Genomic DNA, 42,668 nt, shown 5'->3' with positions numbered 1-42,668 from the left:
CTCGGCGCTGCGCGCCGAGACGGAGCGGGGGAGCAGCATCGGCGATTGCCTTCCACTTCTGGCGAGGGAACGCGCCCGCCGCCTATGGTGCCTGCCCTCCTCTCGCACCACTGCTTGATCAAGCTCCGCTTCAGCCTTGGCGCCACATCGCCTCGCTTGCCGCAGTGCCGTTACTGGCCGCAATGGCGGCCGTTCACCGTCGTCGGCGCCTTCGGCGGCCTGCCGCTGGCGTTGGGTATGTCCGCGCTTGCGCCCTGTGGGCCTGCCGGGCAATTTTGATCGGCATTCGAATTCATATAATCCGAGCTCATGCCGCCACCGCCGATACTGGAGGTGGTGCCTGGATCAACGACTACCTTTCCCGCATTGTGCACCGTCTTTCTTGCATGGTGCCTTGGGTGGTGGATCACGGAAGTTGCCCCGGCGTCCGCGTTGGCGGCGCTCGCATTCTGGGCCAGCGCCGGCGTCGCAAGGCCGATGGCGAGAACCGAGGCTGCGAGGATCTTCGTAAGCATGGCAGATACTCCATTCCGTTTTTTGTTTCGGCTTTGTCGGACTGTGTTCGACGTTTTGGCTCTGTCGAACTGTGTTCGACGGGGGCAGAACCCATCGACCACGCCGACGTTCCGACACCTTTTTTTGAGCGATAAAGTGAGGTCATTGTCATAAAACTGTTGTCATCGAACGCAGGGGGCTTCATCCCGCTCGATGACATCGGCAGCATTCCGACGCGCCAAAACCGCTAGCCGTGCGGAGATGGCATCACGAGCGGAGACGTGACGCCGGCTAAAGCGCGTCGCGATCTTTCAGATTCGCTCCGTGCGCTTTAAGTTTTGATTTTACGCATGTCTTTATCCCGAAACCGGTTCCCACTTTCGGGAGACATGCTTTAGTGGAGACATCGTCGAGCTGATGGAATGGCGGCGCGAGCCGGCGGCCCGCCTGGCGCTATCTCACCGCGGTGACCTTACCCGCCGCATCGAGGCGACAGCCGACTTTCGCCTGGCGGACTTCGATGCCGCCTTGTCTGTCGTAGTCTATGCGCACCTCGATCGGCGCCGTCAGTCCGCCCCGACGCTGGCGCACGAGGCCGGCGCTGGCCACGTCGACACGCACGGCGCCAAGGGGCTTGGCGGAAGCCGTGATCGCCGCGCGGCAGGCGCGCACCACGGCGGCCGGGGTGCCGGGTATCGCTTGCAGCGGCGACAGGAACGCAAAGGGATAGCCCCGGGCGATCCGCCGCAGGTCGCCGCTGGCGATTTTCGAGGGCCTCAGCACGGGCGGCAGAGCGACGGGTTGCTGCGTGGTCTTGGCCAAGGCGGTGGCCGGCGTGACCGCGGCGGTGCTCCGGGGAGAGGTCGCGGCCGATCCGGCGGAAGGATCGTCGCCGGCAGCGACGCCCGTCGAGACGCCTCCGCCTGTGTCGACCCCGACGCCGGCCGACACGCCTCCGCCCGTGTCGACACCGACGCCGGCCGACACGCCACTCAAATTGCCGCTGGTGCTGACGCCGGCGCCGAGCGATCCGTCGGTGCCGACCGATGTCCCGACATTGGCCCCGCCGACGCCATCGACGCTCGCGCCCACGCCCACCGAGACGCCGCCGGAACCGGCGCTCACTCCAGCGCTCACTCCGAGACCGCCGACCTTGCCGCCGACATCAAGAGCCGCGGCAGGCCCGGTCGCGATGCCGATCGCCAGCGCGGCTGCGAGGTAGTTTTTCATGGTCTATTTCTCCTGCGGCACAGGTTTCGGCTCCCCTCTTCACCAGCGAGGATCGAGCTTCGGTGGCCGCGTCGGAAGCAATGCGGCGGGAAGAGCTATGGTCGCCACCACATCAGAGGCCGCCTGATCGAGCTGGGCCGACTTCTGAAGCTGCTTGCGCACGGAGCGCCCCGACGCAGTTGCAAGCGGGCTCGGCGAGATCAGGGCTTTCGGCGCGCGCTTCACGCTCACCGTGCGGGCACGCGCCTTGAAGATGTCGAGCGCCCCTCGCGCCGCGCTCAGGCCGCGGGCCAGGCCGATCGACCTTTCACGCTCTTGCTCCAGCGCTGCGCTCAACGCCGCCGCGGCCTGCTGCGAAGCGTCGCGTTCCTTGCGCATGGCGTCGAGATCACGCGCGGCGGCGTCCGCCCGCTGGCGTTCCAGCGCCAGCGCGGCGCCGGCCTGCTTCGCTGCCGCCTCGGCCATCTGCCGGTCCTTCATGGCGCCGGCCTGCCCGGCCGCAGCCTCATCCGCGCGCATCTCGAGAGCGCCGATGGTTTGGCGGGACGCGGCGAGTTCCTGTTCCAGGAGCTCGACCTTTTGCCGCTCCTCGGCGAGCGCCTGGTCGGCCGCGGCCTGGGAGGCGTCCGCCGCATGCCGCGCCTTAAGCATCGTGGCCTTCTGGTTGTTCCAGATGATGGCCTTGGTCTTGAAGCCTTCGATGACGTGCCGCGCCGCCTCCAGGTCGCGCGCCTGCGCTTCGGCCGTTTGCCGTTGCTCTTCAAGGGCCTGTCCCTGCCTGGCCGCCGTGTCAGCCACCGCGCGTGCCTGCGCGCTTGCGTCGCGCGCGCCGCGCTGCATGACGTCCAGCGCCGCTCGTGCCGCCGCCAATTCGCGGCGCAAAGTCTCCTCCTCATGCCCGCCGGGCAAGGTCTGAGCGGTTTGCCTCGGTTCCTGCGCGGCCTTGGGGGCCAGTTCCCCGGATATCGGGGGCTCGCTCACCGTTGCCGCGCCCGGCCCGTTCTCGATCTCGGCGCGCTCCGGGGCCGACGCACTGCCGTTGACTTCGGCCACCGCCGACGGCTCGGGCGCCGCCTTGTCGCCGGTGGGCTCGACGGAAGCTGTCGTTTCCGCGGCTGGCTGAACCATGCGCTGGACGGTCGTATCCGGCCGCTCGGGTCCGCCGCTCCTGGCTTGCAGGCGGTCGGCAATCAGCCTTGCCAGCTCGTCGGCGCGCAGGCCCGCGGCTGCGATGCTGCCGATGTTTGGAAGATCGAGCGTGCCGGTCGCGTCGATGCTGAAACTCCGGTTGAGCTGCAACCCTTCCACGGCGCCGTCGCGCAGAGCAGTCCAACGCCAGACGCGCAGCTCGATCCTGTCTCCCGGGCTCAGTCTGTCGTCCGACTGCGCCTTTGCCGGAAATCCCGGCAGCAGAACGAGGCATACGAGGCATAGCATGGCGCCCCGGCCGCACATTCCAGGAAGCAGATTCAAAAACCGTCGTCTGAGGGAGGTGAAGTCACGATGGAGGCAAGTTGACTGGGTACTTTGCACCTGATTCATCACTGAACCTCGCCGGCTGCGCGACCCTAAAACGCGTCGCGATCTTTCAGATTCGTTCCATGCGCTTCAGGTTTCTGATTCACGCATGTCTTTGTCCCCGAAACCGGTCCCCACTTTCGGGGGACATGCTTTAGCCGCTATTCATTCTCCGTGAACTGCGCGGGCTGGATGCCCACCAAAGGGCCAATGATAGAAAAGCGCTCTCGGCCACGCCAAGCACTGAAAAAGGCTTAGGGGCTGTCTCCTTTCAACGTAGCTGTCATCGATCCGTCGCCGGTGGCTGCGGCGGGCGCTAAAGGCGCCCGTCACCCGCTCAGCGGCTAGCTTCGGAGTTCCTTTGGCCGGGTCCAGGATCCGGATGAAGGCCGTCAAAACCGCCTTCTTGTGAGCGGCCGCTTGGTTGCAAAACGGGCCAGATTGTCGAGCGTGCGCGGTACCGGCGCATCCTCGATCGCTTCGATGGCGCCTTTCTCCGCGGCTTCCCGCCGAAAGCGCTCTACCCAATCCTCGGTGAGGTCGTCCCGCTGAACCGTGTATTGGGAGACCGCCACCGTTGCCGGAACCGGAACATCCAGCAACTCGGCGACAGCTTCGACGTAAGGCCGCGGGTCCGGCTGGAGATCCTCGTAGACGAACCTCCGGCAGGGCAATTGCGAAAGGCTCAGGTAGGCCCGCCAGAATGCGTAGCTCTGCTCGATCTGGAAGAAGGCCCGGCTGATACCGGCAAAGCTGTAGGGCACAGGAGTCCCGGCCCCCTCGTGCCGGCTCGTCCACAAGAGCGAAGCGCTGGCGCGGTAGAAGGAAATGGCCTGGCGAAGACGATCACGGCGTTCGAGCAGGATGAAGCCGAGATCGTTATTCCTTCTGACCTCGAACAGGAAATCCTTGCCGCATTTGCCCTTCGACCAGATCAGATGGCGCGGAAACACTTTTATGGCGAAGCGGCCGTTCTCGGTCGAGGATTCCTTGATGACCACGTCTTCAAGGACATCGTAGCTGCGAGGCTCCAGGCCCAAATAGGCCGACTTGAGCCATTCGCCCGAACAGCCCATGGTGCCCGTCGCATTCGTGAGGCTTCCCAGCCAGCTCGAACCGCTTCTTCCCTCGGTCAGGACCGCGACGCCCTTCAACATGACCCCCTTTCGAGGGCTTCCAGTAAAGCGGCAAAAACGCGCCGGCTCAACGGGCAACAGGCGTCGGCCACTGCCTTGATGTCCGTGGGGTCGGACAGCTAAAGCGCGTCGCGATCTTTCAGATTCGCTCCCTGCGCTTTAGGTTTCTTGATTTTACGCATGTCTTTGTCCCGAAACCGGTTCCCACTTTCGGGAGACATGCTTTAGCCCGTGCCGCCACGCCGCTCTCCGTTCCGCCTCTCGCTTCCCCACAGGGCGCGCTCGAACACATTGCGCCTCCGCTTCTTCGGCATGAGCTCCACATCGCTGACCAGCTTCGCCCCGCCCTCGCGCCGCTCCAGCGTGATCTTGCGGCTGTGAAAGGCTTCCAGCTCGGCACGGTGCGCCACGCTGATGATGGTGACCTTCGGCAATGCGTGGATCACCGTCTCCATCATCCTGTCCTGGCTCTTCTCGTCGAGGGCCGAGGTCGCTTCGTCCAGCACGACGATGTCGGGGCAGTGCAGAAGCAGGCGCGCGAAGGCGAGGCGCTGCTTTTCGCCGCCGGAAAGCGTCTGGTCCCAGGGCGCCTCTTCCTTCAGCCGGTCCTTCAGGTAGTCGAGGCCCACCTTGTCGAGGGCGGCGTTGATCTTCTTGATCGTCCAGTTGTCGGCGGCGGCGGGATAGGCGACCGCGCGGCGCAGCGAGCCGGTGGGGATGTAGGGGCGCTGCGGCAGCATGAACAGCCGCCGGCCGGCGTGGAAATTGACGCTGCCGCCGCCCCATGGCCATAGCCCCGCGATCGCCCGCACCAGCGTCGACTTGCCGGTGCCGGATTCGCCGGCCACCAGCACCCGCTCGCCCGGCTCGATCTCGACCTCCGTTTCCTTGACCACGCCGGTGCCGTCGTTGAGCGTCACGGAGAGATCGTCGAGAGAGAGCATGGCGCCGTTCTCCGTCTTGCCGTGCCTGATGCGCCCGAAGGCCTCGCTCTCTTCGGCGCGCTCCAGCCCGTCGAGCGACATCATCAGCGAGGCGATCCGGCGGGCCGATGCGTTCCAGTCGGCGAGACGCGGATAATTGTCGACCAGCCAGCCGAAGGCGGCCTGCACGATGGCGAAGGCGGAGGCCGCCTGCATCACCTCGCCGAGCGACATCGAGCCTTCGAGGAATTTCGGCGCGCAGAGCAGCACCGGCACCACCGGCGCGAACAGGCTCGACCCCTGCGAGACCAGCGCCGTGCGCATGTGCTGTCCGGTCAGCAGCGCCCATCGCCTCAGCACCTGGCCGAAAGTATTGTCGATGCCGCTGCGTTCCTCCTCCTCGCCGCCGAGCAGGGCGATGCTCTCGCCGTTTTCGCGCACGCGCGTCAGCACGTAGCGGAATTCGGCTTCCGTCTGGTTCTTCTCTTCGGAAAGCTGCACGAAATGGCGGCCGATCACCACCATCGAGGTCGAAGTGATGGCGGCATAGATCACGGCCGTGATGACGAGGAAGCCGGGAATGGTGAGATTCGAGCCGTCGAGCGGCAGGGTAAGCGCACCGCCGATCGTCCACAGCACGACGATGAAAGTCGAGGCCGCCAGGAAGGCGGAAAGGACGCCGGCGATGAAATCGACGGGCGACTCGGTGGCAATGCGCAGATCCTCCGAGATGCGCGCCTCGGGGTTCGTGTGGTCGCCGGCCACAAGGTTGAGCTGATAGTAGCGGCCGTTGGCGAGCCAGCGGGCGATGACCGCCGTGGTCAGCCAGGAGCGCCAGCGGCGCTGGATCGTCATGCGCAGATAGACCTGCGCGACGACTAGGCTGATGCTGCCGGCGACCAGCGGCAGGAAGACGGCGCTGAGCGTATAGACGGTGTGGACATCGCGCTGCTCGATGGCGTCGAAAAACGCGCGGTTCCAGACATTGATGCCGTACTGGAAGCCGACATTGGCACAGATCAGCACCAGCAGCCCGAATGTGAACGGCAAGGCGAGCTTGTCGCCACGCCGGCCCCAGTAGCCGCGCCCGCTGATCCAGAAACGCTTCAGCAGGTATCTCTTGCGCGCCTGCTCGGCCTGTTGCGGGGTGAGCTGCGGGTCCGGTTCGACCGCATCCGGTGGCGGCGCGGGTTCACCGACGGCCTCCGGCGCGGCTTCGGCGGCGGATTCCTTCTCTTCCTCTTCGCGCTGCTTTTCTGAGCGCAGCTTTTTTTCGTGCCCGTCAGGGCGCAGCATTTTTGGGCGCGGCTTTCGCCGGCGCGACCGCTGCGCATCGTCTGTTTTGGCCCCGTCGGCCGGCTTCAGTTTGGATTTACCCTCTGCCATCAGGCCGACAACGGCTCAATGTTCAGAAGGTTTCCTGTGTCGATGCGGAACCCAATGGGCGGCGTGCCAGGCCACCTGCCGCTATTGGGTCGCGGGCGGCGCGTCGACGGCCCACTCGGGATCGGCGCCGAACGGGTGGTCGATAAAGAAGGCCCATGTGCCGTCGGGCAGCCTGCGGTGCACCTCCATGTCGTAATGGTGCACTTCGATCGGCTTGCCGCCGCCATCGGTGCCGCGGATCAGCCATTGCGAGCGGGTCATGGCGAAGTCGCCCGACACCGTCGTGTGATGGGTGACGACGTCCATATGCGGCTTCATACCGATATAGGCCGACATCGTCTTGCGGATGCCGGCGGCGCCGCGTGCGGTCGTCGTGCCGCCATGGACTTGGTCCACCTGCACGATCGAGGCGTCAGGATGGTACATCGCCGCCGCCGCTTCCACGTCCTGTGCATTGAAGGCTCGCGCAAGCCAGAGGTTGCAGAGTTCCGGTGAGGGTGCGCCCATTCTCAGTGTCTCCTTCCTGCTGCGGTGGATGGGCCTGCCTATGGTGATGGGTTGACGCGCCGGCAGCGCGGGCGCGCCGTCCCCTCACCGAGGTCATCGATCCTGCCCGGCAACCTTCCGGTTCGCCCCATCGCTCCGCCCGGCGTCACCTCATCCGCTGATGCCGCGGCGCGCGGCGGCCATGCCCTCCCACATCAGCTTCAGGCCGAGCGCGCCGACAACGGCGCCGGCGGCGCGGTCGATCCAGTGCTTGGTGCCGAGATAGGCCGAGCGCGGCTTACTGGAGGAAAAGGCGAAGGCGACGACCGCGTACCAGACGAATTCGTTGCAAAAGAGCAGTGGCGGCAGGACGAAGAGCATCCAGAGCGGCGGCGAGGCCGGCAGCATGGCCGCGAACATCGAGGCGTAGAAGATCGCGGTTTTCGGGTTGGCGAGCTGCACCAGAAGCGCGCGGCGCAGCGCCCGCCAGAACGAGCCGGCGCGCGCCGACGCATCGTTGGCGATCTCGATCGGCTCGTTGGCGCCGCGCCAGATCTTGATGCCGATCCACAACAGATAGGCGCCGCCGGCGATGCGCAGGAAAATGTCCAGCCAGGCGACCTGGACGAGCAGCGCGGTCAGGCCCGCGACCGCGATGGTGGCGAAGATGAAGCCGCCAATGCCCATGCCGATCGCCGCCGCCAGGCCGTCGGTGCGCTCGCCGGCCACCGCGATGCGCGAGACGACGACGAAGCTCGGCCCGGGGCTCATCGCGCCCAGCAGGAAAACGCCAAGGATGGACAGGATGGTTGCGAGCTCGGACAATGTTTCCTCCCCGGTCGGTGCAGGTTCCAAGTAACACAATGCACGCGCCGCGCGCCTTGTCACTACCCCGGCGGCGGAACCGATCGGCCAGAGGAGCACCGTTCCTTCCAATTCCTGCCAAATGCGGAGCGGCGTCCAACGGCGCTGACGGCCGAAGCGGTCGCGACATCGGCCGGCGCGTCTGGCGGACACGGCGTCTGGTCGGGCCGGAGGCGCGCCCTATCTTTTCCCCAGCCGGTCCAGCCATCGGGCAAAAGCCACCTCTGCGGAACAAGCGGCAACTGCCAAAGTCAGGTGCGCCGTCCAGCAGTTGAGTGGTGTCTGGCGGAAGTGTCTCAAAGTCTGCATCCGGGGAGACTTCAGATGAAAGATGCCGCAGAGCGCGCCCCTGACCGAGGCGAGTTTCTCAAACACCGACGCCGTGCCGCCGGCCATCACGTCCTACCGACACTTTCCCGCCGCATGATCCGTTCCAGTGTTTTCGCTCGGTAGATCCAGGCAAGGCCGCCCGCTCTTCTGGATAGCCGCGATGGCAACGCTCTCCGGCTGCGTGGGCGGCGTGCTCGACCCGCAAGGCCCGATCGGCGCGGGCAACCGCACGATCCTGCTCAACTCGCTGGCGGTCATGCTGGTCATCGTCATCCCGACCCTGGTGGCGCTGCTTTTGTTTGCCTGGATGTTCCGCGCCTCCAACCGCAACGCCCGCTACGATCCAGGCTTCACCTATTCGGGCCGCATCGAGCTGATCGTCTGGTCGATCCCGACGCTCACCATCCTCTTCCTTGGCGGGTTGATCTACTACGGCTCCTACCATCTCGATCCGCGCAAGCCGATCGCCTCCAGCCAACCGCCGCTCGACATCCAGGTGGTGGCGCTCGACTGGAAATGGCTGTTCCTCTACCCCGACCAGGGCGTCGGGACGGTCAACCAGCTGGTCATCCCGGCCGGCGTTCCGGTGCGCTTCAAGCTGACCTCGGCCAGCGTGATGAACACCTTCTTCGTGCCGCAGCTCGGCAGCATGGTCTATGTCATGAACGGCATGCAGACCGAGGTCAATCTGCAGGCCGACCGCGAGGGCGACTATTTCGGCCTGTCGGCGCATTTCAGCGGCGACGGCTTCTCGGATATGAATTTCCGCGTGCGGGCGATCCCGGCCGACGCCTTCGCCAGCTGGGCCTCGTCGCTGCACGGCGGCGGCGGCGTGCTCAACGCCAGCGCCTATCGCGAGCTTGCCCGGCAAAGCATCAACGTGCCGCTATCCTCTTTCGGCCATGTCCAGCCAGGCCTGTTCGACGCGATCGTGCGCCAGACGCTGCCGCCAGGTCCGGGACCGGCCGAGACCGCTGCCGGCGAGGCGCAGGTGAGCCCGAAGGCCGAGCCGAAGGCGGGAACGCCGCCCGCGGCCCAACAGCCCAAAGTGGGAGGATGACGATGCTCGGCAAGCTCGACTGGTCGGCCATTCCCTTCGATCAGCCCATTCCCCTGGGCGCCGCTCTCATCGTCTTCCTCGCGGCGGCGGCGGTACTGATCTGGATTACGGTCAAAGGCTACTGGCCCTATCTCTGGCACGAGTGGATAACCTCGGTCGACCATAAGCGCATCGGCGTCATGTATATCGTGCTGGCGGCGCTGATGCTTTTTCGCGGCTTCGTCGACGCCGTCATGATGCGCACCCAGCAGGTGATGGCCATCCACGGGCCGGGCTACCTGCCGCCGGAGCACTACGACCAGGTCTTTTCGGCCCACGGCACGATTATGATCTTCTTCGCCGCAATGCCCTTCGTCATCGGGCTGATGAATTTCGTCGTGCCGCTGCAGCTCGGCATCCGCGACGTCGCCTTCCCGACGCTGAATTCGGTCAGCTTCTGGCTGACGGCGACGGGCGCGCTGCTGGTCAACATCTCGCTCGTCGTCGGCGAGTTCGCGCGCACCGGCTGGCTGCCCTATGCGCCGCTGTCGGAGACCACCTATTCGCCCGGCGTCGGCGTCGACTACTATCTCTGGTCGATCCAGATCTCCGGCGTCGGCACACTGCTCACCGGCGTCAACCTGGCGACGACTATCCTCAAGATGCGTGCGCCCGGCATGGGCTATCTGCACATGCCGATGTTCTGCTGGACCTCGCTCGCCTCCAACATGCTGATCGTCGCGGCCTTCCCGATCCTCACAGCCACGCTCGCCATGCTCACGCTCGACCGCTATCTCGGCTTCCATTTCTTCACCAACGAAGCCGGCGGCAACCAGATGATGTTCGTCAACCTCATTTGGGCCTGGGGGCATCCAGAGGTCTACATCCTGGTGCTGCCCGCCTTCGGCATCTATTCCGAGATCTTCTCGACCTTCTCGTCGAAGCCGCTGTTCGGCTACCGCTCGATGGTGGCGGCGACGATGTTCATCTGCGTCGTCTCCTTCATGGTCTGGCTGCACCACTTCTTCACCATGGGCGCCGGTGCCGACGTCAACGCGGCCTTCGGCATCGCCACCTCCGTCATCGCCGTCGGCACCGGGGTCAAGATCTACAACTGGCTCTTCACCATGTATGGCGGGCGCGTGCGCTTCGACACGCCGATGCTGTGGGCGCTGGCCTTCGTCACCACCTTCGTCATCGGCGGCATGACCGGTGTGCTGCTTGCCGTTCCGCCGGCCGACTTCATGCTGCACAATTCGCTTTTCCTCGTGGCGCACTTCCACAACGTCATCATTTCGGGCGTGCTGTTCGCAGCCTTTGCCGGCTTGACCTACTGGTTCCCGAAAGCCTTCGGCTTCCGCCTGCATGAGGGCTGGGGCAAAGCGGCGTTCTGGTTCACGCTTGCCGGCTACATGCTGGTCTTCGTGCCGCTCTATATCGTCGGCCTGCTCGGCATGACGCGCCGCCTCCAGCATATCGACATGGACCTGTGGACGCCGTGGCTGGTGGTGGCGGCTTTCGGCATCGCGGTGATGATCGTCGGCGCGGCATGCCAGGTCGCGCAGCTCGTCGTCTCGATCAGGCATCGCGACGAGCTGCGCGACGAGACCGGCGACCCTTGGGACGGCCGCACGCTGGAATGGTCGACGTCCTCCCCGCCGCCATTCTTCAACTATGCGCGCCTGCCTTATGTCGAGAACGAGGAGCCCTACTGGACCCTCAAGCAGCGGGCCATCGAGGGGCAAGGCCCGGCCGAAGACGAAAGCTATGAGCCGGTCGAGATGCCGCGCAACAGCCCGACGGGCTTCGTCGCCGCCTTCTTCAGCACGCTGATCGGCTTCGCGCTGATCTGGCACATCTGGTGGCTGGCGATCGTCGGCTTCATCGGCGCCTACATCACCTTCGTCGTCTTCGCCTGGCGCGAGCATGGCGACTACGAGATCCCCGCCGACCAGGTCGAGCGCCTCGACCGCGACGGCAAGGCGGCGCAGCTTGCCTGGATGCGCAGACGGGAGCGCGTGGCATGAGCGACATCACGGCCGGCAGCGCAATCCGCGAACCCTACCGACCCGGACAGTCCGGCGGACATGATCACGGCGGACACGGGCATGGCCTGTTTCCGGCGACAGGCCATGGCCAGGGCGGCCCGGCCTCGAAATTCGTCACGGTCGCCTACGGCTTCTGGATCTTCCTGTTGTCCGACATCATCATGTTCTCGGCCTTCTTCGCCGCCTTCGCGGTGCTGTCCAAGGCAACCGCCGGCGGGCCGACCGGCAAGGAGCTGTTCGAGCTCACCCGCGTCGCGGCGCAGACGGGGCTTCTGCTCACATCGAGTTTCACCGGCGGTCTTGCGACGCTCGCGACCCACCGCCGCTCGATGGCCGCAACCCAGTTCTGGCTGCTCGTCACCGGCCTGCTCGGCGCTGCCTTCCTGTTCCTCGAGGTGCAGGAATTCGCGGCGATGGCGAACGAGCAGGCAGGCCCTTCGCGCAGCGCCTTCCTCTCCGCCTTCTTTGCCCTCGTCGGCTGCCACGGCACCCATGTCGGGCTCGGCCTGCTCTGGCTCGGCACCATGATGGCGCAGCTTTGGGTGAAGGGCTTCCGTCCGGAGCTGTTGCGGCGGCTCCACTGCTTTGGCCTGTTCTGGCACGCGCTCGACATCATCTGGATCGCCATCTTCACGCTGGTTTATCTCCTGGGAGCATCGCCATGAGTGAAATCGACAGCCGGACCGACGAATTGCTCGACCGCCGCGATTCGGCACCGGGCGAAGAGAGCATCACCGAGCACGAGCTGGCGGGAGGGCTGTCCGGCTATCTGCTCGGCTTCGGCCTGGCGATCCTGTTGACCATCGCCTCATTCCTTGCCGCGCAAACCGGCCTGATCTACCAGCCGGCGGTGATCTCGGCGCTGGTGGTGCTGGCCATTGCGCAGATGGGCGTGCACCTCGTCTTCTTCCTGCACATAACCACCGGGCCCGACAACACCAACAACGTGCTCGCGCTCGCCTTCGGCGTGCTGATCGTCGCGCTCGTCGTGATCGGCTCGGTCTGGATCATGGCCCATCTCAGCGTGAACATGGCGCCGATGAGCGCCCACCAGGCCGAGATGATGCCTTAGAGCAGTGCCGGGAAAACCATGTCCACGGTTTTCCGTCCGGCGTTGCGTAAAAACAAACAGTTCGAGCAGTTCGGCATTTCCGCGAAACACAAACAACGCCCGTGAGGGCAGGCGAATGGCCGCATCGCCAACCCCGCCAAAGTCGGCCCCTGCCCCTCCGGCCCTTGACGAAAATTGGCGCGCCTGCTTGAGACTCCGGCGCAAACGGGGCATCTGCTCCATGGGGAGATGAGCAGGCGGTGGGCAAGCTGTGAGGCGCGTTTTTCGATTGCTCGCTGCTGTGATCATGGCGTCCGGCCTCACCGGGTGCACCAGTGTTTCCTATTACGCGCAATCGATTGAGGGCCATGTCGAGATCATGGCCGCGCGAAAAAATGTGGGGAAGCTGATCCGCGATCCTTCAACGCCGGAGGCATTGCGCGCGAAGTTGACGTCGGCGAGCGCCATACGCCGCTTTGCCACGGACGAGTTGGCGCTGCCCGATAACAGCAGCTACCGCAGCTATGTCGACGTCGGCCGGGACAATGTGACCTTTGCCGTTTTTGCCGCGCCGCAATTTTCGCTCACGCCGATAACATGGTGCTTTCCGGTCTTCGGCTGCGTTCCATATCGGGGCTACTTTTCGCAAAAATCCGCGGCTGAAAGCGCTGCCGAGCTGCAGCGACAGGGGCTGGACGTCTATGTGTCAGGCGTCACCGCCTATTCCACGCTGGGCTGGTTCAGCGACCCGCTGCTCAACACCATGCTTCGCCAGGACGACACCTATATCGCCAGCCTTGTCTTTCATGAACTGGCGCATCAGAAAATCTATGTGAACAACGATTCTGCCTTCAACGAGGCTTTCGCGGTTTCGGTCGAAACCAGCGGCGTCAGGAAATGGCTCCGCGCCACCGGCAATCGCGCCGGATTGCGCCGCTACGAAGCCAATCGCAAGCGCAGCGCCGATTTTCTCGGACTGATTTCGAAAACCCGGGACGAGTTGCGGCAGGTCTATGGCAGCCCCCGTAGCCTGCGGCAGATGGCAGCCGCCAAGGCAGCCACGATCGACAGGCTACGGATGCGCTACCGCCACATGCGCGACACGCGATGGGCCGGATACCGGGGCTACGATGCCTGGTTCAATAGCCCGATCAACAACGCAAAGCTCGCCGCGACCGCCGTCTACGGCGAACAGGTTCCGGCGTTTCTTCACCTGTTCGACTTGTGCGGTGGCGATTATCCGAAGTTTTATGCTGCTGTTCGGCGGATCGGCGTCTTGCCCGCCTCTTCGCGTGCGGACGCGCTGAAGACCGCGGCGACGTGCAACTGACATGACGAGAAGGCAGCGATCATCGCAAGCATCGGCCGATGCCGGCTTGGGCAGCCACGCGAGCGCAATCGCATAAGGCGCTCCCCCTCTCCGTCTCGGCGCTGCCATATGCGATTGCCCCTGGGCCGCCACGCGAGGTCGTTCCGGGCCTGAAAAACCAAAAAGGCCCCTTGCAGGGCCTTTGCAACACCGTCCGGGCTTTGCCCTACTGGCTCGAAAACGTAACGGTAACGCCGCGCTGCCGGAAATAAGCCTGCATCAGCTTGCGGCCCGCACGGTTGTTCTGCACCAGCCTGGCCGGATCGAACACCGCCTCTTTTATCCCCTCCCGCGCCAGCGCCGCCTTCAGCGCCGCGATATGCGCGTCGATGTCGGCATTGTCCGCTTTGAGCGAGGCGTAGATGCTTTCGGTCGCTTGGGCCACGGTGGGTTCGCTCACAGATGTCGTCCTTCGGTTGATTGAGCGGCGGCTTAGCCGGGCCTAAAAACAAAAACAAGGCCCCGCACGGGGGCCTTGTCACTACGGCTTCGATTTGCAGGGCGGCGCCTATTTCCCCGCCATCGCCTTGGCGTTCTCCGGCGTGATCGCGGTGGTGTCCACCGTCACGGTCGGCTCAACGGAGGTCGCGCAGTCGAGCAGGATCTTCTTTGCCATGTCGATCGCTTCCTTGGCGCCCGTCGGATAGGTGAATGTAGCCGCCCAATCACCCTTTGCGACGGCCTCGATGCCGCCGGCGGGACCTGGCAGGCCGTCGGTGCCGATGATCTTGACGTCCTTGCCGGCGCCCTTGGCGGCGAGCAACGCGCCCGCGGCCATCATGTCGTTCGAGGCATAGAGCACCTTGATGTCGGGATGCGCCTGGAGCATGGCGGAAAAGGCGGTCTGGGCTTTATCCGGAACCCAGTCGGCGGCCTGCTCGGCGACGATCTGGATCTTGGCATTGGCCTTCACGCCTTCCTTGAAGCCGTTCAAGCGCTCCACCGCCGGGGTCGAGCTCGGCAGGCCTTCCAGCACCGCCGCCTCGCCGCCATCGGGCAAAAGCTTCGATGCCGTGTACTTGCCGGCTTCCTCGGCGATCTTGAAATTGTCGCCGCCGATGAAGGCCGTGTAGTCCTTGCCGGGGTCACCCACCGTCTTGCGGTCGAGCTCGATGACCGGGATGCCGGCATCCATGGCGCGCTTCACGGCAGGCGTCAGCGGGGCGGCCTCGAATGGCGAGATCAAGAGAAGGTCGACCTTCTGGGTGATGAAGTTGTCGACCTGCGAGGTCTGTGTGTTGACGTTTCCGGCGCCGTCGGCGATCTGCAGCGTGAAGCCGGGCACTTCCTTGGCCGCCGCCGTCAGCTCGTCATTGACGTGCTGGCGATAGGGCTCGGCATTGTTGGCCTGCGAAAAGCCGATGACGAACTGGCCGTCCTTGGCGCAGGCCTTCACCATCGGGTCCGCCGCCTGCGCGGCGCCTGCAATGCACAGGCCGGCGCTCGCAAGAAGCGCGACCCGAAGGACGCGCGATCCTCTCAGTGTGGTTCTCATACTCAGTCTCCTCCTCGTCCGGCTCGGGGTGCCAGACCTTTGGTTGCTCTTTCGGGATGCTGCCGCCGACCTCCTATCGTCCCAAACCCTCGCGGCGGCGAACGAGGGATTGAAGCACTGCCGCGAGCACGATGATCGCGGCGGTCGCGAGCAGCTGCATGGCGGGGGTGATGTTGTTGAGCTGAAGGATGTTGGCGAGAGCGCCCAGCATGATGGTGCCGGCCACGGTGCCGACCATCGAGCCGGCGCCGCCGAACAAGCTGGTGCCGCCGATGACCACGGCCGCGATCGCGGTGAGCTCGTAGCCCATGCCGTCATTGGCGCTGCCGAAGTTGAACTGGCCGGCATGGACGATGCCGGCAAGGGCTGAGGCAAAGCCGGTGATGGCGTAGACCGAGACCTTCACCATCGACACCGGCACGCCGGAAATGCGCGCGGCGCGCTCGTTGCCGCCGACGGCATAGACATAGCGGCCGAAGCGCGTGGTGTTGAGCACCAGCGTGGCGATGGCCGCGAAAATGATGAAGACGATGGTCGCCACCGGCACGGTGTTGTCGAACAGGCGCTCGCCCAGCACCGCGAACACCGGCGGCGCGAGACCCGGTCCGTCGCCATAGGAAATATTGATGTACTGGTTGCCGGAAACGACCAGCGCGAGGCCTCGCGCCGCCTGCAGACCGGCGAGCGTGACGATGAAGGGCTCCAGCCGAAAGCGTGTGGAAATCGTGCCCTGGACAATGCCAAAGACGGTGCCCATGACGAGCACGGCCAAGATGGTAGCGATGAGGCCGAAGCCGCCGGAGATCATCATGGTGGCGGTGACGACGGCGGAGAGGCCAAGCACCGCGCCCACCGACAGATCGATGCCGGCGGTGATGATGACGAAGGTCATGCCGATGGCGATGATGCCGGTCTCCGACACGGCGCGCACGATGTTGGCGATGTTGTCGGGATTGAGGAACAGGATCTCGCCATGGCGCCTCGGCGAGAAGATGACGCCGCCGATCGCCACCAGCACCAGGCCGATCAGGCTCTGGAAGCGCACGATGATCGCCAGCGGATCGACGCGGTGCTTTTGCGCGGCGGGCGCCGCCGGGCTTGAACCCGCCGGGCTGGCCGCCACCGAAATCTTCTGGTCCGACATCAGGCCTCCCTGCCGTTTGCCGCGGCAAGCACGGTGTGCTCGTCGATGCCGCCGTTGAATTCCGCCACATTGCGCCCCTGGCGCAGCACCACGATCCGGTCGCAAAGCCCGATCAGCTCCGGCATCTCGCTCGACGCGACCAGTATGCCCAGCCCCTGCGCCGCAAGGGCTCTCAGCCGCGCGTAAATCTCGCCCTTGGCACCGACATCGACGCCGCGCGTCGGCTCGTCGAGTAGCAGGAGGCGCGGATTACCGAGGATTTCCTTGGCCAGCACCACCTTCTGCTGGTTGCCGCCGGACAGCGCGCCGACGGCGATGTCCGGGTTCTTCGGGCGGATGTCGAACTGACCGAAGGACTGCCGCACGGCCTCGGCCTGGCGGCGCGACGACATCAGGCCGGCCGGCGAGATGCGGCGGATCACCGACATCACCAGGTTGAGGCCGACCGCCATCCTCAGCATCAGGCCGCTGCCGCGCCGGTCGTCGGTGACGAAAGCGATGCCGGCCTTGCGCGCGGCGCGGATGGATTCGAGCTTCACAGGTCGGCCGTCGACCGCCACCTCGCCCTGCCAGCGGCCGGCAAGGCCGGTGCCGTAGAGCGCGGAAAGCAGCTCGGTGCGCCCAGCCCCCATGATGCCGGCCAGGCCGACGATCTCGCCTTCCCTGACCTCGAGCGAGATGCCGCTCGGCGGCTGCCAGCCGGCGCTTTCGCGGGTGAGCCTGAAGCTTGCGTCCTTAAGGCTGAGCAGCGTCTTGCCGGCGCTCTTCGCGCGCTCGGGATAGAGCTCGTCCAGCGGCCGCCCGACCAGGAGGCGCACCAGCTCGGCCTGCGGCGCATGCGGCTCGGTGATGCCTGCGACGCGGCCGTCGCGCATCACCGTGACGCGGTCGGCGATGCCGGGCACTTCCTCCAGCCGGTGCGAGATGTAGACGATGCCGACGCCGCTGGCGGCGAGCTTCCTCATGATGTCGAACAGGCGCTCGACCTCGCCGACGGTGAGCGCCGCCGTCGGCTCGTCCATGATCAGCACGCGCGAGGCATAGGACAGCGCCTTGACGATCGCCACCACCTGGCGCTGGCCGATCGATAGGTCGGCGACGAGCCGCGCCGGGTCGATGGCGAGTTCGATCGCCTCCAGCCGCTGTTTTGCCTCGCGGCGCATGGCCGGCACATCGAGCATGCCGCCCGGCCGCATCAGCTCGCGGCCGAGGAAAAGGTTCGCCGCCACATCGAGCGAGGGAACAAGGTCTAGTTCCTGGAAGATCGTGGCGATGCCGGCGGCCTGCGCCTCGCGCGGATTGCTGAAGGTGACCTGCTTGCCGTCGATGCGGATCTCGCCCTCATCCGGCGTGTGGACGCCCGACAGCAGGTTCATCAGCGTCGACTTGCCGGCGCCGTTCTCGCCGAGCAGCGCGTGGATTTCGCCGGCCTTCAGGTCGAAGTCGACACCGCGCAGCGCCTGCACGCCGCCGAAATGTTTTACGGCGCCAGTGACGGAAAGCAGGGGCGCGCTCATGCAGACCTCATCAGCGCCGGCCTCGCGCAGGATTCCCGCGCCTGCAGCCTCGCTTGCAGCCGCACGGCGTGGGGTGCCGCGTCGCTCGATGCGATGCGCTCGCTGAGCAACGCAGCCGCCTGCCTGCCGATCTCGGTGCAGGGCTGCTCGACCAGCGTCAGCCTGGGCTCGAAACAGTCAGCCCATTCGAAATCGTCGAAGCCGACCAGCGAGAGGTCGCGCGGGATCGAAAGACCCTTCTCGCGGATGGCACGGACTGCCCCGATCGTCGTCATGTTGTTGCCGGTGACCAATGCGGTGGGCGGCGTGGGCAGCGACAGGATCGTATGCGTCGATGCCGTGGCGCTCGCCGTGTCGACATTCTCCGGCGAGACATAGTGCGGCAGGCACTCAAGTCCATTGGCGGCAAGCGAAGCGCGGAAGGCGTCGACGCGCTCGCGCGTGGTAGCGAGCCCCGGCTGGCCGGCGATGTAGCCGATGCGCCTGTGGCCGAAGGAGGCGACATGATCGATCAGTGCCCGCATCGCCGTCTCGTTCTCGACGCCTATCTGGTCGAAGCGGTCGTCGGCGAAGCGGTCGATGAGCACGCAAGGCAGCTTCTTTTCGGCGAGATAGGCGATCGCGCGCTCCGGCGAGCCGGACGGCGCCAGGATGACGCCGTCGACGCGGCGCTGGTGGAAGGCGCGCACCACCTGAAGCTCGCGGTCCGGGTCTTCCTGCGTATCCGACAGGAACACCATCAGGCCGAGGCGCGCGCATTCGGCTTCGACCGCGCAGATGATGTCGGTGAAGTAAGGGTTGGAGATCGCCGAGATGGCGAGACCGACGCTGTTGGTCGAGGCGACCTTCAGTGAGCGCGCCAGTTCATTGGGCTGGTAGCCCATGGCGGCGATGGCGTCGTTAATCAGTTGCGCTTTCTCGGGCGAGACGAAGCGCGTGCGGTTGACGACATGCGAGACCGTCGAAACCGAGACGCCGGCGCGGCGCGCGACCTCAGCCATTGTCGGCATTGCGGCTCGAACGGAGTGCCCGCAAGCGCCCCTCCCTTGATTGCGTTTCCCGTCCGCTCTTCGGCGGATCTGGCGAGACCATAGAGCCATCGAAACGTTTGCGCAATCGATTCGATGGTGAGTTGTGGAAATTCTTTTTGGCACTGCGACGAGAGGCCTTTGAGGCGATGTCGCTTTTAATTGTCCAAGCCGGAAGAACCTCGACAGCTACGACGTGAAAGCCAGCCAGGCCGTGCCGGCGAGAAGCGTCAGCAAGGTCAGCGGCACGCCGACCTTGAAGAAGGCCATGAAGGAGAGCTCCTTGCCCGCCGCCTTCGCCTGTTCGGCGACGATGAGGTTGGCGACGGAACCGAGCAGGGTGAAATTGCCGGCGAGCGTCGAGCTCATCGCCACGACCAGCCAGGCGCGCTCGGGATTTTCGAGGCCGGGGATGAAGGGCCTCAGCGCCAGCACCGCCGGCACATTGCTCATGATGTTGGAAAGCACGGCGGTGAAGCCGGATAGCCGCCAGACGTCGTCGAGGCCGATGGTCTTCGCCCAGGCGATCATGTCGGGGGTGAGCAGCGTGCGCTCGGCGCCCGCCACCACCACGAACAGGCCGGCGAACATGAACAGCAGCGGCCCGTCGATCTCGCGATAGATGCGGTGCGGCTTGATCGCGCGGGTAACGAGCAGAAACGCTCCGGCGATCAGCGCCGCCTTGGCGACCGGCACGCCGGCGAAGAAAGCGACCGCCAGCGCCACGCAGACGATGGTCGCCTTCAGCACCTGTCCCGGCAGCATGCGGCCGCGATAGACCTCGGGGCTGAGTTCCGTGGGGCGGGAGAATTCGGCGCGATAGACGATGCGCACGATGACGATGACGGCAACAAGGCTAAACAGCGCGACTGGTGCAAGTGCCGCAGTGAAGGCCGGATAGGAAATGCCCGACAGCGCGCCGATCACCATGTTCTGCGGATTGCCGGTGATGGTGGCGACGCTGCCGCAGTTGGAAGCCGTGCAGGTGGCGATGAGATAGGGAACCGGGTTGCGCCGGATGACGCGGGTGACGTGGACGACGATCGGCGCCATCACCAAGCAGATTGCGTCATTGACCAGGAAGGCGGAGAGCACGCCGGTCAGAAGCGTCACCATGATCAAGAGCATGAACGGTGCGTGCGCGTGCTCGATGGCGAAACCGCCAAGCGCGCGGAAGGCGCCGGACACCTTCAGATGCGCCACCACGATCATCATGCCGAGCAAGAGGGTGATGGTGTCGAAATTGATGGCGCGGTAGGCGTCATCGATGCCGATCGCGCCGATGGCGATCATGGCGGCTCCGCCGAGCAGAGCGATGCCGGCACGGTCGAGCCTGAGGCCCGGAATGCGCCCGACGGCCACGCCGGCATAGGTGGTTACCAGGATGAAAAGCGCGCCGGCGCCCGTCCATGTCATTGCCAGATGTTCCCCGCTCACCCTGCCCGGCGGAATTTTCCCGGGGCTCTTGTGGCACCACCTTTAGCAAGGGTGGCGCAAAGGGAAAGCGGCGGCTGTTGAAACTTTCGTCATCCGCCCGAGAGCTTTTATATCTCTAATGGCTAATGTAATGTTTCCGAAAATACCGGACCGACAATCCAAGGCGTTGGGGACTAAACGGATGAACACGGTCGTTGAAGGGGAGCATCATGTCTCGGCTAAGGAGAATCTGATGCCTTCTACGGAATGCCGGCGCTGCCATGGCGCCAAGAAAGTCTTCGTTTGCGCGCGCTGGGCCAGTTCCAACGGCCACTGCTGCCCGGAAGGGACGCACCGGCTGAGTTGTCCAGGCCACAGCGCCGTCTGCGTGGAATGCGCCGGACGGGACGGCCGGAACACCTGACTGGTCTCGTTTCAGGGAGTTTGCAGACGGGCCGGCCCGCAAGCGGCCGCCGCCATATGGGCTGGTCACCTCTGCCCTGTTCTCGGCCGTCGTCTAAACGCGTCTTCCTCGGATCTGGAACCATTCCAGTGTCCGCAACGTTGGAGCCAGCCCACTTGGGACAACTGGAGGCAGGCAAATGGGTGTATCGATTCTCATCGGCATCCTGATCACATTCCTTGTGGTGATCCTGGTGCTTTATCTCATCCAGCGCCTACCGCTCGACGGCCGAACAAGACAGATCGCCCAGGTCGTCGTCATCATCATCGGCATCATCTCGCTGCTCAGATATCTTGCGGTGTTCTAGCGGCGAACCATATCTGTCATCGCAAAGCCATGACTGGGAAGCGGTGTCTGCATGAAAAGCCTGTCGATCGCCCTTGTTGCCTGCGCGATATTGTCGACCGTCGGCGCCGCCGATGCGCGGCCCGACACGCGCGCCATGACCTGTGCCGAGACGCAGGCGCTGATCCGGAGCCGGCACGCCGCGGTGCTGACAACCGGGCCCAACACCTACGACCGTTTCGTGCGCCAATACGGCAACGAGTGCGACTGGCCGGAAATCCCGATGTCGATCGCGGTTCCGACCCGCGACGGTCCATGCCGCGTCTATCGTTGCGAGGAGCCGGTCCTCGGTTTTCCGAATTGAGAATCACTTCGCCTTGGCAAGCATGTCGGGAACCGTCGCGGCTTCGCGCGAATTGTAGCGGGAACGCCCGGGCGACGCCAAGACGTTGAACTGGAATTTGGTCTGCGTCGCGGGATGAGGAGGAAACGCCATGTCCGACGATATCATGCGCAGCGGCAGTTGCCTGTGCGGCGGCGTCCAGTTCCGGGTGACCGGCGCGCCGCTGAGGGTCGGTCTTTGCCATTGCAAGGACTGCCGCAAGACCAGCGGATCGGCCTACCAAACCTTTGCCGTGTGGCCGCGCCAGGCATTCGAAAGCACGGGAATCACCGGCACCTATGGCGGACGCAGCTTCTGCCCGACTTGCGGCAGCCGCCTGCCATCGGTCGGCGAGGACGAGGTCGAGGTGATGATCGGCAGCCTGGACGTCGCGCCGACAGAAGGCTTGGAGCCAAGCTATGAACTGTGGATCGGCCGACGCGAGCACTGGTTGTATCCACTGCCCGAGGCGCGCCAGTTCGAACATGACAGGACCGCCGACGATTCGGCGGCCGATGGCGGTGACCCGGAGCCGGGGCGCGAGCCGTATCGGAAGTCAGCCTAAGTTCTTGGCTGCGCCAGGGCTTAAGTCCTAGACCTGAGAAAGCTTCGGTCCCTGGGAGCCGCTGATCCGCTCAGAAAATGGCTATACGCCGAGCGCGGGACCTTATGTTCTTTGGAAGTTCGCGTTTTTTCAACCACCGGTCGGTTTGCCGGCGCGGCAACGGTCGTTAGCATCCACGGCGCGGCGAAACCTTTTGGAGGCCGCTTTGGCCGGCGCGGCTCAGGCAACACACCAGCATTGCCGCGCCGGCCTTGCAAAATCGATAGAATGTCCGTCCTTGGCTACGCATCCGGTCGAATACAACCTTAAGGTTGCATTCGAATTCACGCGATTTTGCTTGTCGCACGAAGTACCAAGCTTCCATGACGACAGCGCAGTGTAAATCGTTTCAGCGAGAGAAAATCTTCACCATTTGTATTTCCGGTCGCGGCAACTATGCCTTCAAGCTGCACAAGCAAGCAGCGGCGCCCATGATCTCCAGCCTTGTAAAAAATTACACCTTTGTTTCTTTGGAATTTTGCGACATAGTGCTACCGAATCTTGAAACCGGACGGGGCGGTTTTCATGACGTGGGCGCCTGAACGCGGCCGCAACGTGCACATGCGGTATCCACCGATCGACGGGTTTTGGACCTGGGACATCAAGCGCGACCGCGTCTATGGTGATGCCAATCTGTCTGCTTATTTCGACCTGACACTCGAGGAATTCTCGCACGGCGCGCCACTGGAACGGTGGATGCAAAGCATAGACCGGGAAGACCAGCCTAGGATTCGGCTGGCGATCCGCAAGGCCATAGAGCGAAGGTCAGGCTTCCGCGAGGTCTGCAAGGTCCGATCGGAAAAGATGGGACTGCGAAAGATTCTGGCCGTCGGCCAATGCTATGTCGATGGCATGGGCGAGGCAGCGCTCTATCCCGGCTGGTTCGTCGACCTGACGCAGGATGCCGCGCGCGAGGAGTATTCGCTGCGCGAAATGCACAACCATGTCGAGCAGGCCCAGGAGATCGCGCAGTCGGCCGGGCACGACATGCTGTCCTACCTCCTGGACAACATCCAGGAAGAGATCCAGCAGAGACTTGGCGAAAAATCGAGGAGGCGCAAATCGTCGTGAAGCGGCCCTTGCCAGTCTCTAGGCTAGCTTCCGGGCGGCAGCTTGCTGCGCCTGCCGACCTCTGCCGTCACCATGCGCGCGAAATGCGACCGGGGCGAGCGGCGCTCGATGAGCCTGGCTCGCTCGAGCGCGGCATCGCCATAGAGTTCGACCAGCACATTGGCGGCTTTGATGGCGTCGGCCTGCAGCCTTCCGACATCGGCCTCCCCACTCGAAGGTTCGCTCCCGGCAATCACGTCAAGCATGGCTTGCAACTTGTCGGGAGTGCTGCCCTCGTCTTCGTGCATGGTCGCTATCCGATTGGGGGCGTAAAATATCGACATTTTCGCGATATGTCCAACAGCTTTGCCGATCGAGCGCAGGAGCAACCGGATATAGCTACGCCGTTAATCAGACCACAATCTTCGTACAAGTATAGTGAGCCAAACTTCCCATGCAGACATTGGGGGCACCAGTGAACCAGCCAAGCAAAATGGAAAACTTGCAGTTTGCGCAGGGGATCTTGCGGGAGCTTCGCCAGAAGGCTGAAGCCGACGGCGAAAAGCTTCTGACCTACCTCATCGACATGGCCTATCTCGAAGTCAGCGACCGCATCCGCGCCCATTGGATCGGCAGCCACGAGAACGAGAACCGCCGAGCCAAGGGTTGAGGTCGCCATCTTGCCGACGCGCTCCGGCCGGAACAGCGCCGGAACGCAAAAAAACCCGCCATGCCTTTCGGCACGGCGGGCGTGATCGCGGACGAGAGGCTAGCGCGTAGCCGCCATTTTATGATGCGGCCGCTTTTTCGCGGACGGGAAGCTTCCAGCCCGGCCGGACGAAATGACAGGTGTAGCCGTTGGGGTAGCGTTCCAGATAATCCTGATGCTCGGGCTCGGCCTCCCAGAAGGGGCCGGCCGGAGCGAGCTCGGTGACCACCTTGCCCGGCCATAAGCCTGAGGCGTCGACATCGGCGATGGTGTCCTCGGCCACCCGCTTCTGCTCGTCGCTGGTGTAGAAGATCGCCGAACGGTAGCTCATGCCGACGTCGTTGCCCTGACGGTTTCTGGTCGTCGGATCGTGAATCTGGAAGAAGAACTCGAGCAGCGTGCGGAAGCTGGTCTTGGCAGGATCGAAGATGATTTCGATCGCCTCGGCATGGGTGCCGTGATTGCGGTAGGTTGCGTTCGGCACGTCGCCGCCGCTGTAGCCGACACGGGTGGAGATCACTCCGGGGAAGCGGCGGATCAGATCCTGCATGCCCCAGAAGCAGCCTCCGGCAAGGACCGCGCGTTCGGAAGAAGCCATATCAAACCTCCTTTGGATTTCTCCATAGGTGGGGGTTGTGGCCTGCTTCTTCCAGCCGCTCAAGCGATCGGAAGGGCGGAGGGAAACGAACTCAACAAAACGCAGCGCAGGGTTTCTGCCGATGCTCGCCGGTTGGGCAGCGAGCATCGGCACCCTGAGGTCGGCCTCACTTGGGCCCCTTGTCGCCCCTGCCGTTGTTGCCGGGATTGCCCCGGTCATGCCCCTTGCTTTCGCCACCGAGGCAGTTGGCGTCGCCGACGCCGCAGCAGCGGCCGGCCCAGAGCTTGTTGGTCGGCGTGTTGTCGCATTCGTAGATCTGCTGGCCGGCCATCGCGGAGCCGGCCAAGGCCGAGACGGCCACGGCGGCGAGAAGTGCATTGCGCAGGATTGCAGTCATTGGAAAATCTCCATGGGTAGATGGTGTTCATTTGCACCCATATGTCGCGAGGCGGCGCAAATTGGTTCACGGAGATTTTGGAGTTTCTTTATTCTTCCGGCGCGGACCTGAAGCGCCTCACCACCACCTCGAACACGATGTCCGAAATCCACATGGCTGACACCCCGATGAGGAAGGCGGCGGCTAAAGTGGTGGTGTCGTCGGCGGCGTCGGGCATCGGCAGGCCGCTGGCCTGGATCCAGGCGACGACCGGCAGTGTCAGATAGGCGGCGGCTAAAGCGCCGCAGATCGGCGAGGCCACCATCTCGCGCAATTTGTAGCGATGGCGCGACAGTGCCCTCAGCACCCCGCCGGCGAGACCGGCGGCCACCACCTGGCCCTTGACGCCGAGCAGATCGAAGATGTCGTGCATCAGGGCCCCCAGCCGCAGAGTTTCTCGCCCTTGCGGTTGTGGGCGAGGAGCGCCCTCGCCTCCTCGTCCGACAGCATATCGACGGCCCTGCCGGTGAGGCGCAGCGGTGAGGAGACCGCGCAGAAGCCGCCTTTAGCCGTGGCGCAGCCGCTGAGCGCGGTGACGAGAACGGCGGCGATCAGTCCCTTGCCCATGATTTCAGCTCCTTCTTGACCGCACCGGCGGGCAGTGCGCCGATATCGTTGTCGACCTGGTCGGCAAGCGCGCGGGTCGCAGCCTCGGCTTCGGTCTGCCTGGCGCGCTCGGCCCTGGCGCCGGCGAGCCTTTGGTGTAAGCCCCAGCCAAGCGCCGCAATGACGGACGTCAGCACGCCAAGGATCGCCGGATTGCCGGAGAGGACGGACAAGAGCGCCGTCATGCCAGCCACCACACGACAAGCGCGCCGATGAAAAGCAGCGCGGCGACGACCCAGGGCAAAGCCTGACGGATGAGTTCGGTGACGACCTCGACCATTTTGCTGCCTCACTTCGACCAGTGGAATTTGCGGGCGAGCGCGTACCAGGCCTCGGTGACCAGGCTGAGCGCCAGGCCGATGCCGGTTTCGAGCGCCATCTGGATGTCGGAATCGGCCGACAGCGCAGCGGCATCGCCGGCGCCGAGCAGGCCGCGCGCGACGAGAACGCCGGCGCCGTAGCGCAGCGCGATGCGGATGATGACGGCGATCATTGGCAGAAAACTCCGAGAAGATTGCAGGGGAGATGCGCGAGCCAGGCGGCGGCCGAGCCGAGCGCCAGCGCGACCAGGGCGAGGATGCCGGCCGCCTTGGCGGGCGGTGCCGATGGAGCGGCCCGCGGGACGCCATGATCGCCAGATGCGGCAACGGCTGGCGGCGCGACGTCCGACTCCGGCGCTCGCGGCGAAGGCTGGCGGGGCACCGCAGGCTGCGCCGAGATGAGCAGCGCCTCGGCGCGCACGGAGGCGACGCGCGCGCTCCAGCCCTTGCCGAAGGTCGGCCAGGTCGGCAGCCGCTCAAGGAAGGCGAGCCGCGCATCGCAAACCGTGTCGATGACGACGCCGGCGGGTTTCGCCCGGGCCGCGGCGAGCGTGGCCGGGCCGATGCGGCCATCCTGGGCGACGCCGAGCGCGGCCTGCAGGTATTTCGCCGCCCTGCCCGGTCCGCTGTTCACCGCGAAGTCGAACACGGTATAGTCGATGCCGTCGGGCAGTTCCGCGCCGGCCACCGCATCCCAGTAGAAACGCCGATAGACGGTGGCGACTTGCGCGTCCGTGATCTTCTTCAGATCGTCCTTGCCGGCGTCGGCCTTCACGTAACGGCGGAAGTTGGCGAGTGTGACGCCCTTCATGGTGGCGCCGCCGGGATCGGCTTCTTTGTCCGACCAGCCGCCTTCGGATTCGAGCACGAGCGCAAGCGCCCGCGCGAAGTTGCGGTCCATGGGAGGCTCCTTGGAGTTGGCGCGCGGTAGAAAAAGTTTTGCCGGCGAATTGTATTCGCGCGGATTTTGCGCTTTAGAGAAACCTTAAATGCCGTGTGGTAATGTTAAGAGATGGCGGTTGGGGATCCGCCGGTAGCGGCGTCACGGCGCCGCAGGGTTGGGCAAAATGAGTTTGAGGTTATCGCAAACAGGCGAGTGCCAGGGTTGTGGCGGCACCGGCACGATGTTCGAATGCCCAAGATGGCGCAGTTCGAACGGCCACTGCTGCCCGGCGGGAACGCATCAGCACAGGTGCCCTGGGGTGAGCGTGCGCTGCGCGGAATGCGAGGGCACGGGTGGCGTGCGGGTTGCCGGGGAGCGTGCGGCGGACCGGGTGATCTAGAACGCTACGTCATTTGGCTGTTCCAATTCTGCGTTTTGCAAGCCCGCTTGCCGAGTCTACGCCCAAGCTCTCACAACGAATTTCCAGTTTGTCATTGTGGGGTTGAGGAACGCTCCTGTGTCCTTGCGGGTGATCTGACACCCGCCGCTGCCAAACCTTACGTTCATGTTCGTGGCGTCTGGAACCAAACTGAGACCTCGGTTGGAGCCTGCTTCGTTCGATGATGGGTTCATCAACACCTCATCACCAACTGAATAACCGCCTTCTGCCGTCTGGCACACGAGAAGAGCAGCGTACAACTTCGGCTTCACACCGAGCCCATGTGCCAGCGTTAGTGCCCCTCCATTCGTCCACGTCTGCTGCGCGCTCTCGTAGAAACCCTGAAGCTTTGCCGTCGCGATATCCACCTTTGCGGCGAGGCCGGAGGTCACCGAGGCCGAGGTCGCCAGAGGCGAGATAGCATTCGCCACGAAAGCCGTGGTGGCGAGTTGCGTGGAGTTCGTGCCGCCGGAGGCGGTCGGCGCGGCCGGCGTTCCGGTAAATGTCGGGCTGGCCTTCGGTGCGAATGTCGTGTCGACATAGGCGGTGGTCGCGAGCTTGGTGCTGTTGTCGCCGGCGGCTTGCGTGGGAGCGGTGGGTGTGCCCGAAAACGCCGGGCTGGCCTTCGGCGCCAGGCTCGAGACCGCGACGCCGCTGTCCTTCACCACCTTGCCCGTCGCGCCGTTGAACGTCGCGATGTTGTCGCTCGTGGCCGAGACCGGCCCCGCAACCAGGGTTCCCACCGCCACGCCGCTGTCCTTGCCCGCCTTGCCCGTGGTGCCGGCGAAGGTGACGATGTTGTCCGTCACCGAGGAAGCCGGCCCGGAAAAGTCGCCCACGCCGGTGCCGTCGGCGCCCTTGTCGCCGGCGCGGGTGAAGATCAGCCAGATGCCGTCGGCGCTGGTGGGCAAGGTGCCGGCGCCGGCGACGCAGGTCAGCGTCAGCTTGCGATAGGCGTCGCCCTCGTAACGGCGCCAGTTGAAGGTCGAGACCGGGAAGGTGCGAAAGCCACTCTCGCGCACGATCTCCTCCTCGTCCTCGACGACGTGGTAGGAGGCGAAGGCCGCGTCGAGATATTGGTAGGATCCGCCCGAGCGGTACATGCGCCGCTCGTCGCGCGGCTCGATGCACTGGATGAGCGAAATCTTCTCCTCGCATTTGGCGGGGTCGTCGACCAGCGCCCTGATGCGCGCCGGCAGTTTTTCGTAGCCGAGCAGCTGCGCCGCCTGGCGCGCCGTGCGCTCGTAGCGGCGGTGGAAGGTGTCGACCTGGCCCCAGCGGTTGCGCGACAGATAGCCTTCGACCACGGGGATCGAGGCGTAGCGGATCAGCGTGCCGCCGAACCCTTCCTCGGCATAGAGATAGGCCGGACCGTAGCGCACGACATTCCTGAGGCAGGCCTGCGTCGCCGGCACGAAATTGGAGTTGGCGGAATAGCGCAGCGCGAACAGGAAATCGCGCAAGCTCTCCGCCCATTCCTTCTCTTCATCGCTCTCCTCGTCGTCCATCTCGGCGGTGGTCAGCCCATGCCATTTTTCCGACTGCGGGATGATCAGGCTCTCCAGCCCGGCGGCGAGCCGGTTGGCGGCCGAGTTGATGGTGTTAGCGTAGACACGGCTGCCGCGCCGCTCCTGCCGCTCGGCCTGGCTCTCGCCGCGGCTGGTGCGCCGACCCGACCAGATGTCGGGCGCGTCCGGATCGCAGAATTCCGCCACCGCCTCCCAGACGGGCTCATAGGCGGCGCGTTCGGTCTCGAGTTCGGCCTGTCGCGACAGGATATCGCGGGCGCGGGAATCGGTCATGGATGGATCTCATATGTTTGACGGCGTCGCCAGCTGGACTTCTTGTCCCGCAACAGGCGCGGAGCGGTTCGGAGGAGGCGCGAAGATTCACCCACGGTGGGCGGCGGTCAGCCAGAAGACTTCATCCCCGACGCGTGCCTAGCGACGCACACCGTGACGGCTCGCCTCTATTCTGCGGGACTGGGCTCCGACGCAGGCTTTCGGCCGAGCCAGCGCAGAAGCGCAAGGCCTAGCTTCTGCCCAGGCATTTCGACAAGCGTGTAGGTAAACCAGGACAGAGCACAGACCAGCGGCAGCACGATCACCAACACAAGGGCGAAGCGGAGCGGCGCGTCCAGCTCGTGGCCATAGCGGGCAATGACGAAGGCCGCGACGGGCTGCAAAATCAGAAGGTGGATCAGATAGATGCTGTAGGAGAGCTCGCCCAGGACACGAAAGGCGCCGCCTCCCATCGCGATGGCAAGCTTTCGCGCCGCGGCGCCCGCCACGCCGGGCAGCATCGGATAGAGCACGAGGGCAAAAAAGCCCATCACCAGCGCTTCGCGTATCAGGAACTTCGAAAGCCCATAGCCACCACCGAAGGGGATGGCAGCGAGCGCCATCGCCAAAGCCAGATGGAGCAGCGGCCGCGGCCGTCTCTGATGCGCCACGCCCGCAAGCAGCATGCCGCAAAGAAACACCTGGATCTTCAGCGGCAGGAAGGACGGCATTGGGAAGTGGATCGACACCATGGAAAGGGCCACCACCGCGAGGCCGCCGAGCGCCGCCACGAACAGCGCGCCCCAGACCCAACCGAAGCCGCGCACCAGCAGCATAAGCGCCGGAAAAACCCCGTAGAACTGCATCTCCAGCCCCAGGCTCCAGTCGGGCAGCGGCGTTCGATAGGCGAGGTTCGGCGACAGGCCGAACAGGAATGTCAGGTGGGCGACGATGTTCTTCAGGCCGTCGTCGAGAAAGCGCTCGGGCGCCTGCGGAGCTCGCTGCAAGAAAGCATCGATGGCGATACGGGACTCATAAAGCCGTGGCCCGAGCGCCAGCGCAAAGAAGAGCATGACATAAAACAGGGGCGCGATGCGGAAATAGCGTCGCGTCCAGAATTTCAGCCACGTTGCAGGGCTTTGCCAAGGCTCCCGATCCTGGCGCAGCTGATAGTGGAACACCATCAGGAAGCCGGAGAGCATAATGAATAGGTCGACGCCCAGGGCAGGATCGCCAAGCACCGGGATATGCCAGCCTGTGAGGATCAGGCAGTGCCCAACCAGAACCCACAACGCGGCAGCGGCGCGGAGACCGTCTAGGCATTCGATGCGCGACCGGATTTGCGTCATGCCGACCTCCTGATCATGTTGCAGTGCAGCATGATCAGGGGGTGCGATTTGTCAACCCGGCCGGAGATGACGAATTGCCGGCGACTGTTACGAAGGCGCGCGGTAACTCAGCGTCGCGGGAACTGCCGATCTCCACCTTTGTTTGCTGGAAGAAACTACGCTCCTTGCCTTCTTTTCTTCACCAGCCGCGCATGTTGTCGCCAGTACCACCAGTCCAGCACGCGCCTGCGAAAACTGCGTTTCATCGCGGTCATGGCGTCAGACTCCGAGCAGCACGCGGCGCCGGCCGGCGACGTCGCTGGGCGCCAGATCGGTCTTCACCGTGGAGAGCGTGCCCTGGCGCTGTTCGAGCTCAGCCCGCAATGCGGCTTCGCGCGCTTGCACGTCCCTGTCCTCGGCGGTCGGCACCGTTGGCAGCGGCTTCAGTGCGGGCGGTTTCTGAAAGAGACACATGGTTCCAGCTTTCTGTTGTCCAGTCATAGAGGAAGAAATCTTCGCCGTTCCTGCCATAACCCGGCAGGCGGCAGCGTTGGGTGGCGCCGAGCCGGTCCAGCCAGCGCAAGGCAAGCTCGTTTTCGGCAAGCGCCCTCGCCTCGACCCGCCAGGCGCCGCGCGCCGCAACCTGAGGCCCGAGCACCGCATGGAAGAAGCGCGTGATCTGCGGCACGCAGCGCTTCATACGGCGCGTGCCCCAGCTCCAGGCGATCCACAGGCCGGTGCGCTGCTCGGCGGCGCCGAAGCCGACCTCCGGATTGCCGTCGAGCTCGGCGACATAGGCAAAGCCCTGCAGCGCCGTCAGCGCCAAGAGCGCCGGCGACCAATCATCGAGCTGGCAGTCGATCTCGGCCCGATCCTCGGGGCGCAGATTGGCGGCGATGTAAGAGAGGTCGCGGAGCGTGGCGGGGAGGATGCGGGCGGGCATGGGCAGAGCAGTCGGGATGCGTTCTGGCGAACCTCGGGGGCCTTGACCGGCATGGCCGCCGGTGACCTACTTCGCTGATCGGACGCGCACTTATCGGCCACCCGACTGAGGAGACGGGCGAATGGACATTCGATCGATACTGACGGAGCTATGCGACGCCTTCAATGCCCACGATCTCGATCGCATCATGGCGTGCTTTGCCGACGATTGCGTCCTGGAAATGCCCAGGGGCGACAAGCCATGGGGTTCCCGCTTCGAGGGCAAAGGGAAAGTCCGCGACGCACTGGCCACACGTTTTGAAGGCTTGCCCGATGTTCATTACGGCAACGGCGAGCATTTCGTCGATGCGGCGGCCAATACCGGCATCTCGAAATGGCTCCTCACCGGTACCGCCCGCGACGGGACGAGAAAGGAAGTCCGGGGTTGCGACTTCTACACGTTCCGCGACGGCAAGGTGATCCGCAAGGATTCGTACTGGAAGATCGTCGAGTAGCAGCTTGGGCCACAAGCGAAGAATGGCAGCACGGGGAGAAGGTGCCCGAAGGGCGGATGAGGGGCAGCGCGTCTGAGAAGCTGGCGCTGCCCCTCACCTGCCTGCCGGCATCCTATCCCCGTAAACGGGGCGAGGAAGGCAGCTTCAACCTCACCGAAACGCCGCCAGCGGATCGGTCTGCCCCGCCGAACGCCGCGCCGCCTTGAACTCCGCCGGGTCGACCATGGCTTCGCGCAGCATCATTACGCCGTAGCGCGTTGCGGCCATCAGGTCGTCGCGCAGCTTGACCACCTGGCCGTTCTTGCGGTGGAACAATCGGAATTCCTCGAACCAGGCGTGGAGGGTGGAAAACACCTTGAAGCGGCCGGACTGCATGCGGTCGAGCATCTCCATCAGCCCTGCCTCGACCGAGACCGAGCCGTCGGGGAAGCGGGCGTGGTTGCCAAGCATGTTCAGGCCGTGCGCTTCATATTGTTTTGCGAGGGCGACGCCGGCGCCCTCCAGTGTCTCGCGGCGGCCGTCGCGCGGCCAGGCGAAGGGCAGCCACTCGCCCCAGGCTTTCAGCGCCAGCGCCTGCATGGCCGGCGTCTGCTGGGCGGCGCGGTGCGCCTTCGTCACGTAGACGACATCGGCCTCGGTATCCCAGGCCAGCTCGACCGCGGCGGACGGATGGTCCCAGCCGAAATCGAGCGCGCCTAGGCGCGGCCACCAGCGCGGCAACTTGAAAGCCTCGCAGGCGATCATCTCCTCCGGCACCGGAAAGATGCGGCCGGAACCCAGCACCGGAATGCCTTTCGCGCGGGCCTCGCGTTCATGCTCGGGATAGGCGGCGATGATCTCTGCGCGTTGCTCAGGCGTATAGTGCCCGGCATCGTCGATGGTCATGAAAGTGACGTGTCGGGACATGGCACTGCCTTCTCCTTCTCCCCCTGTGGGAGAAGGTGGATCGGCGCGCAGCGCCGAGACGGATGAGGGGTGATCCAGCGGAGTGAGACGCTTGCGTTCCCTGGAACACCCCTCATCCGACCTCGCTTCGCGAGGCCACCTTCTCCCACAGGGGGAGAAGGAGGGTTCGCGCTCAACCCTTATACCCCTCGTTCACGCAGTCGTTCTTCCAGGCCCAGTCGAAGTCGGCCTGCGACATGGATTGGCCCATGCCCGGCTCGACGAAGGGGCCGGCGGTGTTGTCGATATAGACGATGAAGCGGGCCTGCTTGGTGAAGGCGCCGATCTTGGCGGCGATGACGCCGCAGGTCTGGCCGGTCGCGCTGTTGCCGGTGAGTTGGACATGAGAGAAAGTGGCGGCAGGATCGTTGACCAGGCCGCGCATCTTGTCCTCGGCAGAGGCGATCGCATCGGTGCGCCAGTCGCCGCTGCCGCTGCAGGCGGAAAGCAGAGCGCAGGCGAACAGGAGATTTGGAAAGTTGCGCACGATAGGCTCCCGAAGTCGCGCCGGAAGCTACTCGCCCCTTGGTTGCAATCCAAGCGGCATCGCAGATCATGGTTTCGGCACAGTTTCTCCTTCTCCGCTTGCGGGAGAAGGTGGGTCGGCGCGGTAGCGCCGAGACAGATGAGGGGTGTTGGAAGGAGTGAGGCGTTGGCAATCTGTCGCCGAGCGCGTTACTAGACAAAAGTCATTGCCAAGCTGGAGCACCCCTCATCCGACCTCGCTTCGCGAGGCCACCTTCTCCCACAAGGGGAGAAGGGGGAGCCATGCCACTCACCCCTTCCCGATCCTCTCTACCGCCTCCGCACTCAAAAACCTCAACACGACATCACTCATCCCGAGCAGCGGCGTGAACGTCACCATGGTGATGCCGTTCGTGGCATTGGTGCGGGTCAGGCCTTCGGAATAGATATCCAGCGGCGGTTCCTCGTCGAACCAGACGCCGTGCAGCGTCTCGCCCTGCCATTTCTCGCGGCCCTTTTCGTAGCTCTTGAAAGAAAGCACGCTTTCGCCCGCCTGCACGTCGCCGCCACCGCCCCAGCGCACCACAACGCTGTCCAGCGCACCCGGCGCGCCGCGGCCCATCACCGTTTCGGCGATGGCGTCGGCCGGGATCATGCCGGTGCCCCAGGCGGCCTGCTGCTGCGGCGGGCCGACCAGAACGCGTTGCGGATTGTCGCGCGTGCCCTCGCCGGTAACGCCGGCGGCCCAGAGCCGGACCGGCGTGTCGAAGACCTTGCCCGCCCACCAGTCGGGATAGCGGCCGGTGAGGTGCATGGCCCATTCCGCGCCCCCTGCCCTGGTCTTGCCGAGCTGGTTGCCGGCCATGAACAGGCGCTCGCGGTTCGTCGCCCCCGCCGCGTGGAACTCGGCCTGGCGTTCGTAAGGCGCGTAGGCGGCGAGCTGATTGCTACGACGTCGGCGATCCAGTTCCTCGAGCAGCGCCAAATACGTCCGCATCACCGTTGAGGAACGGCCGGAGGCTGGCTTCAAGGCCGAGGATGCGGCTACGGATCTCCTCATCGCTCAATTGACCGAGACTGTTCTGGTTGGCATCGAGACCTTGCGAGAATTCTTTCGGCAGCATGGTCAGCACGACTTTCAGATACTGCTCCGGCTTTTCCGCTCGAACGGCGGCGATGACGCCGGCGCCGTGAGCGCGAAAATCGGCGCGCAGTGCCGCGGCGAAATCGTCGCCCAGCGTCTTCTTGGAGCGCTTTTGGCGGGTGACCGGCGTGGCGGCCGGCTTCGCCCTTGCGGGTTTCGCCCTTGCCGTGCTGGCGCCAGCACTCTTGCGCCGCGCCTTGCCTGCTCCGTCAGCCATTGGCGGCCGCGTCGGCTGCCGGCGCTCTGGCGGAACGAACCGCGCGCGCCTTGGCGGCTTTGCGCGCCGGCTTCCTGCGCGGCTTTGCGCGAACTCGCCTTGGCGACGCGGCCTGGTCAACCTGGTTGGATGCAGCCAGGCCAATTGGCAAGGCTGGCGGGACAGCGCCTGTCCTGCCCGTCTTCCGCAGCAGCTGCGCTGCAGCTTCGGAGGGTGGACCGGCCATCTCCCCCACTTGGGGAGAGATCGGCAGCTTCGGCGCTGCTGCCTTCAGCGTCGCCGCAGCGGCGGCGATCGCCGAATGGTCCAGGCCCTGGCGCGGAAAGCCGAAGCCGGCGACCGCGTCGACCGGGCCGCCGCGGACCATGCCGATGCGCACGCCGGGGGCGACTTCCTCGGCGCGGCCGGCGCGGCGCGGCACGTGCGCGCCCTCGAACTCGCCGATGGCGCTGACGATCTCGGCGCCGTCATCGCCGGTGATGATGGTGGCATAACGTGGCATGCAAGACTTCCGCAGATTCAAATTGAGGGTCGAGTTCCCGCCAACCCCCCCTCTGTCCCGCCAGCGCTGCTAAGGTTTCTATTCAAAGGTGCGGCCACAAAACAAAACCCGCCTCTCGGCGGGTCGTCATAAGGAAAATCATAGCATGGCTGCCCCCACCGGGCAATGCCTTCAGGTAAATATTCCTATCCCCTTTGAACCTCGCCAACGGTCGGTCGTCAAAACTGTCTGACCGGGACAGGTCGCCGCAGGTGGACATTTTTGTCGGAACCATGGGCGACCCGAGCAGTTGGCCCATGTCGCGACGCGACGACCTTTCGCCAAGAAAAGGAGAAAATCATGTTGAAAACCATTCTTGCGGCCTCGGCGCTCACGATCGGTCTTGCCACGGCGGCGATGGCCCAGAGTGCCGGCCACATGGGCTCGGGCACGCGTTCAGGCGCCGCAGGCGATACGAACGGCGGCAGCAGCCAGACGGTCGTTCCCAATTCAGATACCGTCGATCCCGGCACGACCGGCAGCATTTCCGGCGGCCCGACCTATGACGACGGCATGAACTCGAACGCCGACCGCAACTGTGCGCCGGGTCCGCAGGGCGCTCAGTCGGATGCCAGTAACCTGTCGCCCGGTACCACCGCGCCGACCGTCAACGACAAGAATTGCGGCAAGTAAGGCCGCGATATCGTTGCAAGTTTCGCCGCAAGGGCCGTGGGGTTCGCTCCACGGCCCTTGCTTTTTGCGGCCGCGGCGCCTTTGCGGGAACCATGCCCCGTCGTGGCCGTTGCAAGAAGAAAAAGGAGAAAACCGATGGCAGACAACGACATAGGCACCGCCGGTCAGACAAGCGGCAATGGCAAGGGCACGACGAGCGCCGCGCGCAACAGAAGCGCTGCGCGCCGCAGCGCACGCGCTTCGGGCACTTCCGAGGCGGCGATGAAGAAGCAGATCGCGGAGCTGAAGCGCGAGGTGAGCCGGCTCAACCGGATGCTCGCCGACCAGGCCGAGGAGACGGCGCACGGCTGGTATCAAAGCGCTGCCGACCGCGCTTCCGACTTATACAGCGGCGCGACCGATCGCGCCTCGCGCGCGGCAAAGCAACTGCGCAGCCAGGCGCATAGCGTATCCGAAACGGTGCAGCAGAATCCCGGCACCATTTCCACCGCGGTCGCGATCGGCGGGCTGTTCGGCGTGCTGATCGGGCTGGCCATCGCAAGAGGCTCACAGCCCGAGCCTGACTGGTTCCATCGCTGGCATCGCTGATGCGCGAGGCGGGCTCGCCCGCCTCGTCGCTCCGTCGCATGCTCTCGCAGAAAGGCGCAAGGCGGTTTTCCGTCTCGTCGCCTGCCAAGAAGGCCGGTCCACAGCGGCCATTGCACGGGCTGGTCATTAGCCGAACCTTATGGAATCATTCCGCATTGGAATCGCGGAGAGCGGGCATGGACAAACCTGCCATGGCATCCGTCTTTCGGATGCGGCATGTGCCAGCAAGCATTTCGGGCGTTCGCAGCCTGGGCCGGGGCCAGGCGGATCCGATTTTCCATTCGAGGCCGCTCGGCGAAGCCATCCGCTTCATCGCCGAGGCCGACGGCCAGTACGATCTCAGCGCCGTCGCCATCTCCTACGGCGATCGCTCGACGCCGCCGCTCGGCTGCCGCGAGGCCAAGCAGCTCTGGAGCGAATATGGCGAGCGCCTGATGGAAGCGTAGACGGCGCCGGCAGCTTGTGGCGCCTTCGCCCACTGAGAAGTCGTGGAGTAGTGGCCCCGGCTAATTACTTGGAACACACCTGAGCCCGCCTTGTTCGCGTCATGGAATTTTGCTCGGTTCGGGCGCGATTTGATTTCAGGAGGACGGATGCGTTTCGAAATGCGTTTTGGCGCGGTGCTGCTCGGCGCCTTAGTTCTGGCCGGCTGCACCAGCGCCAAAGAAAGCCGATGGAACAGTGCGCAAGCGGCGATGCAGGGCAGCCCTGCCCTCAAGCGAGGAATCATCGCCGATTGCACCAAGCAGATGGGGTCAGAACAATTGAAGGACAGGCAGGCTGTGGCAAAGCTCATGAACGTCAGCGTCGCGCGCGTTCCAGCCGCGTTCTGCAGCCGATTCTTCAATGCGTGGGCGAGCGGCCGCCTTACCTATCGCGACATTCAGGGCATCCATTCCCAGACGGCCGACAACAGCCGCTTCGTGCGCATCCTGCAAGGCAGGCAATAGGGTGACCGCCGGTCCTCGATCCCGAAGCGGCACCAAGCATCGTACCGGATCGGAAACGCCGCTCGCGCGTTTTTGAGGCGAGGTCAATGGGAGGAAGCGCCATGAACGTCGCCAATCTGCAACTCGAGGGCCTGCTGATGGCCGTCGCGGCAATCAATCATGTGCTGGTGCGCAAGGGTGTGCTGACGGTCGAGGAGATCGACATCGCGCTGCGCAAGGCCGAAGCGGTCGAGACCGGCGAGGACCGGTCCGAGGGCATGTCGGCGTCGAGCCGCGACGCCGTCAACTTCCCGATCCGCCTGCTCGAGCTCGCCAACCAGTGCCAGCCCGAAGCGGACATGCCGTCCTTCTCCAAGCTGGCGCGCATGGTCGGCCAGATGAAGGAGCCGTACAACGACCAGATGTGAGGTCGAGGGAAGCGGTTTCCAGGCAAACTCGGCGCTGCCCCTCATCCGCCCCTCGGGCACCTTCTCCCCGTGAAGAGAAGGGAAAATCTCACGCCTTGCCCGGCCAGCCTTGCCGGACCGCCAGCACGCTGCCCGGGCCGTGCGCTGCGGCGAAAAGCAGGCCGGCGGCGAACGGGAAATGCGACATGAAGGCGCCGAACTCGGCCTGGTTGCCGGCCCAGTGCGACGGGCCGTGGAAGGCAAAGCCGAGGAAGAGCACGTAAATCGCGGCAATCAGCGCCGCCGGGGTGAAGAAGGCGCCGGTCAGGAAGGCGATCACCAGCAGCGTTTCGAGGATCGCGGCGCACCAAGCCAGGAACAGCGGGAACGGGAAGCCGGCGGCGGCGATGTAGCCGGCGGTGGCCCCCATATCCATGAACTTGAACGCCGCCCCCATCGCAAACATGGCGGCGAAGATCAGGCGGGCGATGAGAATGGCGGCGGTTTGCCAGGTCGATTGCGTTTCCACGTTTGTCCCTCCGGGTTGAAGCGGTCGATGTGCTCCAAGGACGGACGACGGGCGATGGTTCCGACAGGGGGGGTGGAAATTTTTCCCCTTCTCCCCTTGTGGGAGAAGGTGGATCGGCGCGAAGCGCCGAGACGGATGAGGGGTGTTCCAGCGGAGTGAGGCGTCGGCGTTCCCTAGAATACCCTCATCCGGCCGCTTCGCGGCCACCTTCTCCCACAAGGGGAGAAGGAGAACGGTGCGGCGGATGGCTGATCGAATCGCGGACGGTGCCGTAGGCGGCGCCCCAGCGGTCGGTCATGTCGCAGCGTATGTCCCACAGCTCGGGGAAGAAGCGGTGGCGGGCGCCGCCTTCGAGGATTTCCACCGGGCGGCCTTTCAACGACTTCGCGCCGAGGCCGATCGAGCGGTGGATCAGATAGAGGTGGTTGGCGCGGAATTTCTGGAACAGCTCGTCGAACTCGATCAGCGCCTCGGCCACGACGTAAGCATCGCCATGGTCGTAATGGGCGTCATAGATGTCCTCGACCGAGAGCCCGCGGCTATCGAGATAGGCGTGTTTGAAGGCCCGCCAGAGATCCGGCGGCAGGCGCAGGATGAGCTTGAAGCCCGGCGACTCCTGGCCGCTGCCGTTGCCGAGCTCGAGGCGGATCTGCTGGTACTCCTTGGGCGACATCGTCTCCAGGAGGTCGAGCTGCGCCGTCATCATGCGCATCAGCCGGTGCACGCGGCCCATCAGCGTCACGATACGATGGGTGTCCTGTCTCTCCAGATAGTCGAGGACGTCGACCAGCGTGTAGGCGATGAGCTTCATCCACAGCTCCTCGACCTGGTGCACGATCTGGAACTGCAGCTCGTCGGCGTTGACCATGTCGGCGAGCGGCTTCTGGCAGGCGAGCAGTTGGTCGCATTTGAGATAGACGCCGTAGTCGCGCATTTCGGGCGCCTCGATACGGGCGTGATAGTCCGACTTGTCCATGGCTGATCTCCTCGCACGGCATGGTCCGGCAGATAGCCAAGGATAGCGCTTTTGGCTTGAACATTGTTCCTTTCTGTTATCCAAATGATGAAAAGCGAAGGACGATCGCCGTCAATTTACGTGATGTTGGAGAACGACATATGTTGGATGCGCTCGACCGCAGGATCGTGGCAGCCCTCGAGCGCGACGCGCGCATCTCCTTCGGCGAACTGGCCGAGGAGGTGGGCTTGAGCAAGACGCCGTGCTGGAAACGGGTGAAGGCGCTGAAGGATGCCGGCGTCATCCGCGGCTATTCCACCCGCATCGATCCGGCGGCGATCGGCTTCGGCATCGAGGCCTTCATCCAGGTGTCGATCGACTTCGAGGTGTCGGACGCCTTCGAGGCGGCGGTGAAGAGACACCCGTTGATCCGCCGCTGCTACGCCACGACCGGCGAGGCCGATTATCTGTTGCAGATCGTCACCGTCGACATGAGGGCGCTGGACAGGATGCTGCGCGAGGAGCTCAGCCGGTTGCCCGGCGTGCGCCGCACCGTCACCTCGATGGCGATGCGCGAGATCAAGGGCGATATCTCGTTCGCCGACGCGGCAGGGCATGCGCTGAGGGGGTGAAATGGTATGAGAATCTTGCAATCATAGAGTAATTTCAGTATATACTTTAATTATCGAAACAGGCGGGGCGATGCGTTTCGAATGGGATGCTGTGAAGGCTAAGACCAATAAGGCCAAGCACGGCATCGATTTCGAACTCGCTTTGGAATTCGATTTCGCAAACGCCATCGTCGCAATCGACGACAGCGAGAATTACGGCGAGGAACGCCTGGTCGCTACGAGCATCATCGGCCTTTCTGTCTATGTGATGGTCTATGTCGAGCGAGGCGAAACGATCCGGGTGATTTCGCTGCGCGAGCCACGAGGAAGGAGATCGAGAACTATGTCGAAAGCCTCTAAGCGTTCCCGTTCCGCAATCGTGCACCGGGAGGCATCTCCGCCGAAGCGCACCCGCGAGGAAGCTCTCGCCATCGCTCGGGCCGCCCTTTCCCACCTGTCAGAAGAGGAGGACGCGGCGATCAGGGCGGCGGCGCTGGCCGATCCGGAGGCGCAGCCAGCAGAAGCGCTGCCGCATCGCAAGCCCGGCCGCCCACCCGCCGAAGTAAAGAAGGTGGCTGTCTCACTGAAGCTCGATCCCGATGTGCTCAGCGCCTACCGCGCGCAAGGCCCAGGCTGGCAGACGCGAATGAACGAAGACCTCCGCAAGGCGGCGAAACTGAAACATGCCGTTCGGTAGCCTGGCGGCTATGGTTACATTCAGTTCAATTCGCTGAAGACGCGCGGCCACCCGGCTCGGGCTCCTGCACCTCTTCCTTCTCGGCGTCGGCCTTGCGCTTCGGGCACTCTTCGAAATCATGGTCGCGGCCACCGCAATAGGAGCAGCATTTGGCGGGGCTGTCGGGGTGGAGCATCGGAGCCATTCCCAAGAATGCACGAAAAAATCTCGGTTGCAGCAACTGCGTGAGGTCGCAAATCGCCGTTCAGCCCCGACGCCCCGATATGTTTCTCACGCAATTCCGGACGGAAAACCGCGGCACACTTTTCCTGGAATTGCTCTTTTGCTTTTGCGCAATTCCGGACGGAAAACCGCGGCACACTTTTCCTGGAATTGCTTTTAAAGGAGCTCGCCGCTTGCGCGGCGGGCTCCCGGTCAGTCACCGCTTACGCATGCGCGTGCGGGTGGCGAACGTCCCAGACGGCCCATGCCGACGCCGCGACCACGAGCACGCCGAGGACGACATGCGTGATCATTACGTTCCTGTCAGCCGCGAAGTGCAGCAGCCAGGGCGAGACGATCAGCCAGAGCCCGAGGACCATATTTACCCATTCCTCCCATTCTGCGAACACCGAAAGCGTTGCCAGGGCAAGCGCGCCGAGCAGGACGCCGACAATCCAGGCGTTCCACGCGGGCATCATTGCCGCGGTGAATCCGATGACCCAGGGTGAGATGAACAGGCAGATCGCGAGGACCAAGGTGACCCAGTCCTTGCTCTTCCTTTCTTCCATCAGTTTGCTTGCCATGACAACCTCCATCGATGAAGCTTGACCAAAGCAACTGTATTCAGCGTGCGATGCGCACGCTCTGTTAATTGATGTAATACACTTTTACGGGCCTGCAAGGGAGAGGCCAGCCGCACAGGGTGCCTTAGACGCTGAAATCGCTTTCGCTTTCGGCGCCGAGCTGCGGCACGACGATGGCCTCGAGCGGCGCCGTCAGCGACCACTTCAACGCGCCCGACGAGCGTTCGAGCTTGGAGAAGCCGCTCAGCGATTGCGGCGCCACGCGCTGCAGCACCACCGTGCCAAAACCCTTGCGCGCCTCCTCATTTGGCTCGCCATTGCCGGCATCGGCATTCGACGTCTCCTGCCAGACAAGTTGAAATCGGCGCCGCGCCTCTGGATCGGTCTCGACTGTCCAGGTGATCTCGACGCGACCGCCCTCGCCTGCCAGCGCACCATATTTCGACGAGTTGGTGCCAAGCTCGTGGAAGGCCATGCCGAGATTCTGCACGGCGTTCGACTGCAGCGTCAGCAAGGGACCGGAGAGCGAGATGCGCTCCTCATGGCCGAACGGTTTCAGATGTTCCTGGATGAGGTCGAACAGGCTCGCTCCCGCCCATTCCGAAGTGACAAGAAGATCGTGCGAGCGCGACAGCGCCATGATGCGGGCGCGGATCATCTCCTCGAACTCGCCGGGGCTGGCCGAGCGCTTGTTGGTTTCCCGCACCATCGACAGGATCACCGCGAACTGATTCTTCACGCGATGGTTGACTTCGCGCATCAAGAGCCGAATGCGGCGCTCGCTTTCCTTGGCGGCGGTGATGTCGCGGGCGATCGTGGATGCACCGACAATATTGCCGGAAAGGCTCCTGATCGGCGACACCGTTATCGAAACGGCAAGCAGTGAGCCGTCCTTGCGCCTCCGCATCGTGTCGAAGCTCGCCACGCCCTCGCCTTTGCGGATGCGGCCGATGATGTCGGCTTCTTCGTCATGCAGATGCTCCGGGATGAGGAGCAGCATCGATCGGCCGATGGCTTCTTGCGCGCTATAGCCGAACATGCGTTCGGCCGCGCGGTTCCAGTCGGTGATGGTGCTGTTCAGGTCCTTGGCGATAATGGCGTCGAACGAGGAGTCGACGATGGCCGCCAGCCGCGCATTTGCGCTGGCATCTTGTGATTCCCTGCCCCCGGATTTCGCCATGGGCGTTAGCTAGCGCGACTGGGGGTCAAGGCAAGCGCCTAGGCCTTGGAATGGTCGGGAATATCGCCGTTGGCTTTTTCAGGAGCCAGCACGCCGAAATCCTGTGACTTCACCCCAGCCTCGGCAGTCAGGAAGCCGTCCGACGCAAGACCTCGGCGCAGCAATTCACGCACCGCGGCAGAACGGCTCGGCATGCGCTTTTCGAAACGCCAGTTTTCCAGCGCCGCCAACTCCTCGTCGGTCAGCA

General features: G+C 64.4%; 56 protein-coding genes (1 of these 56 running past the window's edge). 19 read left to right on the top strand and 37 right to left on the bottom strand.

Going from position 1 to position 42,668, the window contains the following annotated elements; all coding sequences use genetic code 11:
• Positions 1–170 precede the first annotated feature (170 nt).
• From P9236_RS16995 to P9236_RS16965, 7 genes are all read right to left on the bottom strand, one after another.
• The gene (locus P9236_RS16995; RefSeq protein WP_278075796.1) at positions 171–515 is read right to left on the bottom strand and encodes a hypothetical protein; all 345 of its coding nucleotides are present in this window, start codon (positions 513–515) and stop codon (positions 171–173) included.
• 433 nt (positions 516–948) lie between these two features.
• Positions 949–1,725, bottom strand: a complete 777-nt coding sequence (locus tag P9236_RS16990; RefSeq protein ID WP_278075795.1) for a hypothetical protein — start codon at positions 1,723–1,725, stop codon at positions 949–951.
• Positions 1,726–1,764: 39 nt separating this feature from the next.
• Positions 1,765–3,267: a polysaccharide biosynthesis/export family protein gene (locus P9236_RS16985; protein WP_278075794.1), complete on the bottom strand. Its 1,503-nt coding sequence runs from the start codon at positions 3,265–3,267 to the stop codon at positions 1,765–1,767.
• Positions 3,268–3,635: 368 nt separating this feature from the next.
• On the bottom strand, positions 3,636–4,400 hold the full coding sequence (locus tag P9236_RS16980) for a Stf0 family sulfotransferase (protein ID WP_278075793.1): 765 nt from the start codon (positions 4,398–4,400) through the stop codon (positions 3,636–3,638).
• Between the two features lie 203 nt (positions 4,401–4,603).
• On the bottom strand, positions 4,604–6,688 hold the full coding sequence (locus P9236_RS16975) for an ABC transporter ATP-binding protein/permease (protein ID WP_278075792.1): 2,085 nt from the start codon (positions 6,686–6,688) through the stop codon (positions 4,604–4,606).
• 81 nt (positions 6,689–6,769) lie between these two features.
• On the bottom strand, positions 6,770–7,195 hold the full coding sequence (locus P9236_RS16970; protein ID WP_278075791.1) for a nuclear transport factor 2 family protein: 426 nt from the start codon (positions 7,193–7,195) through the stop codon (positions 6,770–6,772).
• 150 nt (positions 7,196–7,345) lie between these two features.
• Positions 7,346–7,945: a LysE family transporter gene (locus tag P9236_RS16965; RefSeq protein WP_278075876.1), complete on the bottom strand. Its 600-nt coding sequence runs from the start codon at positions 7,943–7,945 to the stop codon at positions 7,346–7,348.
• Positions 7,946–8,528: 583 nt separating this feature from the next.
• On the opposite strand from P9236_RS16965, the gene cyoA reads away from it, so the two are divergent.
• The 5 genes from cyoA (at position 8,529) to P9236_RS16940 (ending at position 13,836) form a co-directional block, all read left to right on the top strand.
• The gene (cyoA, locus tag P9236_RS16960; RefSeq protein ID WP_278075790.1) at positions 8,529–9,428 is read left to right on the top strand and encodes a ubiquinol oxidase subunit II; all 900 of its coding nucleotides are present in this window, start codon (positions 8,529–8,531) and stop codon (positions 9,426–9,428) included.
• A gap of 2 nt (positions 9,429–9,430) precedes the next feature.
• A complete protein-coding gene (gene cyoB, locus P9236_RS16955) occupies positions 9,431–11,434 on the top strand; it encodes a cytochrome o ubiquinol oxidase subunit I (protein ID WP_278075789.1) in 2,004 nt (667 codons plus the stop codon).
• Positions 11,431–12,120 (top strand): cytochrome c oxidase subunit 3, encoded by a 690-nt coding sequence (locus tag P9236_RS16950; RefSeq protein WP_278075788.1) that lies wholly within the window; start codon positions 11,431–11,433, stop codon positions 12,118–12,120. The genes cyoB and P9236_RS16950 overlap by 4 nt, the downstream gene beginning before the upstream one ends.
• Positions 12,117–12,527 (top strand): cytochrome o ubiquinol oxidase subunit IV, encoded by a 411-nt coding sequence (gene cyoD / locus P9236_RS16945; protein ID WP_278075787.1) that lies wholly within the window; start codon positions 12,117–12,119, stop codon positions 12,525–12,527. The genes P9236_RS16950 and cyoD overlap by 4 nt, the downstream gene beginning before the upstream one ends.
• Positions 12,528–12,813: 286 nt before the next feature.
• Positions 12,814–13,836, top strand: coding sequence for an aminopeptidase (locus tag P9236_RS16940; RefSeq protein WP_278075875.1), 1,023 nt, complete (start codon positions 12,814–12,816; stop codon positions 13,834–13,836).
• Between the two features lie 205 nt (positions 13,837–14,041).
• Here the strand turns inward: P9236_RS16940 and P9236_RS16935 are convergent, their stop codons facing one another.
• The 6 genes from P9236_RS16935 to P9236_RS16910 all read right to left on the bottom strand — a co-directional run bounded on the left by P9236_RS16935 (position 14,042) and on the right by P9236_RS16910 (position 20,475).
• A complete protein-coding gene (locus tag P9236_RS16935; protein WP_278075786.1) occupies positions 14,042–14,275 on the bottom strand; it encodes a hypothetical protein in 234 nt (77 codons plus the stop codon).
• Between the two features lie 108 nt (positions 14,276–14,383).
• Positions 14,384–15,370 carry a substrate-binding domain-containing protein gene (locus P9236_RS16930; RefSeq protein ID WP_278075785.1) on the bottom strand — a complete coding sequence of 329 codons (987 nt, stop codon included), beginning with the start codon at positions 15,368–15,370 and terminating at the stop codon, positions 14,384–14,386.
• 73 nt (positions 15,371–15,443) lie between these two features.
• Complete coding sequence (locus tag P9236_RS16925) at positions 15,444–16,514, bottom strand: ABC transporter permease (protein ID WP_278075784.1); 1,071 nt, start codon at positions 16,512–16,514, stop codon at positions 15,444–15,446.
• Positions 16,514–18,031, bottom strand: a complete 1,518-nt coding sequence (locus tag P9236_RS16920) for a sugar ABC transporter ATP-binding protein (RefSeq protein ID WP_278075783.1) — start codon at positions 18,029–18,031, stop codon at positions 16,514–16,516. The genes P9236_RS16925 and P9236_RS16920 overlap by 1 nt, the downstream gene beginning before the upstream one ends.
• Positions 18,028–19,041, bottom strand: coding sequence for a LacI family DNA-binding transcriptional regulator (locus P9236_RS16915; protein ID WP_278075782.1), 1,014 nt, complete (start codon positions 19,039–19,041; stop codon positions 18,028–18,030). The genes P9236_RS16920 and P9236_RS16915 overlap by 4 nt, the downstream gene beginning before the upstream one ends.
• A 207-nt stretch (positions 19,042–19,248) precedes the next feature.
• Positions 19,249–20,475: an anion transporter gene (locus P9236_RS16910; RefSeq protein ID WP_278075781.1), complete on the bottom strand. Its 1,227-nt coding sequence runs from the start codon at positions 20,473–20,475 to the stop codon at positions 19,249–19,251.
• Positions 20,476–21,077: 602 nt separating this feature from the next.
• Here P9236_RS16910 and P9236_RS16905 point away from each other — a divergent pair.
• Positions 21,078–21,245 (top strand): Thivi_2564 family membrane protein, encoded by a 168-nt coding sequence (locus P9236_RS16905; protein ID WP_278075780.1) that lies wholly within the window; start codon positions 21,078–21,080, stop codon positions 21,243–21,245.
• A 51-nt stretch (positions 21,246–21,296) separates the two neighbouring features.
• Complete coding sequence (locus P9236_RS16900) at positions 21,297–21,587, top strand: hypothetical protein (RefSeq protein WP_278075779.1); 291 nt, start codon at positions 21,297–21,299, stop codon at positions 21,585–21,587.
• 3 nt (positions 21,588–21,590) lie between these two features.
• Here P9236_RS16900 and P9236_RS16895 read toward each other — a convergent pair whose 3' ends face one another.
• On the bottom strand, positions 21,591–21,719 hold the full coding sequence (locus tag P9236_RS16895; protein WP_278075778.1) for a hypothetical protein: 129 nt from the start codon (positions 21,717–21,719) through the stop codon (positions 21,591–21,593).
• On the opposite strand from P9236_RS16895, the gene P9236_RS16890 reads away from it, so the two are divergent.
• The 3 genes from P9236_RS16890 to P9236_RS16880 all read left to right on the top strand — a co-directional run bounded on the left by P9236_RS16890 (position 21,718) and on the right by P9236_RS16880 (position 23,280).
• A complete protein-coding gene (locus P9236_RS16890; RefSeq protein WP_278075777.1) occupies positions 21,718–22,170 on the top strand; it encodes a GFA family protein in 453 nt (150 codons plus the stop codon). The two genes, P9236_RS16895 and P9236_RS16890, sit on opposite strands and share 2 nt — an antisense overlap.
• A 362-nt stretch (positions 22,171–22,532) precedes the next feature.
• On the top strand, positions 22,533–22,751 hold the full coding sequence (locus tag P9236_RS16885; protein ID WP_278075776.1) for a hypothetical protein: 219 nt from the start codon (positions 22,533–22,535) through the stop codon (positions 22,749–22,751).
• The gene (locus tag P9236_RS16880) at positions 22,735–23,280 is read left to right on the top strand and encodes a hypothetical protein (protein ID WP_278075775.1); all 546 of its coding nucleotides are present in this window, start codon (positions 22,735–22,737) and stop codon (positions 23,278–23,280) included. Before P9236_RS16885 ends, P9236_RS16880 begins: the two co-directional genes overlap by 17 nt.
• Positions 23,281–23,303: 23 nt before the next feature.
• Here P9236_RS16880 and P9236_RS16875 read toward each other — a convergent pair whose 3' ends face one another.
• Positions 23,304–23,567, bottom strand: a complete 264-nt coding sequence (locus tag P9236_RS16875) for a hypothetical protein (protein ID WP_278075774.1) — start codon at positions 23,565–23,567, stop codon at positions 23,304–23,306.
• Positions 23,568–23,782: 215 nt separating this feature from the next.
• Here P9236_RS16875 and P9236_RS16870 point away from each other — a divergent pair, with 215 nt between their 5' ends.
• A complete protein-coding gene (locus tag P9236_RS16870; protein ID WP_278075773.1) occupies positions 23,783–23,929 on the top strand; it encodes a hypothetical protein in 147 nt (48 codons plus the stop codon).
• 118 nt (positions 23,930–24,047) lie between these two features.
• Here the strand turns inward: P9236_RS16870 and msrA are convergent, their stop codons facing one another.
• From msrA to P9236_RS16815, 11 genes are all read right to left on the bottom strand, one after another.
• Positions 24,048–24,566, bottom strand: coding sequence for a peptide-methionine (S)-S-oxide reductase MsrA (gene msrA / locus P9236_RS16865; RefSeq protein WP_278075772.1), 519 nt, complete (start codon positions 24,564–24,566; stop codon positions 24,048–24,050).
• 166 nt (positions 24,567–24,732) lie between these two features.
• Complete coding sequence (locus P9236_RS16860; RefSeq protein WP_278075771.1) at positions 24,733–24,963, bottom strand: hypothetical protein; 231 nt, start codon at positions 24,961–24,963, stop codon at positions 24,733–24,735.
• 88 nt (positions 24,964–25,051) lie between these two features.
• A complete protein-coding gene (locus tag P9236_RS16855; protein ID WP_278075770.1) occupies positions 25,052–25,375 on the bottom strand; it encodes a hypothetical protein in 324 nt (107 codons plus the stop codon).
• Positions 25,375–25,569 (bottom strand): hypothetical protein, encoded by a 195-nt coding sequence (locus P9236_RS16850; protein WP_278075769.1) that lies wholly within the window; start codon positions 25,567–25,569, stop codon positions 25,375–25,377. Before P9236_RS16850 ends, P9236_RS16855 begins: the two co-directional genes overlap by 1 nt.
• Entirely contained in the window at positions 25,554–25,793 is a 240-nt protein-coding gene (locus P9236_RS16845; RefSeq protein WP_278075768.1) for an ABC transporter permease, read from the bottom strand. The genes P9236_RS16850 and P9236_RS16845 overlap by 16 nt, the downstream gene beginning before the upstream one ends.
• A 104-nt stretch (positions 25,794–25,897) precedes the next feature.
• Positions 25,898–26,101 (bottom strand): hypothetical protein, encoded by a 204-nt coding sequence (locus tag P9236_RS16840; protein WP_278075767.1) that lies wholly within the window; start codon positions 26,099–26,101, stop codon positions 25,898–25,900.
• Positions 26,098–26,829, bottom strand: coding sequence for a glycosyl hydrolase 108 family protein (locus P9236_RS16835; RefSeq protein ID WP_278075766.1), 732 nt, complete (start codon positions 26,827–26,829; stop codon positions 26,098–26,100). Before P9236_RS16835 ends, P9236_RS16840 begins: the two co-directional genes overlap by 4 nt.
• A gap of 438 nt (positions 26,830–27,267) precedes the next feature.
• Positions 27,268–29,052 (bottom strand): portal protein, encoded by a 1,785-nt coding sequence (locus tag P9236_RS16830; RefSeq protein ID WP_278075765.1) that lies wholly within the window; start codon positions 29,050–29,052, stop codon positions 27,268–27,270.
• Positions 29,053–29,219: 167 nt separating this feature from the next.
• A complete protein-coding gene (locus P9236_RS16825) occupies positions 29,220–30,380 on the bottom strand; it encodes an acyltransferase (RefSeq protein WP_278075764.1) in 1,161 nt (386 codons plus the stop codon).
• Positions 30,381–30,638: 258 nt separating this feature from the next.
• Positions 30,639–30,764 carry a hypothetical protein gene (locus P9236_RS16820; RefSeq protein ID WP_278075763.1) on the bottom strand — a complete coding sequence of 42 codons (126 nt, stop codon included), beginning with the start codon at positions 30,762–30,764 and terminating at the stop codon, positions 30,639–30,641.
• Entirely contained in the window at positions 30,733–31,302 is a 570-nt protein-coding gene (locus P9236_RS16815) for a hypothetical protein (protein WP_278075762.1), read from the bottom strand. The genes P9236_RS16820 and P9236_RS16815 overlap by 32 nt, the downstream gene beginning before the upstream one ends.
• A 121-nt stretch (positions 31,303–31,423) precedes the next feature.
• Between P9236_RS16815 and P9236_RS16810 the strand changes: the two genes are divergently transcribed.
• Positions 31,424–31,795 carry a nuclear transport factor 2 family protein gene (locus tag P9236_RS16810; protein ID WP_278075761.1) on the top strand — a complete coding sequence of 124 codons (372 nt, stop codon included), beginning with the start codon at positions 31,424–31,426 and terminating at the stop codon, positions 31,793–31,795.
• Positions 31,796–31,945: 150 nt separating this feature from the next.
• Here P9236_RS16810 and P9236_RS16805 read toward each other — a convergent pair whose 3' ends face one another.
• The 5 genes from P9236_RS16805 to P9236_RS16785 all read right to left on the bottom strand — a co-directional run bounded on the left by P9236_RS16805 (position 31,946) and on the right by P9236_RS16785 (position 35,068).
• Complete coding sequence (locus P9236_RS16805) at positions 31,946–32,701, bottom strand: terminase family protein (RefSeq protein ID WP_278075760.1); 756 nt, start codon at positions 32,699–32,701, stop codon at positions 31,946–31,948.
• Positions 32,702–32,873: 172 nt separating this feature from the next.
• Entirely contained in the window at positions 32,874–33,227 is a 354-nt protein-coding gene (locus P9236_RS16800; RefSeq protein WP_278075759.1) for a hypothetical protein, read from the bottom strand.
• A 288-nt stretch (positions 33,228–33,515) separates the two neighbouring features.
• Positions 33,516–34,190: a terminase family protein gene (locus tag P9236_RS16795; RefSeq protein ID WP_278075758.1), complete on the bottom strand. Its 675-nt coding sequence runs from the start codon at positions 34,188–34,190 to the stop codon at positions 33,516–33,518.
• Positions 34,153–34,566: a hypothetical protein gene (locus P9236_RS16790; RefSeq protein ID WP_278075757.1), complete on the bottom strand. Its 414-nt coding sequence runs from the start codon at positions 34,564–34,566 to the stop codon at positions 34,153–34,155. The genes P9236_RS16795 and P9236_RS16790 overlap by 38 nt, the downstream gene beginning before the upstream one ends.
• Complete coding sequence (locus P9236_RS16785; protein WP_278075756.1) at positions 34,559–35,068, bottom strand: hypothetical protein; 510 nt, start codon at positions 35,066–35,068, stop codon at positions 34,559–34,561. The genes P9236_RS16790 and P9236_RS16785 overlap by 8 nt, the downstream gene beginning before the upstream one ends.
• Positions 35,069–35,407: 339 nt before the next feature.
• On the opposite strand from P9236_RS16785, the gene P9236_RS16780 reads away from it, so the two are divergent.
• From P9236_RS16780 to P9236_RS16760, 5 genes are all read left to right on the top strand, one after another.
• Entirely contained in the window at positions 35,408–35,740 is a 333-nt protein-coding gene (locus P9236_RS16780; protein ID WP_278075755.1) for a hypothetical protein, read from the top strand.
• Positions 35,741–35,875: 135 nt separating this feature from the next.
• On the top strand, positions 35,876–36,328 hold the full coding sequence (locus P9236_RS16775) for a hypothetical protein (protein WP_278075754.1): 453 nt from the start codon (positions 35,876–35,878) through the stop codon (positions 36,326–36,328).
• 176 nt (positions 36,329–36,504) lie between these two features.
• Positions 36,505–36,774, top strand: a complete 270-nt coding sequence (locus P9236_RS16770; RefSeq protein WP_278075753.1) for a hypothetical protein — start codon at positions 36,505–36,507, stop codon at positions 36,772–36,774.
• Between the two features lie 147 nt (positions 36,775–36,921).
• Positions 36,922–37,278 carry a hypothetical protein gene (locus P9236_RS16765; RefSeq protein ID WP_278075752.1) on the top strand — a complete coding sequence of 119 codons (357 nt, stop codon included), beginning with the start codon at positions 36,922–36,924 and terminating at the stop codon, positions 37,276–37,278.
• 101 nt (positions 37,279–37,379) lie between these two features.
• Positions 37,380–37,685, top strand: coding sequence for a hypothetical protein (locus P9236_RS16760; protein WP_040975155.1), 306 nt, complete (start codon positions 37,380–37,382; stop codon positions 37,683–37,685).
• An 88-nt stretch (positions 37,686–37,773) separates the two neighbouring features.
• Here P9236_RS16760 and P9236_RS16755 read toward each other — a convergent pair whose 3' ends face one another.
• Positions 37,774–38,193, bottom strand: a complete 420-nt coding sequence (locus P9236_RS16755; RefSeq protein WP_278075751.1) for a DoxX family protein — start codon at positions 38,191–38,193, stop codon at positions 37,774–37,776.
• 184 nt (positions 38,194–38,377) lie between these two features.
• Positions 38,378–39,169 (bottom strand): tryptophan 2,3-dioxygenase family protein, encoded by a 792-nt coding sequence (locus tag P9236_RS16750; protein WP_278075750.1) that lies wholly within the window; start codon positions 39,167–39,169, stop codon positions 38,378–38,380.
• 140 nt (positions 39,170–39,309) lie between these two features.
• Here P9236_RS16750 and P9236_RS16745 point away from each other — a divergent pair, with 140 nt between their 5' ends.
• Positions 39,310–39,780: an Lrp/AsnC family transcriptional regulator gene (locus P9236_RS16745; protein ID WP_278075749.1), complete on the top strand. Its 471-nt coding sequence runs from the start codon at positions 39,310–39,312 to the stop codon at positions 39,778–39,780.
• Positions 39,781–39,850: 70 nt separating this feature from the next.
• The gene (locus tag P9236_RS16740) at positions 39,851–40,456 is read left to right on the top strand and encodes a BrnA antitoxin family protein (protein WP_278075748.1); all 606 of its coding nucleotides are present in this window, start codon (positions 39,851–39,853) and stop codon (positions 40,454–40,456) included.
• Between the two features lie 25 nt (positions 40,457–40,481).
• Here the strand turns inward: P9236_RS16740 and P9236_RS16735 are convergent, their stop codons facing one another.
• The 4 genes from P9236_RS16735 to P9236_RS16720 all read right to left on the bottom strand — a co-directional run.
• Positions 40,482–40,631 (bottom strand): hypothetical protein, encoded by a 150-nt coding sequence (locus P9236_RS16735; protein ID WP_278075747.1) that lies wholly within the window; start codon positions 40,629–40,631, stop codon positions 40,482–40,484.
• Between the two features lie 250 nt (positions 40,632–40,881).
• Positions 40,882–41,241 carry an SPW repeat protein gene (locus tag P9236_RS16730; protein ID WP_278075746.1) on the bottom strand — a complete coding sequence of 120 codons (360 nt, stop codon included), beginning with the start codon at positions 41,239–41,241 and terminating at the stop codon, positions 40,882–40,884.
• 124 nt (positions 41,242–41,365) lie between these two features.
• Positions 41,366–42,421, bottom strand: coding sequence for a PAS domain S-box protein (locus P9236_RS16725; protein ID WP_278075745.1), 1,056 nt, complete (start codon positions 42,419–42,421; stop codon positions 41,366–41,368).
• Between the two features lie 38 nt (positions 42,422–42,459).
• Positions 42,460–42,668, bottom strand: the 3' portion of a protein-coding gene (locus P9236_RS16720) for a hypothetical protein (RefSeq protein WP_278075744.1). 37 nt of this gene lie beyond the right edge of the window; the window shows 209 of its 246 coding nt (coding positions 38–246); its start codon lies beyond the right edge, outside the window — the gene reads right to left on this strand; its stop codon occupies positions 42,460–42,462.

The organism is Mesorhizobium sp. WSM4884, from assembly GCF_029625675.1.
GTDB lineage: Bacteria > Pseudomonadota > Alphaproteobacteria > Rhizobiales > Rhizobiaceae > Mesorhizobium.
This window is presented reverse-complemented; position numbering and strand designations above follow the sequence as displayed.

Coding starts and splice junctions, on each gene's coding strand:
- P9236_RS16975 (WP_278075792.1), bottom strand. CDS start 6,688: ATGGCAGAGGGTAAATCCAAACTGAAGCCGGCCGACGGGGCCAAAACA.
- P9236_RS16940 (WP_278075875.1), top strand. CDS start 12,814: ATGGCGTCCGGCCTCACCGGGTGCACCAGTGTTTCCTATTACGCGCAA.
- P9236_RS16950 (WP_278075788.1), top strand. CDS start 11,431: ATGAGCGACATCACGGCCGGCAGCGCAATCCGCGAACCCTACCGACCC.
- P9236_RS16775 (WP_278075754.1), top strand. CDS start 35,876: ATGGCAGACAACGACATAGGCACCGCCGGTCAGACAAGCGGCAATGGC.
- P9236_RS16730 (WP_278075746.1), bottom strand. CDS start 41,241: ATGGCAAGCAAACTGATGGAAGAAAGGAAGAGCAAGGACTGGGTCACC.
- P9236_RS16825 (WP_278075764.1), bottom strand. CDS start 30,380: ATGACGCAAATCCGGTCGCGCATCGAATGCCTAGACGGTCTCCGCGCC.
- P9236_RS16890 (WP_278075777.1), top strand. CDS start 21,718: ATGTCCGACGATATCATGCGCAGCGGCAGTTGCCTGTGCGGCGGCGTC.
- cyoD (WP_278075787.1), top strand. CDS start 12,117: ATGAGTGAAATCGACAGCCGGACCGACGAATTGCTCGACCGCCGCGAT.
- P9236_RS16810 (WP_278075761.1), top strand. CDS start 31,424: ATGGACATTCGATCGATACTGACGGAGCTATGCGACGCCTTCAATGCC.
- P9236_RS16725 (WP_278075745.1), bottom strand. CDS start 42,421: ATGGCGAAATCCGGGGGCAGGGAATCACAAGATGCCAGCGCAAATGCG.
- P9236_RS16860 (WP_278075771.1), bottom strand. CDS start 24,963: ATGACTGCAATCCTGCGCAATGCACTTCTCGCCGCCGTGGCCGTCTCG.
- P9236_RS16830 (WP_278075765.1), bottom strand. CDS start 29,052: ATGACCGATTCCCGCGCCCGCGATATCCTGTCGCGACAGGCCGAACTC.
- P9236_RS16895 (WP_278075778.1), bottom strand. CDS start 21,719: ATGGCGTTTCCTCCTCATCCCGCGACGCAGACCAAATTCCAGTTCAAC.
- P9236_RS16925 (WP_278075784.1), bottom strand. CDS start 16,514: ATGTCGGACCAGAAGATTTCGGTGGCGGCCAGCCCGGCGGGTTCAAGC.
- P9236_RS16965 (WP_278075876.1), bottom strand. CDS start 7,945: ATGAGCCCCGGGCCGAGCTTCGTCGTCGTCTCGCGCATCGCGGTGGCC.
- P9236_RS16770 (WP_278075753.1), top strand. CDS start 36,505: ATGGACAAACCTGCCATGGCATCCGTCTTTCGGATGCGGCATGTGCCA.
- P9236_RS16805 (WP_278075760.1), bottom strand. CDS start 32,701: ATGTCCCGACACGTCACTTTCATGACCATCGACGATGCCGGGCACTAT.
- P9236_RS16815 (WP_278075762.1), bottom strand. CDS start 31,302: ATGCCCGCCCGCATCCTCCCCGCCACGCTCCGCGACCTCTCTTACATC.
- P9236_RS16910 (WP_278075781.1), bottom strand. CDS start 20,475: ATGACATGGACGGGCGCCGGCGCGCTTTTCATCCTGGTAACCACCTAT.
- P9236_RS16780 (WP_278075755.1), top strand. CDS start 35,408: ATGTTGAAAACCATTCTTGCGGCCTCGGCGCTCACGATCGGTCTTGCC.
- P9236_RS16785 (WP_278075756.1), bottom strand. CDS start 35,068: ATGCCACGTTATGCCACCATCATCACCGGCGATGACGGCGCCGAGATC.
- cyoB (WP_278075789.1), top strand. CDS start 9,431: ATGCTCGGCAAGCTCGACTGGTCGGCCATTCCCTTCGATCAGCCCATT.
- P9236_RS16760 (WP_040975155.1), top strand. CDS start 37,380: ATGAACGTCGCCAATCTGCAACTCGAGGGCCTGCTGATGGCCGTCGCG.
- P9236_RS16905 (WP_278075780.1), top strand. CDS start 21,078: ATGGGTGTATCGATTCTCATCGGCATCCTGATCACATTCCTTGTGGTG.
- P9236_RS16875 (WP_278075774.1), bottom strand. CDS start 23,567: ATGCACGAAGACGAGGGCAGCACTCCCGACAAGTTGCAAGCCATGCTT.
- cyoA (WP_278075790.1), top strand. CDS start 8,529: ATGGCAACGCTCTCCGGCTGCGTGGGCGGCGTGCTCGACCCGCAAGGC.
- P9236_RS16985 (WP_278075794.1), bottom strand. CDS start 3,267: ATGAATCAGGTGCAAAGTACCCAGTCAACTTGCCTCCATCGTGACTTC.
- P9236_RS16900 (WP_278075779.1), top strand. CDS start 21,297: ATGAAAAGCCTGTCGATCGCCCTTGTTGCCTGCGCGATATTGTCGACC.
- P9236_RS16990 (WP_278075795.1), bottom strand. CDS start 1,725: ATGAAAAACTACCTCGCAGCCGCGCTGGCGATCGGCATCGCGACCGGG.
- P9236_RS16855 (WP_278075770.1), bottom strand. CDS start 25,375: ATGCACGACATCTTCGATCTGCTCGGCGTCAAGGGCCAGGTGGTGGCC.
- P9236_RS16790 (WP_278075757.1), bottom strand. CDS start 34,566: ATGGCTGACGGAGCAGGCAAGGCGCGGCGCAAGAGTGCTGGCGCCAGC.
- P9236_RS16995 (WP_278075796.1), bottom strand. CDS start 515: ATGCTTACGAAGATCCTCGCAGCCTCGGTTCTCGCCATCGGCCTTGCG.
- P9236_RS16835 (WP_278075766.1), bottom strand. CDS start 26,829: ATGGACCGCAACTTCGCGCGGGCGCTTGCGCTCGTGCTCGAATCCGAA.
- P9236_RS16980 (WP_278075793.1), bottom strand. CDS start 4,400: ATGTTGAAGGGCGTCGCGGTCCTGACCGAGGGAAGAAGCGGTTCGAGC.
- P9236_RS16740 (WP_278075748.1), top strand. CDS start 39,851: ATGCGTTTCGAATGGGATGCTGTGAAGGCTAAGACCAATAAGGCCAAG.
- P9236_RS16970 (WP_278075791.1), bottom strand. CDS start 7,195: ATGGGCGCACCCTCACCGGAACTCTGCAACCTCTGGCTTGCGCGAGCC.
- P9236_RS16765 (WP_278075752.1), top strand. CDS start 36,922: ATGCGTTTCGAAATGCGTTTTGGCGCGGTGCTGCTCGGCGCCTTAGTT.
- P9236_RS16920 (WP_278075783.1), bottom strand. CDS start 18,031: ATGAGCGCGCCCCTGCTTTCCGTCACTGGCGCCGTAAAACATTTCGGC.
- P9236_RS16745 (WP_278075749.1), top strand. CDS start 39,310: ATGTTGGATGCGCTCGACCGCAGGATCGTGGCAGCCCTCGAGCGCGAC.
- P9236_RS16840 (WP_278075767.1), bottom strand. CDS start 26,101: ATGATCGCCGTCATCATCCGCATCGCGCTGCGCTACGGCGCCGGCGTT.
- P9236_RS16735 (WP_278075747.1), bottom strand. CDS start 40,631: ATGCTCCACCCCGACAGCCCCGCCAAATGCTGCTCCTATTGCGGTGGC.
- P9236_RS16880 (WP_278075775.1), top strand. CDS start 22,735: ATGACGTGGGCGCCTGAACGCGGCCGCAACGTGCACATGCGGTATCCA.
- P9236_RS16915 (WP_278075782.1), bottom strand. CDS start 19,041: ATGCCGACAATGGCTGAGGTCGCGCGCCGCGCCGGCGTCTCGGTTTCG.
- msrA (WP_278075772.1), bottom strand. CDS start 24,566: ATGGCTTCTTCCGAACGCGCGGTCCTTGCCGGAGGCTGCTTCTGGGGC.
- P9236_RS16845 (WP_278075768.1), bottom strand. CDS start 25,793: ATGACGGCGCTCTTGTCCGTCCTCTCCGGCAATCCGGCGATCCTTGGC.
- P9236_RS16885 (WP_278075776.1), top strand. CDS start 22,533: ATGACGACAGCGCAGTGTAAATCGTTTCAGCGAGAGAAAATCTTCACC.
- P9236_RS16850 (WP_278075769.1), bottom strand. CDS start 25,569: ATGGGCAAGGGACTGATCGCCGCCGTTCTCGTCACCGCGCTCAGCGGC.
- P9236_RS16930 (WP_278075785.1), bottom strand. CDS start 15,370: ATGAGAACCACACTGAGAGGATCGCGCGTCCTTCGGGTCGCGCTTCTT.
- P9236_RS16750 (WP_278075750.1), bottom strand. CDS start 39,169: ATGGACAAGTCGGACTATCACGCCCGTATCGAGGCGCCCGAAATGCGC.